The sequence below is a fragment of the Butyrivibrio sp. FCS006 genome, from assembly GCF_000424525.1.
Lineage (GTDB): Bacteria > Bacillota > Clostridia > Lachnospirales > Lachnospiraceae > Butyrivibrio.
In genome coordinates this window covers 1-57,671 of sequence record NZ_AUKB01000008.1, presented here as the reverse complement: position 1 = coordinate 57,671, position 57,671 = coordinate 1, and the positions used below count along the sequence as shown (strand labels likewise).

Genomic DNA, 57,671 nt, shown 5'->3' with positions numbered 1-57,671 from the left:
CATCAATCTCGTATCCAAAGGAATCAGAAAGGAATTCCTTCCAGTCAAATACTGCCTCAACAGACTTGATGGCAACTTCTATCATGTCATCATCAGGCTCCTTGGTTGTAAGTCTCTGAAGCCAGAGTCCCGGAGCAGAGATCATTTTAACCAGGAAGAAGTTTGTTCTTCCGGCAAGTCTTATGATCTCATAGGATATTCCGGAAATAACCGGGATCAGAAGTATCCTTATTACCACGCGCCAAACATAGGAATCAACCCTGATAAAGAAGAACAGGATGATACTGATAAGCATAACAAACAGTATGAAGCTGCTTCCGCATCTCTTGTGAAGTCTTGAACTCTTTCTGACATTGCTCACTGTAAGAGGTCTTCCCTTTTCAATACAGTTGATGCACTTATGCTCTGCTCCGTGGTACATGAAAAGTCTCTTGATATCTCTTATCCTTGAAATTATAAGGATATAAAGTACAAAGATAAAGATCCTGAGAACGCCCTCAACGATTGCTACTAAAGAATCATTTCTCGCATACTTAGAGATAATCTCTGAAATCGCATAAGGAAGGATCATAAACAGCGCGATAGCAAACGCAAATGATAAAAGCGTTGTAAATACCATAAGGAACGTATCCTCATGTCCGCTTGATACCTTATCGATCTCCTCGTCGAGCTTGGTAGGCTTCTCATTGGTCTCTTCATAGAATGAAGATGAGTAATTAAGGGATTTAAGTCCAAGGATAAGGGAATCAATAAATACAAAGATTCCTCTTACGAAAGGAATGCTAAGGAGCTTGCTGCCGTATCCAACGCCGTGGTACTCATCATGCTCAACCACTATCTCACCGTTTGGCTTTCTGACAGCAACAGCGTACATATCCTTATTTTTCATCATTACACCTTCAAGAACAGCCTGTCCGCCTATTCCCGAATAGTGTCTAATCTTTCTCTTACGTCTCTTCATCTTAGTTTACCGCCTGTTAAAGAAAAAGAGGCCAAGGCGTAAATGCCTGGGCCTCACTTGTTTCTTGATCTCAAATTGTATATTACTTGTTGTCCATGCCGTATTTCTTGTTGAACTTATCAATACGTCCACGAGCAGCAGTAGCCTTCTGAGTTCCTGTGTAGAAAGGATGGCACTTTGAGCAAATTTCTACGTGGATTTCGCTCTTTGTTGATCCTACTGTAAATGTGTTACCGCAGTTGCAAGTAACTGTTGCCTGATGGAATTCTGGCTGGATGTCCTGTCTCATTTCTTATCACCTCACTATATCTGAATACTTCATCTGTTTCCGACAGACGTTGTCAGCGCTTAAAGCACCTGACATCAATGTGTTCACGTTTACTGTTTTACAACAGCTATATAAATATAGCACACTAATGAGTATATGGCAAGGATTTTTTATTTACTTGCTTTTTTGAAAAAAGACTAAAGATTCTAATAATATATGACGATAAATGATATGGAAGGTTATGCAACTCTGAAAAGGATTTTCAGCCACTTGCATCAAGGAGGATGCGTATGAGTATTAGCATAAACGCCAATCAAATATACACTTCCATCAGAGACAGGGGCCAGACGCAGGCAGATGCCTGGGCAGGTCAGGCTCGTGCTTTTGGTGCGCAAAATAATAAGCCCGCTTCAAATAAATCTTCAGGCTCTTCCACTTCTGTCAGATCACTTGAATATCAGCAGCGTACCCAGCAAAAGAAAGACAATTCAATAATAGGCCAGAGTCAGAGCTACGCTGATTCCTTAAGGGCATCAAGAGCCAAAGCCAAGGAAACCAATCTGGAAAAGAAAAAGCTCCAGTACAGCTATAAAAAGATATCCTCCCAGATCGTAAGAAGCAAAACTTCCGTAAGTGCAAGGAAAGCAGCATCTGCAGCAAGACGCGAAGTTCAGCGCCTAAAAAGGCTGCGAAACAGCGGCGAATATGACGAAGAAGAGCTTCAGATTTCCATCGAGCACGCCAAATCCATGGAGAGAATAGCCAAGAAGAAAGTAGCCCATCTTCAGCAGGAAGAGATGATCGAGCGCGGTCAGAACGGCGCCATGGCAGCTCTTGAGGAAAAGGAAGAAGAACGCGAAGAGGAAAAAGATCTTGAGGAAGAGCCTATAGAGGAAGAAATCCCTGAGGATCAGGCATACACCGAGCAGGATTATGCCGAAGAAATGCAGCTTATGATGTCCGATATGCAGGAAGAGGCGGCTGCAAGAATGGAAGAACTCTCAGAAGAGATGGAGCTCGCCATTGCGGAAGTAATGGAAAACAATAAGGATTCCATGGAGGAAATGACCTCTGAAATGATGAAGATGGTTCAGGATGCCATGGAAGAAATGGATGAAGTTCTGGATCTGGATGAACTGGCAAATACCATGGCAGCTCCCGATCCAAACATGTCGGAAGACGACCTCAAGATGCTGAAATTAAAGCACCGCACCAAGGAAATGAAAGATATCGCCAAGGCTGACGGTGATTATCTTAAGGCAATCATGGATAAATACGAAAAAAAGGGCATCGCCGGCACCGGACTAACCGGAGCTGCAACTTCTGCTCCTGCCTTTGGCGGAGCTGCAGCCATATCAAGCTCTCCTACGCCGATAACCGTATCGGTTCCCTCAGCCTACGGCTCAGGTGGCGGATCAATGAGCTTTGATGCCTTTGCTTAACCCTTCTTTTTAAGATACTTCTTTAGTTTATTACGAATTCTCTGCATTGCGTTGTCAGTGGACTTCTCATCCCTGCCGAGCACTGCAGAGATTTCTTTTACACTCATGCCTGTAATGTAGAGATCCAAAACCTGGCGCTCCAAGTCGCTGAGTTCTCTGTCTATCTCACCCTCAAGATCCTGAAGATTCTCCTGGTCGATCACGTACTGCTCCGGAATGAGATTTGCATCGGATTCCAGTACTTCCTCCAATATGGATTCACTTCCCTGCTCTGCATCCTCTCTGCTGGCATATATCGATATGTAGCTGTTAAGGGGAGCATGTTTTTTCCTGGAAAGGGATTTGATGGCAGAATACATCTGCCTTGAGATACAGAGCTCCGCAAAGGTGGCAAAGCTTGCATCTCTTCCGCAGTCATAGTCCCTGACCGCCTTGAAAAGACCTATCATACCTTCCTGGATAAGATCGTCCTTATCTGCGCCAAGGATGTACATGGAAGCAGCCTTTTTACGGACCAGGTTCTTATATTTGTTCATGATGTAATCGGTTATATCGTCCTGACCTCCGTCATGTATGCGGACGATAAGCTGCTCATCATCAATATCGCTGTACTTTCCCTTGCTCATCTGATGACCTCACGAAAGTCTTTGTCTTACAACCTCAAAAGCAAGTACACCTGCTGCAACAGATGCGTTAAGTGAATCTATATCACCCTTCATGGGGATAGATGCGATCATGTCGCACTTCTCTTTTACAAGTCTTGATACTCCGCTGCCTTCATTGCCGATAACAAGTCCGATGGCACCCTTTAAATTGAGCTTATACATGGTGGTACCGTCCATATCGGCACAGGCAAACCAAAGGCCACGTTTTTTAAGGTCTTCGATGGTCTGAGCTATGTTGGTGACCTTAACAACGGGAGTGTAGTTTAATGCTCCTGCTGAGGCCTTGGCAACTGTAGCTGTAAGACCTACTGCCCTGTTCTTGGGAATGATAACTCCGTGTGCACCGGAGAGATTGGCTGTTCTGATGATAGCTCCAAGATTATGAGGATCCTCAATTCCATCCAGGACAAATACAAATGGATCTTCGTTTCTTGCCTCTGCAAGCTCGAAAATATCCTCCATCTCAGAGTACTTATAAGCTGCAGCTATAGCTATTACGCCCTGATGCTTGCCGGTTTCGGATATCTGGTCAAGCCTCTCCCTGCTGACAAACTTTATTAGTGAGCCCTGTTTCTTGGCTTCTCTTCTGATGGTGGATACCGGTCCGTCCTGGCATCCGTCAAGAATATAGATCTTGTCTATGGTCTTTCCTGATCTATAGGCCTCTATTACGGCATTTCTGCCCTCGATTTTCTCCTCGTTGGGAGTCAGTATTTCTTTTTCCATTTAAATTCCTCAAATATTGATCACAGCTCCAGGTTATTACGCTCAAGCCCAAGCCTTATAAGGTTTAGAGCTCTGTCCATGTCGCCTTTAAGATATAAGAAGCCGACAACCGCCTCAAGTCCTGTAGCCTCAAGGTACTCTATTGTAGATGCGTTCTTGGCTTTTGTGTGGGGCTTGGAATTCCTGCCTCTTCTGTAGATGTCTTTTTCCTCATCGGTAAGATCATCCATAATGGAAGCTGCAATCGCTGCCTGGGCGGGTGCTTTTACAATAGCACTTGCTCTTTTATGGAGATTGTTGACCGCAGTATTGCCCCTGTTTACAAGAACTGACCTTACAACAAGGTCATAGACCGCATCACCGATATACGCCAGAGTTAAGGGCGAATATGTCCTTATGTCCTTGGAGGTGATATCGAATTTCTCGTTTATATAATCATTTAAACCAGCTGCCATTTAACTCCCTCACGGGTATCCTTGATCTCAACGCCTCTTTCCAAAAGCTCATTTCTTATGGCATCAGCAGTTGCAAAGTCCTTGGCCTTCTTGGCTTCTGCTCTCTTCTGTATCTGCTCGTTGATGTACTCAAGAAGCTCAGGATCTACATCCGGGCCTGCGTTTTCCAAAAGGCTCTTTGCATGTCCGATAAGATCAAGAGAAAGTACCTTGTCAAAGCTCTCAACAAGAGCAAGCTTAGTAGCATCGTTTGTATCTGCCTTAAGAGCATCATAGAGGATCGTGATAGCCATTGAAGTATTCAGATCGTCTGAAATAGCCTCCCTGAACTTATCCTCAAACTCCTTCTTAACATTCTCATCAACTGCGCCGTCAGCCTTAAGCTCAGAAACTCTCTTGACGAGCTTGTTGTAAGTTCCAACATTGCTGTCAAGAACATCAAATGAGAACTCAAGAGGCTTACGATAGTGAGACTGGAGGCAGAAGAATCTGTAAACCAGCGGATCATAGCCTTTTTCCTTAAGAACTGAAACTGTAAGAACAGCTCCCTTGGACTTACTCATCTTGCCGGCTCTGTCATTTAAGTGATTGCTGTGGAACCAGTAGTTGCACCACTTGTGTCCCAAATAGCTCTCAGACTGGGCAATCTCATTGGTGTGGTGAGGGAACATGTTATCAACACCACCGCAGTGAATATCAAGCCTCTCACCCAGGTGCTTCATGGAAATGCATGAGCACTCGATGTGCCATCCGGGATATCCAACGCCCCATGGGCTCTCCCACTTAAGGGCCTGATCTTCAAACTTGGATTTGGTAAACCACAGAACAAAGTCAGTCTTGTTCTTCTTGTTTGAATCCTCTTCTACATCGTCTCTTACACCGATCTGAAGTGCTTCCTTCTCGATTGCTGATGAGAAAACGTAGTAATCATCGAGCTTACTGGTATCGAAGTAGATATTTCCGCCTGCCTGATATGCATAACCCTTCTCAAGAAGAACTTCAACCATGTGAATAAACTCGGGAATGCAGTTTGTAGCAGGTTCAATAACATCAGGTTTCTTATTTCCAACCGCATCAAAATCCTTGAAGAATGCATCTGTATAGAACTTGGCAATCTCCATTACGCTCTTGTGCTCTCTCTTGGCACCTGCGAGCATCTTATCCTCTCCTGTATCTGCATCTGATGAAAGATGTCCTACATCGGTGATGTTCATGACACGCTTAACATCATATCCTGCGTATTCCAGAGCCTTGACCAAAACGTCCTGCATGATATAGGTTCTGATATTTCCGATATGTGCATAGTGGTAAACGGTAGGTCCACAGGTGTACATTGACACCTTTCCTTCTTCATTTGGAACGAACTCGTCCACTTTTCTTGTGAGTGAATTGTAAAATCTGAAATCGTTACTCATTGCTGTGCTCCTTGCAAGTATAGATTTTATTTGTTAAAAGACATATCGCCTGAGATGAAATTCCTTCTCCGGTTCCTGTAAAGCCAAGCCCCTCTTCAGTTGTCGCCTTGACGTTAACCTGTGACATCTCAATTCGAAGAGCATGTGCTATATTAATTCTCATCTCATCTATGTGTGGTCTCATCTTGGGTGCCTGAGCTATTATTGTGGCATCGATGTTCTCTACTACATAGTCATTTTTATCAAGGAGCTTGTAAACCTCTTTTAGAAGATCCAAAGAATCAGCTCCCTTGTATTTAGGATCAGTATCCGGGAAGTGTTTCCCGATATCTCCAAGAGCTGCTGCTCCAAGAAGTGCATCCATTATAGCATGAAGAAGAACATCTGCATCAGAGTGTCCCAGAAGTCCCTTCTCATAGGGGATCTTAACTCCGCCTATTATAAGATCTCTTCCTTCTACAAGCTTATGAACATCGTATCCCATTCCAACGCGCATAGCAATATCCCTTTCATTATAAAAAATCAATTATCAGTGCAAAAAGAGCTCTACTATAAAGGCCGCTGCACAGGAAAAAGCCGCAACGGTAAGAAGGCTCTTTTTATTGAAGGCAAGAACAAGTGCCACGACAAATCCGATAACAGATGAAATAACATAATCGGTTGCACTAAGGATTGCCGGGAACGTCATTGCTGCCAGTGTAGCATAGGGAACATAGTACAGAAATGACTTTATGAACCTGCTCTTTATCTCTTTTCTGATAAGGGTAAGAGGAAGCGCTCTTATCAGATAAGTAACCACTGCCATAAGTATGATGTAAAGATATACTCTGCTCATTCCTTATCACCTCCGTCCTCATCCGAAACAGGTGCAAGAAATGCAGCAGCTGCAGCAACAACAACTGTTATTATAATGATCCTGAAGCCTGATGAAATGGCTGTTCCAAGGACAGGCGCATAAGTAAATACCGTGCTGAGCGCCATAGCTGAAAGAACAACAGCCATAACAGCCTTGCTGGTTCTGGTATCAGGAATAATTATCGCAATAAACATACCGTATATGGCAAGTCCGAGACAGCTTATAAGCCTCTCCGGCATGATCTGCCCGGAAAAAGCTCCGAGTGATGTCCCAAGAACCCAGCCAAATACTGATGTAACTATAAGTCCATAGGAATACGCAGGATAGAGTCTTCCCTTCCTAAGGACGCTCACGCCAAATATCTCATCGGTCACACCATAGGAGATTCCCATTCTGTGACCCGTTCCCAGCTCGGGATCGAGCTTCTGTGAAAGAGCACAGCTCATAAGCATATATCTGAGATTGATGATAAACTGCAGAATTGCCAGCTCTATAAAGCTTCCGTTTCTGGCTATGATCTCCAGTGCGGAGAACTGACCGGCACTGGTCACATTAAGAAGTGACGTCATAGCGGCCTGAAATACACTCATTCCTATTTTTGAAGCTTCAATTCCGAAGGCAAAAGACACAGCCATATATCCGAGACAGATTGGCAAAGCATCGCTGCATCCTTCCTTGAAGTCCTTAAAAGTCCCAACTTTCATACTCATTCCCCTGATTCACCCTGACGATAAGCCTTCAGAATGACTCACATTTTTTAATAACATCCGCTACATTTACAGAGCCCATGCTGCCTTGAACCATAGCGCTGCTTCCACCGCCCTTGGCACCGAACTCTTCTCTTAGCATGTTCTGAAGGGCTTTTAGATCCTTTCCTTCACCCTTTGTAGCGATTATGTATTTATAACCCGCATTGTCATCTCCGGAGAATACTCCGCAATAACCGCTGCGAGTTTCGATCAGCGCATTGACAACCTTTCTCATAAGGTTTCCGTCAAGCCCTGCCTCTTTCTTTAAAAAGACATTTTCTTTGTTTTTATCTATGCTGTCAAGTTCATAACCTATGAGCTTTTCTCTGCAATCTGAGAGTTCGCCCTTCAAAGCGTAGTTTTCATCCGATAGCTTTTTTACTGAAGACACAATACGATCATAACCGGTTGTTAAAAGACCTGTGAGCTGCCCTACAACCTGAAGCTGATCATTTATGTATTCAAGAGCTCTTTTCCCGCAAAGAATGCTTACACGAACTCCGCCTTTGTAATTCTGACAGCTGACAACCTTTAAAAGTCCGATTTCTCCTGTTCTTGCAACGTGAGGTGCACAGCAGGCGCAGGTATCGTATCCAACCACAGTGACAATTCTCACATCGCCGGTAAGTTCCTTCTTACTTCTGTACTGAAGGCCATCCAGGATCTCTTTTGCCGGGAATTCGCACTTAACTTCCACGTTCTCCCAGATTGCCCTGTTTACCAAAAACTCAACATCATGGATATCCTCATCGGTAAGGACTCCGTTGTAGTCCATGGTGACCTCTGAGTCACTAAGATGAAAGCCAACGTTGTCATAGCCGTATTTTGAATTAACGATTCCGGAGAAGATATGCTCTCCTGTGTGCTGCTGCATATTGCTGAATCTGTGGTCAAAGTCAATAATTCCCTTTACGCACTCTCCCACAGGCAGCTCTCTGTCTGTGACATGAGTTATTATCCCGTCTGTAATACTGACGTGAGTAACTACGGCATCAGAAATAGACCCGATGTCAGAGCTCTGTCCTCCCTGCTCAGGGAAGAAGGCAGTTCTGTCAAGCACCACTAAAAAGGAATCGCCCTTTCCTTTTTCACAGGATAAGACCTTCCCTTCAAACTCCTTCAAATATGCATCCTGATAATAAAGTTCCTCTGTTTTAACCATAGAACACATTGTAACACATTTGCCCTGCCTTGCCCATAAACATGCAAAAAAAAGAGACTGCATTATGCAGTCTCAAGCGGTAACTGTGAAAGCTCTTCAAAAACTCTTTTCTTTATGTCATCCTTCTCAACTTTAAGTGAGAACGCTAATTCCGTATACAAAAGTTTTTCAGCAATGCTTAAGTATCTCTCGTTAAGTGAAGCAAATTTCTTGCCTTCTGAAAGGCGAATGGCTTTGATCTTGTGAAGGGTCTTAACAAGACTCATCATCTCATCTACCATGTTGCGTTTAATAACTTCGGAAATAACCGGCTCAGCCTTTTTACCTTCAGGAAGCTCAATTTCAGGAGCATATTCAATCTCATCAATGAGCTCTTCTGCACCATCTGCGCTTATCACATCACGGATCTTGCTCTCAGCACCTTCGACAGGAACATACAGCACACTTCCCGCATCTACCGCTGAAACCATCTGGTAATACTCCTTCTCCTTCCCTCTCTCAAGGAAAGACGGAACAAGAATATCACGTACGCTGCATAAACCATGGCTGCCATAAATAACGCACTCTCCAATATTTAACATCGTGTTCCTCCTTGTTTTTTTCAGACCGCTTACTGTAAGCGTTTTCACGCCGTCAGTACGTAAATTATAGCACAATATTACGTTTTTTGTAATATTTAAATCTGAATTAATTATGTTTTTTTTGTGACTTATAACCTGATTCCCAGCTATCCCTTGTCAGACAATTGATACACTCAACACGGGTCTCGCCAAGCATGATGACACGGGACTTTGCATTGGTATGGTGGTATATGAAACCGCATTTTTCCTGAACTCTTTTTGACCTGTTGTTGCCAATAAAATACCCTGCGTAGATCCGATCAAGTCCAAGGTCTGCAAAGCCTCTTTTTATAAGTATTTCAGCAGCCTCAGGAGCTATTCCCATGCCCCAGAAGGGAACTCCGACCCAGTATCCAAGCTCAGCCGCCCCTTCCTCTAAGGGCCTTTCGGGACTTCCTTCTAAAGTCAGTCCAATACTGCCAATGGGTTCGTTGTTCCTCTCTTTAAGGCAGATGGCATAGGTCTCATCCCCTGAGAGAATAGTCCTAATCACAGCCCTTGAATAGGCCTCATCCTTATGGGGAAGCCAACCGGCAACAGGACCTACCCTGTCATCTTTTGCATAATTAAAGAGGCTGGGAGCATCTTCATCTCTCCAGCCTCTAAGTATCAAACGCTTTGTTTCCAGTACCATAACTATCCCTGTTACAGACTCAAATAATTAAAGCCTGTCCTGTTCATAAACTGGTCGAGTTTTTTCTTAAAGAATATGAAGTACGCCTCTTCTTTGTGTTTTGCCTCAGGCTTAAGATAAAAGATAACCTGTCCGCTCTTGATGTCCCATTCTATATCGTTTGTGGGATCAAGGGCGTCGATATCCTTGAAAGAAAGCCCGAATTTCTCCCTGCAGTAGGCATCTCTGTTATCAAGATCCATGGACTCCTCGATTGCCTTACCCTTGGTCCTGATAAGGTCATCAAGCTGTTCAAGCATGATCTGATGAACAATGTTAAATGAATTCAGCTCATATCCGACCAGCTTCATATCCGATATGATCCTGTCAAAATCCACATAGCATTTGGCAAATGGGTCAACCTTGTTTTCACCGTAACAAAAAACTGCATCGTATAGGGCTTCGTTCATAGCCTGTCTCCTTTCTGTGCCTTCAGAAACTCAATGTACTCATTTTCGGGTAAAGGTCTCGAATAGTAGAATCCCTGTAAATATTCTACACCTTTTTCTATTAAAGTTTTAGCCTGATCTATGGTTTCTACACCCTCGGCAAGAACGTGGAGTCCATAGTCCTTCAAGAAATTTATGGAGTATTCAAGCATCCTCATATTCTCAGGCTTATCAAGGTCCATACAATTCCAGATAAACTCTTTGTCCATCTTGACCATGACGTAATCCATTTTCAGAAGCTCCAAAAGATTGGAATAGCCTGAACCAAAGTCGTCCATGGAGAATGTACTTCCCAGTTCTTTAAGCTTTTGAACATTATGCTTGAATGCATCATCATTGTTGATATAGGCGGTTTCAGTGATCTCGAAGTTTATCATCTTTGCAGGTATATGGTATTTTTCCATCTTACCGATAAGCCTTGCATAGGTCTTTCTGTCAACCACTTCATTTCCGGAGAGATTGACCTCAACCTTCCTGATTCCGTAGCTTGACAGGTTTTCCTTTGCGATAAATGAACATACCTTCTCAAATACCAGATCATCAATTTCCTGTATCAGTCCGCATTTCTCCGCAATGGGAATGAAATCCTCGGGAGATATGTAGTTTTCGGTGTCAGCTCTTTTAAGTCTTACAAGCGCTTCTGTCGAGATAAATTTGCCTTCCTTAACACTCAGGATCGGCTGATAGTAGACTTCAAAGGCCTTATCCTTAACTGCTGCTCTGACAACATCTTCGATGGTATTCCTGTAAACCATCTTGTCGATGATCTTATTATCGATTACCAGATTCGGTGAATAGTGAGTATATATGTATTCGCCTGATACGTAGCGCAGGATCTGTAGCGCTTCATCAGCCTTTTTTGTGTGTTTAGGGACTTCAAGCACTGCGTATGTCAGTTTATAGTTGCCACTGTCATCCTTGTAGTTGTTTATCAGTGACATCAATTTCTCTACGCTTTCCGGATTCTCAATAATGTAAGAGAGAGTATTCCAGCTTGATAAGTACGAGCTCTCTTTTGTGGCTTCCTCAGCCATCTTGGCTATTTCTCCCTGGAGAGAGTAGAGTTTCTTTCTGTCTTCTCCGTTAAGGATCATGGTCTTTCCTGTAAATATGACCGATACTATAAAAAAGCTCTTGCTAAGTCCAAATCTCTCTGTAATGACCAGATCAAAAGCATCTTCATTCTTTACACCGGGAATATCCTTTTCGTAGTACTCTCTCGGGTTTTCGCTTGATAGAAACAGTATCAGAGCCATCAGCATTATAGCTATGGATGATACCTGATATCCATGGAACTTAAACTGGAAGAATGCAAGAATCGCCCATGCCAAAAGGCCTGCGGTAATAGCCAATGCATCGTCTTTCCTGAGCCTGTCCCTGAATGTGATCGACAGGAGCAAGGTTCCGAATATATAAAGAAATCCTATGAAATAACAAAAGAGTACAACAAATCCAACGTTGTAATATTGCCCGGATTCGGTGACGGTATAATTAACTCTGCCAAATAAAAGCGAAATAAGTCCTATGACTCCCGGAGCTGCGATCAGTCCGATAACGATGGGTGATGCCTTTTTACCATGCAGTATTTTGGCGTAGACATAAAGTGCCATGACAAAAGCGCATATTATAAGGGTCCCGACATAGATAATCTGGGAAATGCCTCTCAGCGAAGAAAAGGTGTTATCAAGATAATCAAAGACAGCGCTCTGAATGATATCCCCAAGAACATTTAAGTACGCCGCCACCAGAAAGATGAAAAAAACGCGCGTAGAAAATACCCGAGGCATGTTCCGCCTCAGGTATACAATGATCAATATGGATAATACCAAAATTGCAACAATGGGTGTACGTATTTCCATAAATTGATTATAATACAGTTCCGTTTGCAAGTGCAAGTTGCACGTAGTAGCCGGTTATTGGCAAAAAGCTCTGAGCAAAATTCTTGGTTGGTCCGCTTCCAACAATGACCGCGTCCTCTATGATCTTCTTACCTCCGACTGAGGCCGGCGAAACAACAATAGCTCTTTCAAAGGTCTTTTTACCATAATCAAGATATCTCTTATCCTGCGTAAGCTCATACCCTATGGCCATAGCCTCCAAGAGAAGCGTGTTTGTGCCGTTTCGTGAAAGACTTGGCAGCTCCTTGTAGTAGAAAAGCCCCTGGGGCGTCATAAAGTTTTCCGTTAGGTCATCTATGGCATCAAGCATCATCTTCTTTAATTCTTCAGAAGGGAACACTCTGTAATAACGCATAAGAGAGCCAAGAGCAACGGATATCATAAATCCAACTCTTATGGTGGTGTTGTCTGTATAAGGCGCGAGCCACTTGCCATATCTGTCGTTCCAGGCAGCAAACTGGGATACTATCCACTCGCATTTATCTACCCACTTCTTATCACCCGTCTCGATGAAAAGAGCTGTCAGAGTTCTCAAGGCCCATCCGGTCTCTCTGGCACTTGCTTCGCCCGGAACCTGATACATAGGCGTATCCAGAAGTCTTAATACATTCTCGCCGATGCCAAGCGCAGTGTTTAGCGCCCTCTCATCGCCGGTAAAGTGATAGAAGTCAAGAAGTCCCTCAACCCATTCATGGCTGCAGACCATCTCTCCCTTGCAGCCCCTGCCTTCTTCCGAGCCTCCGGTGTGCTTTCTTGTGTGTTCCCATTGTCCGCCCATTCTAAGAGGATCCTGGCTGTAATGGCAGACATCAACATCCATCCAGTGAGCTGCTGCTACATTGGCATAGTCCAGGAATCTTCGAATGCCAGTCCTTGCATACATCATATACATTGAATGGGGATAGTCATACTCATTGTTTGTCCAGACAAGATTTCCATCGCCTCTTCCCTGCGCAGTGTAGTTTGGATCAGGCGCATCGCCGAAATTAAGCATCCCATAGGACCTTGCATGGGAATCCGCCTTCTCAATAAGGGCTATCTCAACATCATCGTTTTGTTTATCCCTTGGTAAAAAGACCTTTGGAAATACCTCTGCTTTCTCGAACTCATCAGGTGAAATATAAGGTCTGTCAGGCATCTGATATATAAGACTCCTGTTATCAAGCTCGTATATCGGCTCCTTAGCATCATGGAAGTGCAAAAGAAATCTCGTCTCCCTTGCCATTCCCGAAGTAAATATCACAGGCTCCGCCTTGGAAACTTTGTTATTCTCGTTCTGATCCGGAATGATATATACCACAACGCCGTTTTTATCAGCCTTAACAGCCTTAGGGAAATTCTGGAACGCCTGAAAAACTGTTGCACAGACTCCCACATCCTTTGACTTATCCGTATAGTCGGAAAAAAACGTTCCGTAGAGAACTTCTGCGAAATGCTCATTAGCCTCTTTTTCCAGCATTTCAGCAATAATTGTATTCTCCACCTGCGCTGCGGAGGTAGAAATCTTAAACTCGGTTCTGTAATTGGATTTTCCGACAATGGTCCTTACAGCTTCACTCTGCATAGAGCCTTCTGCTCCGAAGTCATATTTGGGAAGTTCCTTAATTCCGATTGTTGTAACGATATCACCCGATACAGAAGTTTTCTTTGTATCGCCACAGCCGGTGGAATCAACGATATAATTGCCAATGCCAGGACTTGAAAGATCAATATCCGCTCCTGTAAATGACTTTATTGCAAATACAATATCATCCGGTTTTATATTTCCATCGGTGCAGTTTATAAACCTGAAGCCTGCATCAATCCAGGGTTTTCCGGCAGTTATGGACAGCCTCATCTCGAAATGTATTCCCTCTCCGGAAAAGGTCTTTTCATCTGCCGTCAGGCACCTTCCACTAGCTTCTATAACTGAGAAGAGCTTGCCTTTCTTGGCAACTGTCCATTTATCAAATACAGTTTTTAACCTCTCACCTGATATGGTTACGAAAGGGCCTACAAACTGCTCTTTGTCAAAAGACCTATCGGAGTATTCAAATTCTTCAAAGAGTTTTTCGGAATTGTTCTTGACGCAAAACTTTATTACTCCGTTTGAAACGCTTATATCTTCGGGATTTTCAATAATATCAACCGTTTCCGAATACTCCGCCTTGGCGTTAGCGTTTGTTACCAGCTCAAATTCTTTTTTATCATTCCCCGGAAGATCAGCAAGAAAATAGAGATATACAAAACGAACAGACCCATCATCCCATTTTGAGGTCACTTCAGCCTGAACAGGAAGGGGTCTGTCTCCATCTAAGATTGTAAGTGCATCTGCATCAGACGCTTTTAATAAGCCTTTTGCAAAAGGCACACAAAGACCGCATAGTTCCTTTTTTCTGTCATCCTTGTAAAGCTTGTCAAAATATATTTTCATTATTTATTCCCCGTAGTTTTATTGTTGTTTGCTATAGGAATATTGTACAATAACGCGCTTTTTTGAAACTATGGATTCTTATCATGTGTAAACTGTAAATTATGATTTCATGTTAAATTTGAAGAAGATAAGAAGTGCATCCGGGAATCTCAAGTCCTCCGCCAAAGTCAATCATTTCTCCGGTTATAAGGTCTGTTGCTCTTCCTGCTCTTGCATCAAAATGCGCAACAAATGGCTGATCATCGGCATTTATGGCAACAATGACTCTATCATCTTCAGCTTCTCTTTCAAATACGCACTGTCTGTTGGTGAGCACCAGTGACTTAAAGCCGCCGTAGTTAAGGGCTTTTGACCCTTTCTGTCCCTTGCAAAGTGCTGCTATGTGATCTGTAAGTTCTGTCCACTGCGGGCTTTCAAAGCACGGACGAAGCGCCGGATCACCCTGGGATTTATCCGCCTTCTCTCCCCACTCACTGCCGTAGTAGATGGTTGGGATTCCGGGCATTCCAAACATAAGGGTATATATGAGCTTCAGGTGCGCAGGATTGTTTAAAGTGCTTGCAATCCTTGATACATCGTGATTATCAACGAATGATAACATGTGCTTTCCTTTGTATAGAGTCCAGTTCTCCGGGCCAAACTGACGGAGCAGCGAATGGATTATCTCAAACATGTTCATGCTGTTGAAGGACGAGAACATGCCTTTGTAGCATTCATAGTTTGTGGCACTGTGGCACAGATCATCACCCATGATGCGATTGTAATCTCCGCCTATCATCTCTCCCATCAGGAAGAAATCCTCTTTCCAGTTGCCGGTCTCATATCGAAGGCGCCTTAAGAAATCGCTCTCAACGCAGTAAGCCACGTCCAGTCTTAGTCCGTCTATGTCGAACTCATCTATCCAGTATTTTACGCTCTCCAATAAATAGTCTGTGACCGCCGGATTACGCAGGTTGAGCTTTACAAGATCAAAGTTGCCTTCCCATCCTTCATACCAAAGGCCGTCATTGTAGCCGTTATTTCCGTCAAAACTGATGTGGAACCAGTCCTTATAGGGTGAGTCCCATCTCTTTTCCAACACATCCTGAAAACCAAAGAAGCCACGACCTGCATGGTTAAATACACCATCGAGCACAATCTTTATGCCTTTTTTGTGAAGTGCCGTGCAGACCTTCTTAAAGTCCTCATTGGTTCCGAGCCTTGTGTCAATCTTCCGATAATCCCTTGTGTTGTATCCGTGGGTGTCGGATTCAAAGACAGGGTTAAAAAGAACTGCACCCACTCCAAGCTTTTCAAGATGAGGTATCCAGTCAAGGACCTTTAGTATCCTGTGCTCTAATTTTCCGTCATTCTCAAAAGGTGCTCCGCAAAATCCTAAAGTGTAGATCTGGTAAAAGCTGGTCTCATAAGCCCACATATCTTTTTCTCCTTATCATTACCAAAACTGCGAAGCCCTAGGCTCCGCAGCTGCTTGATCATATATATAATTATATCAGAATAATTGACCTTAACTAAAAAAAGTTTAATTATTAATGTTGACAACTCCCCCACTTAAGAGGTATATTATTCTAGTCGCTTGTGATTGACGAGCGAACATATGGCGAGGTAGCTCAGCTGGCTAGAGCACGCGGTTCATACCCGCGGTGTCGAGGGTTCAAGTCCCCCTCTCGCTACTAAAAAGGAAGCGTTTATCGCTTCCTTTTTTTGTGTCTTCTGGCGTTGCTAATTTGCATCACAGCTTGCTCGTCACCCCCGCAATCTCTTCCGCCGGCGTCACTTGGAAATATTTCCTGGAAAAAGAAAAATATTACTTTGTTCCCATCATTTTGAGATAAACAGTACTCCCAATGTTCCTGGACCACAATGAGATGAAACAACGCTTCCTACGCGGGTTTCAAGGATTTCTTTAAACATGCCGAGGCCGCTAAGATACTCTCTTACAGCTTCAACAACTTCCCTGTCGCATCCTGAATGAGTTATGAACACACGCTCAGGTCTGGCATTCTCTAGATCAGCCTCCATGTCTTTGACATAATCAAGCGCCTCTGTTCTCTTCTTTCTTGATTTCCAAAGTCTCAGGAAATTCCAACTTCTCGGCGCTTTCTATATTTTCTTTTGCATAGTTTTCGTATGCTTTTCTATAGTGCTTCTGGCGAGCCCAGATATCATCTGCTACAGGTCCCCACTCTTTTGAATAATTATCACACTTTGCGCAGAGGTGTTCAACGCTTTCCTCTGATTCTTCATTGGTACCATGGGCTCCGGATCTTGCCACCATCTCACGAAGAAGCTCAGGATTTTCAAGCATTGGGCATGGTCTTAAATGGTTCTTATTGAAAGGCTGTCCCTTGTGATATTCCATGAAAAGAGGGCTCTGAAGCATCTCAAGTATTGAATGAGTATGAATATTAGTGTTGGAGAAGTGGATAAATACGCAGGGCTCTGCATCTCCACTTGAATTGATGTGGAAGTAGTTTCTTCCGCCAGCGATACAGCCACCAACTGCCTCTCCATCATTCTGGAAATCCATAGGGAAGAACCCTATATCGCACTTGTCACTTCTAAGGTATCTGATTTGATCTACCATCTTTCTTCTCTGCTCTACAGTAGGCATAAGCTCTGGTACCGCGTTATTTCCTACTGGCATATAGTGGAAAAAGAATCCGAATCTTGCGCCTTTTTCAGCTATGAACTCGATGAACTTAGGGTCAGTTACTGCCTCGATATTATTTCTTGTATAGCAGATGGAAGTTCCATAGACAATTCCGTATTTCTTAAACAGGTCCATGGCTTTCATTACAGCGTCATAATGACCAATTCCACGTCTCGCATCATTTGTTTCAGGAGTACCCTCGATAGAAAGCTGGAACGTGATATTTCCAAGTCTTACAACTTCCTTACAGAAGTCCTCATCAATTAAAGTGGAGTTGTCAAAAATTGAGAACTCAACATCATTGTGCTTTTCAGCAAGACGCAGTACATCCTTTTTTCTTACAAGAGGCTCCCCGCCTGTCATCATGTATAGGTAAACACCAAGCTCTTTTCCCTGGGTAACGATCTTATCCATGTCTTCAAAAGACAGGTTGTGCTTAGGGCCATAAGTACCGGACCAACAGCCCTGGCAATGCATGTTGCAGGCACTTGTAGGATCAAAGAGAATAAGCCATGGGATATTGCATCCGTACTTTTCCCTGTTTGCCCTGATCATCTTGGTACCTCTGAAAAAGGCCTCATAACCAAGGTTGAGCATTGTCATCTTGGCAACGTGAGGATCTGTCTCATCAACTACTTTATTTATAAACTTGACCCATCTATTGTCAGGGTCCTTGAAAGCTGCTCTTACCTGATCAAGCTTGTCCTTTCTTGCTCCGTCTTTCCCCCAGAATTTCTCTGCCTGATCTACGAGTTTTAAATACGTTTCTGTTCTGTTCTCAGCTTTGTCGAGATTTGCAAGAAATCTATCGATCAATAGGCTAAATGCCTGTCTCTGCGCTTTGTGAGATAAGTTTTCCACTAATTCCATACTTGTTATTCCTCCCCTTTAAGTGTTACAATCGTTTTGATGTTACAAGTGTAACGCCGCAGGAGATGCAATTCAACGGCTCTACTCTCGGACATGACAGTAGAAGTGTCAATTGGCGCGACGTGACATAATCACTTATTTTGTAACAACAGGGGAAAAGAAATATGAAAGCCACTAAAGAGCCTTTGACAGAAATGCAGAAAAAAGAAGTTCTGCGAATGAATAACAAAGAGTCTAACCAGCTGACCAGAGAATGCCTTCAGCTTGCGCTTATGCACCTAATGGGCGAACACCCGTATGAAAAGATCACTGTCAGTGAGATCGTGCGTCGTGCTGGAGTTTCACGTACTGCCTTCTACCGCAACTATACTGACAAGGAAGATATTTTGCATGAACTCGGTAACAGACTGATAAAAAGCATAACAGAAATTTGTGAAAAACCAGAACTGCATGAGAATCCTCATCAGTGGTTTGAAGATGTTTTCCGTACCATCCGCGAGGATAAAGAAACCATTGCCCTGTTTGATCAGGCAGGTATATTGAAACGTGAGCTCTTTTCCGGCAGGTCCATATCAGAACTTCTGTATCCTACAACAGATACAGAAATCAAATACATCAAGCTTGCTACAGAAGCAGCTTTTTTCCAGATACTTATCAGCTGGTTCAGAGAAGGGATGCAGGAAAGCGAACAGCGCATGGCTGATATATGCGTAGAAATGTTTGATAACACATTGAAAAAACTGTCATAAAACAAATGTTGATGATAATTTGATGATTGTCATCAGATGACGAAGCCGCAGGCCTTGTATTTATGCAAGTTTTAGAGATGCGACAATGGTTCAAGTCCCCCTCTCGCTACTAAAAAAGGAAAGCATTTGTTGCTTTCCTTTTTTGTTGCTCAAAATGAGCCCTGGGGACGGAGTCAAGGGCTCATTTTCAAAGTGATCAATCTCCTTCCGACTGATTCACGTTTTCTCCATCGGACTGATCGGATGAATTTCCTTCGGTCCCTTCTGTGCTGCTCTGACCACTTTCATCCTTTTCAGATCCCTCTTTCTCTTTTTCGGCCTCTTCTTCAGCTTTCTTTTTTGCTTCCTCTTCAGCCTTCTTTCTTTCTTCCTCTTCTTCGGCCTTCTTTCGCTCTTCCTCTTCTTCGGCCTTCTTTTTCGCTTCCTCTTCTTCGGCCTTCTTTTTTGCTTCCTCTTCTTCAGCCTTCTTTTTTGCTTCCTCTTCCTCGGCTTTCTTCTTTTCTTCCTCTTCTGCTTTCTTTTTCGCTTCCTCTTCTTCGGCTCTCTTTCTCTCTTCCTCTTCTGCTTTCTTTTTTTCTTCCTCTTCTTGAAGCAGTTCTTCTTCCGTCTTCTCACTGTTTTGAGTGTCGGTATCTGAGACATTCTGATTTTCCGGATTTCCAATCATCATGTCCATAAGATCCTGTAGCTTACTTTCGTCAATTCCTGACTCATTATCCATCGTAACCTTGATCCTGTTTGGATCGGGCTTGATATACTTAACTACATATTCACCCTCATCAGATATTTGAGGTACTGGATGCTCTACTATGTACCTGAATATCGCTTCGCACCCTTTTCCCGAATAATGAAGTCCGTCACCGCCGTTATACTCAGACTTAACCTGTCCGTCAGATCCTTTTAGGATTTCGGTGATGTCGAGATAGAAAATGTGTTTTTCCTTTGCTGTTTCCAGTAGGAAATCATTGTATTTATCTATCCATGCGTTTTGAACACTGTTTTTATAAATTCCGTTATCATCTACAGGACCTATCGCCACAAGTACAAGATTGGAATTAGGCGCCATCTCAGCCACACTGTCTATAAGAGTCAGAAATGTATTCTTATAATGCGTCTCACTTGGATCATTAATCCCGTTAACACCCAGAAGAATATAGATAACCGGAGCCTGATGAGACCCCAGATAGGATTTTAATGTATATTCCTTACCGGCATTGTTAATGAATTTATTGGATGCAAATGCCGGATGCGAAATACCAATCTGCGCCAAAGCAGCATCATCGTTGAAAAAGCCATAGTTAACCATCGCAACCGTTCTGGAATCGCCGAGGAATACACATCTGTTAAGGTATCCTTCCTTTGCGCCGTCTTTTTTTGCAAGTACAGTTGTATCCGGAGTTGATTCGGCTTTAGTCCCTTCGGTTGCTGTCTCGACTACAGGCATATTTTCCCCGGCTGCATCTTGAGTTTCACCTTCAGCAGTTGTTTTCTCCCAGCTGACTTCATGTAAAGCATTGTCCAGGGAACCTGTTTTTAATACAAAAAGCACAATGATTGCAAGGATAGCTGCGAGCATGATCAATAAGCTGATGATCAGCTCCCTTTTACCAAGGCCCTCCATCATCTTCTCAAACAGGTTACTTATTGTCCCTTTCTTTTTACCGCTCATCTCTTCGCCTCTCATATATTGTACATACTTATTATATCAGATATTTATTCTTACATTTTGTGACATACACATGAGCTTATGTATTAGGCGCAACAAAAAAGGAAAGCATTGCTGCTTTCCTTTTCAATTTATCATCTGGTCATTGGAACATCATCTGCGATATGCTCCATATCGTCAGTCCACATTATGGTGCTTGCATCAACAATCTTAATGCTTCCGGTTCCATCTGAATAAATCGTCTCATCTGTATCAACTTCACCGTTTTCATTTAGTGTGTACTCATGCTTAACGCAATCGCTGTAAGTGATGGTATCAGTGCCGTCATATTTGCCGTGCATAACCCATTCACCGTGCTGCGCTGCATTGATTCCCCACCATACCTCGATAAGGTAACCACCATCTTCCTGCTTAAGGATACTAAGGTTTCCATCTCCGGCATAATACTGTCCTTCAAAATCAGATGCCTGGGCTTGATCAGCAGACTGTGGAATCTGTGTCTCTACAATTTCAGCTGTATCGGCCTCAGCAGGTTTCTCAGTCTCCTGAGCCACTTCGGTTTCAGCAACATTCTCAGCTTCCGGTACCTCTGCGCTTGCAACATCAGCTTCTCCACATGCTACAATCTGAAGTGCCATAAAGGACACCATAACAATACTTAAAAACTTCTTTTTCATAACATCTCCTCCTCATATGCGATTTGCACAACATATTGATTATAGTCCCGGAGATGTACCATATGTGTAAAAAAAGCATTAAGCTTTTATAAACTAATTTTCAAAAATCAGTTTCCCGTTCACTCTTTCAATCATGAATCGTTATACTTCACAAAACCTTAAGTCTGACCTTCATTGCAATCTGTCTTGGGGTAGCCATTCCATCAAATTGAACCAGATAGCTTTCTTCATCAAGGTTGATATCGAGAATGGTCCCTGCTCCGAGAATTGCATGCTCAACTCTCTGGCCCTTCTCAAGCAGGTTAAGCTTTTGTGCTCCCTTTAGATGCCTGCTTTCGTTCTCAATATATTTCCTGACCATGGTTATCATCTTATCCGATGGTTCCTCAGTATATTCAAGACAATCCCTGTCGATATCAAGAATAAATCTGGAAGGATACCTTGGTATTCCTTCAAAAGTCTGACCTCCTGCCTCTGAAATGAACAGCCTTTTTTTCGCTCTGGTCATTGCAACAAACGCAAGCCTTCTTTCTTCCTCCATGCCTTCCAGAGTATGGATTTTCCTGGAGGGGAAGATTCCTTCGTTCATTCCACATAGAAAGACATAGGGAAACTCAAGACCCTTGGCTGCATGTACAGTCATGAGCCTTACCTTGTCACTGCCCTCTGTGTCTGAATCGGCATTGGTAAAGAGCGCAATATGTCTCAGATAGTCTTCCAGGCCCACTTCTTCTCCACAGGTAGTCTCATACTCAAATACAGACTGCTTGAGCTCCGCCAGATTATCAAGCCTGTCCTGAGCTCCCTCCGTGCGAAGCATCTGCTCATATCCGGTATCCTCAAGGACTTTGGTCAAAAGCTCCGATACGGGAATCCCCTCGTAATCACCGGCGTATTTTTCTATGACATCAATAAACTCTTTTGCCCTGGTTCCGCGAAGTGTCTCATTTTCAAGATTCTCACTAAGTGCCATGTACAAAGAGCAGCTGTTATCCCTTGCATACTGCTCCAAAAATGCCATACGTCTTTTGCCTAGATTTCGCTTGGGGACGTTGCATATTCTTCTAAAAGAGACATCATCTCTGTACAGGATCATTCGAAGATAGCAAAGCGCATCCTTTATTTCCATGCGTCCGTAGAACTGCACTCCCGAATAGATGGTATAGGGAATCTTCTCTTCTATAAGGCCTGTCTCTATTGTTCTGGTTACATAGTGGGCTCTGTAAAGAACTGCCATGTCCTTGTATGGCACGCCCATTCCCTTAAGAACAAGCATCTGTCCTGTTATCCAGTCTGCTTCATCTGCTGTGCCTGGAGCAAGATGGCATAGAACACTCTCACCGGGCTCGCCTACGGAAACCAGATCTTTTTTCAGCCTCTGCGTATTCTTATCGATAAGGCTGTTACATGCAGCTATGATCTGCGGAGTTGATCTGTAATTGTCATTCATGTAGATTGTCTTTACATCAGGATAGTTCTTATCAAAGTTCAGAAGGTATCCCACACTGGCGCCTCTCCAGGTATAAATGGTCTGATCCGGATCTCCTACAATGAAAAGATTCTTATGGTAAGCCGTAAGAACATCCATGAGTTCATACTGAAGTCCATCTATATCCTGAAACTCGTCAATCATTACATATTCCAGGCGTTTCTGCCACTTGAGCTTTATATCTTCATGCTCGCTAAACATGTACAGCGTAAATTTGATCAGATCATTATAATCAAGGCCGAAGCATTTCTTCTCCTGATACAAATAGCCATAGAACAAGATATCATCTACAGAAGATGCCATGTCATACTTCTCCTTGAGCGCATCGACTGACATGTTCAGCATATCCAGATAATACTCCGGTTCGTCCTTGCACTTACGTATTTCAAACATATCTCTTGCTGCACTAAAAGTCTTATCCCTAAGTGAAAGCCCTCTTTCTTCATAAATGATCTTCAGGATATCATCTATATCAGAATTATCCAGAACCAGAAAGCTCTTAGGGTACTGGAGTGCATGCGAATCCTCCTGCAGCACAGAGACGCAAAAGCCATGGAACGTATTGATATAGCCGGTATCATTATCTCCGGTTAAAAGATGTATTCTCTGCCTCATCTCATTCGCAGATTTGTTGGTGAATGTAACGCAAAGAATATGCCCCGGCATAATTCCCAGCGCATTGACAAGATATGCAAATCGATATGAAAGCGCCCTTGTCTTACCGCTTCCGGCTCCGGCCACAACCCTGATATAGCCTTCAGTACTGGTTACAGCCTCTTTCTGCGCTTCATTTAGCTCTTCTAAAAGTCCTAACATAAACTCTCCAATTCAACGCAAACATACATTCGATACTTACGAATACATTATAGCAAACATAGGTTTGTTTTTCTTCTTTTTTTAGCCAAAACTATAAAGTTCGAAAGCCCTAAGCCGATATTAATAATAACTAAAGAAAGGAGGATGATACATGAGAAACAATCTTCCTAAAAGATAAAGCACCTTCACTGAGGCAGGATCCCGGTGGAGGTGCTTTTTTATACCGAAATATTCAGAAGCAGGTACAGCCCAATACAGATAACAGCTGCGCCAAGGTGCATAAGCAAATATGAAACAGCCCACTTGCCATTTCTGTTAAAGCCATAAAAATCATCCCAGCGCTTTCCTTCCGGAGCGCGGAATATCTTATAGTAGTACAGCGGAGCATACAGTGCAACCGGGAGCATCCCAATAAATGCAACCGTAAAGTCTATACCTCGCCTTTCAAAAAAGAACAACGAAACAATCGCCATAAGCGGAGTCAGCAGATGCATGAAAAGATCTGATCCCTTAAACATATGCTGATACCCATACGTCGGTCCGAGGAACAACAGAACAGTCAGCATCGTTACAGTCACTCCGGCAGTCCCAATGATCTTCAAATAATATGTCCACTCCGCGTTAGGAAACAGCAGCATTAAAAGAGCTGCCAGCGCGCACAGTGCATTACTCTGTACCGTAAAATACTTAAAGGCATTTCTGGCCCGCTGCGGACACCATTTGCCGTCTTTTCTAAAGTATAAGATTATCAGCACAGTGGTCACGGCAAATATTATGAAGTTCAGGGCAAAAGAAATAACAGAATTAGTATTTTCCATATCTGAAATAAAAAAACGGCCTTTTGGCCGGTAACTTTTGGGAGGATGAGCTGCCGGCTTCCGCCGACAGCTCGTTATGAAAAAGAAGTTTTACTTACTAGTTTTCTGTTTCGATATAAATATGTTACTTAATAAATTTATCCTCTCCTTAAACAAAATGTGAATGAATTGTAACTGAACCCTAATAAATTTATAAAACCTGTATTTCAAAGTGTTTCACCTCCCCCGGCATTTAACAGTCCCCGGGAGACATCTTTTTAAAAATCCATTATTGCGCTATAATATAATCACAATATAGTACGCGAGGGATAGCAGTTGAAACTTTTAGAAACCGGCTATAATGAATATTTCAGTCAAACAATACATGAATGGGCTGTCGAGTTTGGAAGCAATTCCCGGTCTGTCCTTTTTCATGTCTATGTTCCCTTCAACAAGCCACAAGAGCTTGAGAATCTTAAATTCGTTCGCAAGGTTTTAAAAGAAGAGTTCCCTGATGCACAGGTTGTAGGATGCAGCGCAACAGGCATGATCCTTAACGGCAAGGTACAAAATGATGCCATTACTGTCTCCGCCATGATCTTTGAAGATGACACCACCACTGTCATTGTTCGCACGTCTTATGATAAGCAAGGAAGCATGGACCCTCAAAAGCTTTTGGAATTTGTAATAAGTTTTCCTGATCTTAAAGGAATAGAAGTCCTTACTGCTGCTCCATATCAACCCTTATTGGATACCAGTTCTGTCATTGATACCATTCCCGAAAATATTGAAATATTTGGAGCAGTAGCTGTTGGAGATGATACGAATCCATCTTTTGTGTTTGCAGACGATCAGGAACTTGGATATGGAAGAACAGCTCTTGTTTTCTACGCTGGCAAAAACCTTCATCTTCTGACAAACAGAATGTTTGGCTGGAGTCCGATAGGATATCCTCTTGAAGTCACAAAGTCAGAAGGGACTGTTGTCCATGAACTGGATAACAAACCGGCTTACGATGTCTATCATCATTATCTTCACATCAAAAAAGACAATAACTTCTTTTATGATGCCTTGGACTTTCCATGGGAAGTTAAAGCTGACGAGAACACATATTACATAAGGCATGCCAAATCTGTGAATTCTGATGGTTCAATTGTCATGTCTTCTAACATTCCTCAAGGAAGTAAGATACGACTAACATACGGTGATCCCAGAAGGATCATGAAGCATACAAAACAGACCATTTCAGAGATATTTGATTTTGAGCCCGAGGTAGTAAACATATTCAATTGTTTTGGGCGCATGCTCTTTTGGAGTGGCAGGGAAAATATCGAAATTCAGGAGATATCAGATTATCAGCAGACAACCGGGTTCAGTGCCCTCGGGGAAATCATGCGGCATAAGGGAAATTCCGTCTTAAACAATCTCTCCATTGTAACAATCGCAATGCGTGAAGGAGAACATGGCCATCATGTCTCTTTAAGTCCCACGGATATTGAAGACAAGATAAATATTCCTGTCACTGCAAGACTAGCCATATTTATAAACACAATCACAGAAGAGCTGATGCAAAAGAATGACCAGCTCAATGAAATGCTATATAAGGCATCTCATGATGCGCTGACAGGTATCTTAAATCGCGGAGCCATTGAGCGGGCTATCTACGAAAAATGCGATCAATGCGAAGAATTTAAGCTGTCAGGGCATCTTATCATGTTTGATGTAGATGACTTTAAGCAGATAAACGATACCTTTGGTCACGCCATCGGAGATAAGATCTTAATCAGTATTTCAACTATTGTGGGCGATTATCTCAACACGATTCCCGGCGCTGTATTTGGGCGTTGGGGCGGTGAAGAATTCATGATATTCATATATGGTCAATCCGATGATCTGGCAAAAGACATTGCTGACAACATCTTAAACAAAGTCAAAAATGAAGTTCTCCATGAAAGAGAAGTCACAGTAAGTATCGGCGTTACCAAACACTACCCTCTTGAAAGCGTAATGCAGACACTAACAAGGGCCGATGAACTTTTGTACAGTTCAAAGAGCAACGGTAAAGCCCAGGTCACATGCGATTTCTGACATAAAAAAGCTCTGAAACCAAGCGTTTCAGAGCTTTTAATATTATTTTGAAATCTCTTCCATCTCCGCAATAGCCTCGCCAAATACAGTAAGTGCGGAATCGATAGGCTCTCTTGTTGTAAGATCAACGCCTGCGATCTTAAGAAGGCTTACAGGATCCTGTGTGCATCCGCTTGAGAGGAACTCCTTATACTTCTTGACTGCGCTATCGCCCTCTTTTAGTATCTTGTCAGCAATAGCAACAGCTGCTGCAAAGCTTGTAGCATACTGATATACATAGAAGTTGTAGTAGAAGTGCGGAATCCTGCTCCACTCCCAGCCAATGAGAGGGTCAGAGATCATGTCTTTTCCGAAATACTCTTTGTTGAGGTTATAGTAAACATCATAGAGAGTCTCAGCTGTAAGCGGAGTTCCCTCTTCAGCCATCTCGCAGGTCTTTCTCTCGAACTCCTCGAACATGGTCTGACGGAACATGGTGCTCTTAAAACTCTCAAGGAAGTGGTTGATGATAAATGCTTTTTCCTCTTTGCTCTTGGCATTATCCTTCATGTAGTGATACAGAAGAACTTCGTTGGTGGTTGATGCAACCTCTGCAACAAAGATCTTGTAATCAGAATCAACAATAGTCTGAGTCCTGTTGGTGTACCAGGTATGCATTGAATGTCCCATCTCATGAACAAGAGTGAACACATCATTAAGAGTGTCATTGTAATTAAGAAGCATGTAAGGGTGTACATCATAAACGCCGCCTGAGTACGCACCTCCTCGCTTTCCTTCACTCTCTACAACGTCGATCCATCTGTTCTCGTAAGCTTCCTTCACAACAGCAAGATAGTCTTCACCAAGAGGTGCAAGAGCTTTAAGAGAAATCTCCTTAGCCTCTTCGTAGGATACCTTCATCTCAAACTCAGGGATCATGTCCACATATACGTCATACATGTGAAGCTCATCAACTCCAAGGAGCTTTTTACGAAGTGATACGTATCTATGCATCTTGTCCATGTTGTCGTGAATTGAGGAAAAGAGATTGTCGCAAACTGCAGGGGAGACATTGTTTCCGTCAACTGCTGCCTCGAATGCAGAGTTATATTTTCTGGCCTTAGCGTTAAAAATACGTCCCTTAACCTCTCCGTCGTACATGGAAGCCCAGGTGTTCTTAAACTCCTCATATCTTCCATAGAAAGCCTCAAAGCTTGCCTTTCTGAGCTCTCTGTCCTTGGACATCTGTGTGGGAACAAATCTTCCGTTTGAGAGCTGAACCTCTTCCCCCTTGGAATCCTTAACCGAAGGGAATTTAAGATCAGCATTGTTCAGCATTCCAAAGCTCTTCTGGGATGCTCCCAGAACCTCTGAAACACTTGCAAGAAGCTGCTCTTTCTCAGCATCAAGCATGTGATCCTTAAGTCTTCTGATCTCCCCAATCATCCTCTTGTAGCGGTCAAGCTCCGGCACAGCACTGTAGAACTCATTCAGCTTCTCATCTGAGAGTGTAAGTATCTCAGGGTCGATAAAAGCTGTCTTTTCTGATGTACCCACAATTGCAGACATTCCGCGCTGCTTAAGAGCCTGATACTTGGAATTGCCGGTATCCTGGTCCTCTCTCATGTGAGCATAGCCATAAACTCTGTCCAGTAAAAGACTGAGCTCTTCATAGAGCTTAAGCACTTCAAGAAGCTTCTCTCCGCTCTCAGAAAGCTTGCCCTCATAAGCAGCCATCTTATCAGCAACTTCAACTGCGCGCTTGCATTCCTCTTCCCATTTAGCTTCATCGTCATAGATATCCTCAAGACGCCATGTAAGGTCCAGGGATACCTCATCTCTTTTTGGTAATTTGTTTTGCATATAAAAACTTCTCCTTTATATCCTGCTTACTCCATCATCTGTATAGAGCTCGTATGAAGCAGCATCTGAATCATAACATATATACTTCAATTCTGCATTATTCAGATTACACTCCATGCCCTTGGATGGCTCAGCAAGTGGAAGAACGTGGCCCTTTCTTATGAACACCAATATCTCGTTAAGATCTGCCTTAACATAGTGATCTCCGGCTCCCAGAGCCTCCTCGTCATAGTCATCAAAGGCTCTGAATCTGATAAGTTTCATGTTCTCCGGAAGATATACGTATCTTCCTGTCGCATTCTGTGTATATACAGGTGCGATCATGATGCTCTCACCAACAAGAAGCTGATCCTCAACCTGAGCACTTCTTTCATCATCGTACTCAAAGCAAAGAGGCTTAAAGAGCATCTTATTGCCAAGAGCAGCCTTCATAAACTCAGAGTACAGATAAGGAATAAGTGCATATCTGAGATTAATGATATTTCTGAAGGTATCTACATTTTCAAATCTATACAGCTCCTGATGCCTCATTCCCAGCGCGCAGTGATTTCTAAACAGCGGTGTGAATATACCAAAGGCAGTCCATCTCAGCACCAGATCTTCCGTAGTGTCACTTCCGAATCCGCCTATATCCGCGCCGGTATATAGGAATCCGCACATGTTGACTGCAGGCATCTGCTGGATGTTAAGAAGCAGATGTGACCACCAGGAGTGATTGTCACCGTGCCAGATTCCGCCATAGCGATGGGCTCCGATATATGATGACCTTGAGAACATAAGGATCCTCTTATCGGGAGATATCCTCTCAAAAGCCTCTCCGGCAGCCCTTGTCATGTTGTAGCCAAAGATATTGTGAACCTTGTCGTGCCTTATCTTCTGCCCCTTATATTCATGATAAAAGCGCCTGTAGTCCTCGGGATAATTGGAAATCGTACCAACCAGGTCCCTGAATTCAAAGAAAGCCTTAACATCAAGGTTCTTACCCTTGTACTCATCTATCTGCTCAAAAATCTCATCCAAATGATCCTGAGTATAGAATATAGCCGGCTCATTCATATCGTTCCAAAAGCCGTCGATTCCCTGGTCAATTAAAACCTTGTACTTGTTTCCAAACCATGCTCTTGCATCATCGTTTAAAAAATCGGGGAAGTGCACCAGCCCCGGCCATACAGCAGCCAGAAGGTTTTCGCCGTTTTCTTTTTTAACAAAGTATCCCTTCTCTACGCCTTCGTCATATACGTCATACCCCTCTTCGACCTTGACGCCGGCATCAATGATAGGCACAAGATGAATGCCCCTTTCCTTCATCTCCTCTACGAACTTAGGGAACTCGGGAAAAGAGCTCTCGTCCACCGTAAAGTCCTTGTACCTCTCCATGTAATCGATGTCCATATAGATCATATCGAGAGGAATTCCGGCTTCCTGATATTTATCAGCAACTTCTCTGATTTCGTCCGCAGTCATATAACTCCATCTGCTCTGACCAAAGCCAAAGGCCCACTTCGGAGGTATATAGCTGCGTCCTATAATACCTCTGAACTGCGATACAATGTCAAGGACACTCTCGCCCTCAACGATATAGATATCCGCATCGAAGTCCTCAAATATTACGCGCAGCTTATCAAGCTTGGTATAACCTATATCAAAGCTGACCTTCCCGGGTGTATCAACGTAAACACCAAACTGATCTTCCTTGGAAAAGACAACGAAGAAGTTATGAGAAGCATAGAGAGAGTTCTTGTTCTCTGTGTGATTGGGGTCGTCGGAGTTATTGCTGGTATAAAGCCAGCCCCTCTTATTCATACCCCTTACAGTCTCTCCAAGGCCGTACACTCTGTCATTTTTCTTTAGTAAAAGAGTCAGTTCCTTCTTCTCATCATTTCTGTCAAAATAAGGAATAGTCCCCTCTGATAGCACAATTTCTTTTACCACCGAATCTGTGGGAATCGGATTTCCTATCCTATACTTTCTAATCATGTATAAACCCTCCTGCCTAAAAATCTTATCACAAAAAGGGAACTGATAGACAGTTCCCTTTCAAATTACATATTTCCTTGTTCAGCCTTCACAGATGTCATATAATTCCTCAAATTTGTCCAGATTGTAATCAGCCCTTCCGCTGGCTGTTGCCGTTCCTATCGCAGCAACGTCCATTCCGGCTGCATGAGCTGCTGTAACTCCTGCATCAGCATCCTCTACCACAAGGCAATCAGATGGGCTTTCCGATAAAAGCTCTGCTGCCTTTAAGAATACCTCAGGGTCGGGTTTGGACCTTATTATCATTGTTCCGTCAGATACCGCATCAAAGGCATCTGTAAGCTCAGTCCTCTCAAGGATATATGCGGTATTTTTGCTGGATGAGCCAATAGCAAGCTTGTAGCCTGCATCACGAAGCTTCTTAAGTGTTTCTCTCACTTCTTTTGCCACATCGTCCCTTGTCATTTCGCCAAGGCTCTGCCTGTAAATATCGTTCTTTTCCTCCAGATACTCTTTTTTCTGTTCCGGAGAAATAGGCTCTCCCCGGTACTTCTCGAGGATGATGTTAAGACTCTCCTCACGGCTTACTCCGCGCAGCCTATCGTTGTCCTTTTCGGTAAACTCTATTCCCAGCTTATCCGCAAGCTTTTTCCAGGCCAGATAGTGATATTTATCAGTAAAGACCAGCACTCCGTCAAGATCAAATATTACTGCTTTATATTGCATTTTTCGCCTCCGGTAAGCTTATATGTTTCTTTCCCATGGACAAATTCCACTTCCTTACCACTAAGAAGCTCAACTAAAACCTCTTTATCATCAACTGTGACCTTAATAAGGTTTCCTCTGTACTTAAACTTAAAGGAATAACCCTTAAGTCCCTTTGGAAGGAACGGGTTGATGGAGAGTCCGTCTTCACCTATCCTTACTCCTCCAAAGCCATAGATAAATGCCATGTAGGAGCCGCCCATATTTGCTGTATGTACGCCGTCAGAGCTGTTTCCGTGAAGGTTTAAAAGGTCAAGCTTGGCAGAATCTCCAAGGTAAGAAACAGCCTCGTCGTGCAGTCCAAGGCGCGAAGCCTGCATTGAGAACACACATGTTGAGAGGGATGAATCGTGAGTCGTTATCTTCTCGTAGTACCTAAAGCTCTTTTCCTGAGTGATGGCATCTGCGCTATCAGGGAAAAGAAAATGTGCCAGAACCGTATCTGCCTGCTTGCAGACCTGGTATCTGTAAAGGTGCAGCGGATGGTAATGAAGAAGGAGAGGGAACTCTTCCTTAGGAGTATTTGCAATATCCCATACAGGTTTCTGAAGGAAAGAATCATCCTGAGGGTTTATTCCAAGCTCCTCATCGTAAGGAAGATAGATGTTCTCTGCAGCCCTTGTAATCTCCCTGATCTCTATATCAGTAAGGCAGAGCCTCTGCTTAAGAGATATTATCTCGGGAGTGTTTGCAAACATCTCAAGGAACTTGACCATCCATTTCATGCCGTGGGCAGCTGCACAGTTGGTGTAGAAGTTGTTGTCCACCATGCAGGTATACTCGTCAGGTCCGGTCACTTCATTTATCACAAAGCGCCCTTTTCTGTCGTAGTTTCCTGTATCAAGCCAAAGACGAGCTATCTCTATCATGATCTCAGCGCCTTCCTTCAGGATGAATTTCTCATCTCCTGTTGCAAGGAAGTACTGAACAATGGCGTAGGATACGGCGCCGTTGATATGATAAGCTGCTGTTCCACTGGGGAAATATCCCGAGCACTCTTCACCTGTTATGGTGCGCCATGGATATAAAGCGCCCTTTTTATGTCCGAGAAGCGCAGCATTTTCTCTGGCTTTCTGAAGTGTCCTGTATCTAAAATGAAGTATATTTTTTGCAAGTGTTTCATCAGTCAGTGTAAAGAAAGGAAGCGCATACATCTCTGTATCCCAGAAATAATGGCCTTCATAACCTTCTCCTGTAAGACCCTTGGCAGCCATGCTGTAGCCGGGCATTCTCGGAGCTGAGCAGAACAGCTGATACATGTTAAAGCTCATGGCAAGATCAAGGTCGTTATCACCTATGATCTCCATTCCTGACTGATCCCAGAATTCCTTAAGGATTTCTGTCTGTCTATTGTATAAGTGCGAAAGACCGCTCCCATCAGTCTTAACTTCATCCAGAGCATCCTGAAGGACCGCTAAAGCGTCTTTTCCCGGATCTTCACTCTTCAGTGAATCGGAAAAAGTCGAGAACTTTACGAGGCGTATTTCCTGTCCCTCTGAAATATGCGCCTTAACATAGGTGCATACCCGCCTATCATCGGTATTGTCATACACATCGATAAAATCGTCCTCTCCTATCAGGATGTTGGAAGTGGCAGATGCAATACTGATGTCACTGACACCGGTACTGCTCACACAAAGTGTGGAGTTGTCAATGGCCTGCGCACAATTGACCGTAAGATATGAGGGACTTTCTGCAGCAAGTCTCGGATCTGTCGGATCCGAGTAGTTCTTAACATCCCCAATGTGCCAGGAATCAAAAACTATCTCGCCGTCAAAGTCCATGGATTTAACGCTGTACTCAATGGTAAAGAGCTGAGGAATAGCAAGATGTGTCATCCTCTTTGTAACAATCTTTACCGTGTTTCCAAGCGGGCTCTTCCAAAGAACCTCCCTGGAAGTATATCCTTCGTCCATGTTAAGGATTCTCTTGTTAGAGATGAGCTCCCCCGTTCCCATATCGAAGCGCTCTCCGCAGATATACAGATCGATTGACTGTGTGTCTGCAACGTTGAGCATGGTTTGCTTCTTCTCAATAAGATTGCAGAGGCTCTCAGCCTGCTTCATGGGAATGATCTCATAAACTCCTGCAAGATACATTCCTCGCATGGTCGAAAAGTCAGCGGGCACACCTTCTTCAAGTGTGCCCCTAACTCCAATGTACCCATTGGCATTTGAAAACAATGTTTCGTTTAATCTAAGTGTTTTGTTGTCGTAGTTCTCGTCTCGTATAATGACACGATTACTGTTGTGCATAATATGCCTCTACTGCTTTCTGAAGTGTATCTACAAACTGATCTGTATCCTTGATTGATCCCTTAGCAAAATCCTGGAAGATTACGGAAGAAACGTTCTGTGCAAGACCTGCCTTCCATCCCTGCCAGTGCCATGCAGATGTCTTGCCTGCTGCTGTGTAATCAGCGATTGTCTTAGCATAAGGATCTGCAGGTGCATACTGTGATGATACGAAAGGTGATACGCATCCGCACTTCTCAGCAAGGATCTGCTGTCCGCCGTCGTTCTGTGAGCACCACTGAATGAATGCCTTAGCTGCATCTACGTTGCCGTCCTTGTAAAGTCCCCACCAGTTAGGTGAATTGGTCTGAATTGTATCCTGGCCCTCAATGAATGCATAAGGAATCATGCCTACTTCGAAGTTTCCTGCTGCTGCGTACTGATCAGCATAAGTTGTTGTCATTGATGCGCCGATCCATGATCCCTGTGATACGAAAGCGTACTTGCCGCTTGCAAATCCAAGAACCTGATCATCGTATGATCCTGAAATTCCCTGAGGATCTGTGTACTCGTTAAAGAGCTCTACCATCTCTGCGAAAGCCTTGATACGCTCAGGATCAAGCTTGCCGCCGTCGTTGATAAGGTCAAGATAAGTTGTATCATTTCTTGCAAGACCGGAATCAAGGTATGTTCCGAAGAGGTGCTGTCCTGCTGTCCACCAGAGGTTAGCTGACTCTGTGTAGTAACCGATAACTGCTGTAAGTCCGAGCTCATCCTTCATTGAATCGATCTTCTCGAAAGCTGCTCTCATGCTCTCAGGACCTGTGATTGAAGCTGGATCGATGCCTGCCTTGTCAAGAATTGACTTATTGTATGAAAGGCCGATAGCCTCTGTTGTTGTAGGGAAGCCGTAAACGTGTCCGTCAGGTCCAACGTACTCAGCCTCTGTATCGCTTGTCCAAGCCTCGTCTGAAAGATCAGCAAGAAGATCCTTCCATGTCTCATAGTGTGTGTCACCCTCGAATACGAAGATGTCAGGCATATCGCCGGCCTGGTAGTAGTTCTTAAGAATAGCCTGTGTATCCTGTCCGCCACCGATTGTATCGATGGAAACTGTAACACCTGTCTGCTCCTTGTAAGTATCTGCAAGGATTGCAAGACCTTCCTGGATCTCTGCCTTGTTGTTAACCAGCTTGATTGTTGTTCCTTCTGCGCTGTCTGTTCCAGCAGGAGCCTCAGTCTCTGCTGTAGCTGCAGGAGCTTCAGTTGCTGTCTGATCGGTTGTAGCTGCAGGTGCTTCTGTTGTACCTGTTGTTCCACAACCTGTCAGTGCAAATGTGAGTGTGGTTGTTGCTGCCAGTAGCAGTGTCAGTGCTTTCTTTTTCATGTTATCCTCCTTTTTATATGAACCATATTGAGTTCGCTCTTGATACCTATATGCTAAGCTATTTACCGAAAAATGCGCAATATCGCTTGTTTTTTTTGGTTGTTTGACACAAAAAAAGACCTTCCACATGTCATTTTCACACATGAAAGGCCTCCTAATTTACTAAACAATAATTAATTTTACTAAAACAACTGCGGATTTTACTAAAATTTAGTAAAATATCAGTTTTACTTATGACTTTTGGCTGCTGTTCTTCTCCATTTTACCCTGGCACCGATCCTGTAAGTATCAAAATCTCCGGTTCCGTCCAGAATATTTAAAAGAGCCTGTCCGGCCAAAAATCCTCTCTCGTAATCCGGCACACTCACCGTAGTAAGCCCTAAATATCTTGAGATAATGATGTCATCAAATCCGCACACCGATATATCCTCAGGCACTCTTATTCCGTTCTCCTGAAAGTGCCTTATAGCACCGATGGCCATCATGTCGTTGGCACACACCAAAACCTCAGGCATTCTGTCCCTTAGCATGATAAGCCTTGCTGCCTGAGTTCCGCTCTTTTCTCTCCAGTCCCCCTCATAGAAGTCGTTTCTGTGAAAAGAGATATCGTTTTCCCTGAGCACGTCCCTAAGAGCCGTATACCTCTCCTTATTGTCGGCAGTATCCTGCCCCGAGAGATATGCAAAAGACTTAAAGCCTGCTTCCACAAGCTTTTGCATGAGCTGCCTCTCACCCTCGTAGTTACTTACGATCATAGGTTTTATCATCGGGTGCTTGAGCTCACGGTCCAAAGTTATAACAGGCATTCCCTTGTCAGCCACTGCAATAACCTGCGAATCAAGTATCTGCGAGCTTAAGATAATGCAGCCACAAACCTCATCAGGATCCGAGTAGTGAGCCAGATCATCGCCGTTGCAGATAAGAATGTGATATCCCTGTCTGCTGACGTAATCGCTTATCCCGTGCAGTATATCCAGGTAAAAGAGTGTGTCAAAGTCGCTAAAGCTTACGATGATGGTGCGTCTCTTACCGTCGATACCACTCTGCTCTTTGTGGTTGTAGCCCAGCTCCTGAGCGATAGCCAGAACCTTTTCACGGGTCTTTGCCCCGACGTTCTTCTTTTTATTTAGAACGTTTGATACCGTGGTTATGGAAACACCGGCTCTTTCTGCTATCTCCTTAATACCTGCCATAGTTTTATCCCCTGAATGCCTTCTCTCACACTACCTTGTGTATCCACTTGCCTCTAAGAAATCTTACTGTAAATATTATACCTCTAATACCCCAGTCACTGAACATACCAATCCAAACTCCCATAGGTCCCATGTGCACCACTCTTATGAGGTAGGTTGCAAGAGTAACCCTGCAAAGCCACATGGTCAGGGTTGATATGAGCATTGAAAACTTCACATCACCTGCTGCCCTAAGGCTATACGCTGTGATAAATGACGGTGACCACAGGATCGGTTTAACTATAGTTATCCATCCCAGCATGTAGAGACAAAGAGCCGCGCTCTCTTTTTCCATTCCTGCAAGGGTTGTTACAGGTCTTGCTATCGCATAGGTAAAAAGGCAGCTGACCGTGATCGCAACATATCCCCAGCCTATCATCTTCTTGGTGTAGTAGATAGCCTCGTCCTTTCTTCCGGCGCCAAGGCACTGACCTATCACGGTCATAAGACCGATTCCAACACCACAACCTGCGACACCATTTACATTCTCGAAAATGTTCGCCATGGCCTGAGCTGCAATGGCTGTTGTACCAAGGAGTGAGACCGATGACTGAATTGCCAGCTTACCAAACTGAAACATGGAGTTCTCGATTCCGTTGGGAATACCCATGGAAAGGATCCTCTTGATCTTGTCAAAATCAGGCTTTATCTTGTGATAGCTGATTACTCTGATCTCCTGATTCTTTCTTCCAAGAAGCACCAGCAGTACTGCTGCGGAAAAGAGTCTTGAGATGAGCGTAGCCAGTGCTGCGCCAAAAACTCCCATGTGAAATACAAATATAAACAGTGCATTTCCCGCCACATTTAGGATATTTGAAATTATGGCCACGTTCATTGGAAGTCTGGTATTTGACTGTGCTCTGAAAACTGCTGCTCCGGCAGCAGACATGGCTATTCCCGGATATGAAAGGATGCTCAGAAGAAAATACGTACTTGCTGCCTTCATAACATCGGCGTCTATGGTGCCGAATATCAAAGAAAGAAGGCTTCCTCTGAAGATAAGGCAGATAAGCATGATAAAGGCGGACAGAAAAGCCGACACAAGAAGAACCTGTGCAGCTGCGTCGTTAGCTCTTTTAATATCCCTCTGACCTATATAAGTGGAACAGATGATAACTCCGCCGGTGGCCATGGCTGCAAATGCCTGGACTACCAGGTTGTTGATAGAGTCAACCAGGGAAACTCCCGAAAGCGCTGCTGCTCCGACGTTACTTACCATCATGGAGTCGGCCATACCCATTAGGGAGTTCAGGAATTGTTCAGCTATAATTGGAATCAGCAACAGGAGAAGTTTCCTGTTGCTGAAAATGTGTTTATCGTTCATATTACATTCTTTCGGGAGCATCGAATCCCAGTAAATCAATTCCTGTCTCGAGCACTTTCAGTGTTATTGAAAGAAGTGCAATATAGCTCTCCTTCTTGTTCTGATCAGGCTCGGAAAGGATCTTGGTTCCGTGATAAAAACTGTTGAAGCTGTTACTAAGTTCATAAATGTATGCGCAGATCCTGTTAGGAGCAAGGTCTCTTGCTGCACTCTCTACAGCATCCGCAAATCTTGTAAGTCCAAGCATGAGATCCTTCATTGCAGGATTCTCAGGGTTGTCAAGCTTTGCATCCTTGACGCTTCCGCCCTCGGCCTCGTATTTCTTGAGGATGGACTTGATGCGGACGATGGTGTAAAGGATGTATGGGCCTGTATCTCCCTCGAAGGAAGTGAACTTATCAATATCAAAGATGTAGTCCTTGGATGGCTGGTTTGAAAGATCGCCATACTTAAGGGCTGAAAGAGCTACCTTCTTAGCAGTGCTTCTTGCTTCTGTTTCATCAATGTCAGGGTTGCTCTCCTTGATCCTGTTATACATCTTCTCGTTGATCTCCTGAACCAGACTCTCGAGGTGCATAACGCCGCCCTCTCTTGTCTTAAATGGCTTACCGTCAGGACCGTTCATGGTTCCGTTACCAACGAATCTAAGGTCAGTCTCAGGCAGCGCCAGCTTAGTCTTTTTAGCTGCACGGAATACCTGCTCAAAGTGAAGTGACTGTCTTTTGTCTGTAAAGTAGTAAATAGCATCAGGGCGATACTCTTTCATACGCTCCTGAATTGTTGCAAGGTCTGTTGTAGCATAAAGAGCTGCTCCGTCTGACTTAAGGATCATGCAAGGAGGCATCTCTTTTGTATCGGACTCTTCAGCGACATCAACTACCAGCGCGCCCTGGCTCTCGTGAGCATAGTCGTGCTGCTTCATGTAGTCAACCATACCGGGGATAAGGTCATGTACGTCTGACTCTCCCTTCCAGAGATCAAAGTGGACATTGAGGCTGTCATAGTTCTTCTTAAGATCAGGAATGGATACGTTCATGATATGGTGCCAGATAGCTCTGTAAGCCTTATCTCCATCCTGCATGCGCTTTGTTGCCTCAAGGGCCTCAGCCTTATACTCAGCTGCTGCCTTCTTCTCTTCCTCTGATGCATCATCGGAAACCTTGGTCTTGCCACTTGCAACAGGGTAGATATCAGCCAGTTCCTGAATGGTAAAAGGAGGCTCTTTTGGGAAAGGACCTGTATGCTCAGGATCAAAGTATGGAAGCTCAGGGTGACGAGCCTTAAGCTCTGTGATGATAAGACCCATCTGAAGGCCCCAGTCTCCCATATGGATATCGCCGATAACGTTGTTTCCGGCGTACTTAAGTATTCTCTTTACTGCCTCACCGATGATGGCGGGACGAAGGTGTCCTACGTGAAGAGGCTTAGCTACGTTTGCTCCGCCGTAGTCAAGGATGATGGTAGGCGCATGTCCGGGCATTGTTACACCCATGTGCTTCTCATGAAGCATTCTTACAACATACTCTCTTACAAAATCACCGCTGACAGTGATATTTAAAAATCCGGGTTTAACAGAGTCAACCTTTTCAAACATTGCATTGCCCTGAAGTCTTGCAGCAACATCATCAGCAATGATAAAAGGTGCCTTTCCGTATTTCTTGGCACCAGCCATGGCGCCGTTGCACTGATACTCGCACAGGTCGGGTCTGTTGGATATGGTTACCTTTCCAAGCTCCCTCTCATAGCCTGCTGCCTCAAATGCATCTCCTACTTCCTTTGAAATCAGTTCAAGTACTTTCTCCAAAATTCTTCCTTCTTTCTTTATAAGTTATTCAAGTCCAAAATAGTCTGAAAGTGCATACATCCAGATTGCCAGGCTCTGCTCGGTAAACATACCGTATTCTCCGGCTGATGTATACTCTGTCTTACCATCGTTCAGCCTGACCTCATGAGTATCATAGTCGATCATCCATACCTGGGTCTGACCGTTTACTTCCATCTCATAGTAGTATGTGTTGGAATCATCTGTTGAAAAGCCGCCTTCATTCATAACAGCACCTGAGTCTCTGAACTCAGCTGCAACGATAAGGCAGTACTTCATCACGGTCTCAAATGTAGCATCATCGGGAATCAGAAGCGGATCTATCGCATGAATCGAGATAAGCTTGTAAAGCAGATCCCTGTTCATCGGGCGGTTCCCGCCAAACACATCGCTGTCGATATAATCACAAAAGCTGCCCAGTGTCTTACCGTTCCAGATCACCGTATCATCGGTAACTGTACCATTTGGGACTATACAAGCCACGTCTTCACCAACATATACATCAGCATAGCCATAAGGTACAGCGCTTTTATCAAGATCACCGAAAATGTATTCTATAGTCTCTTTTGTAGTATCATCAAATTCAAGTCCGTCATCACCTGTAATGTCATCCAGGTAGTCTTCATACAGATCTTCTATATCTTCCAGATTACCATCTGAGAGATCTTCATATAAATCCAGGGTATCATAATCATCAGGACTATCGATATAAGGAACATCTGCCAGGTCATTATCGATCATAAAATTTCTGACCGCATGATAAGCTCTGTAAGCCATTATGCCTCCGACAACGGAAAGAGCCATTACAACCGCCAGAATTATGAGGACGATCAGCCAGGTCTTTTTCTTGGGCTGAACCTGAGGCTGCATCTGCATCTGACCCTGTGGATCAAAACCCTTAACGTTAACATCTGCTGCATTAACCGGAGTTCCACACTTGTTGCAGAACTTCTGCCCGGGTTCTACCGGTGTCCCGCACTTTGTACAAAACATCTTTTCATTTCCTCTCTAATGGTTTTTCATTATATACTAGATACGGCGTTTTTTTCAAGTTCCCTCTGGGCCTTTGAAAAGCTGCATCCGCAAAAGTCCTGTCTGTAAAGTCCATACTCTTTGGACAGTTCGATTGACCTCTTGTAGCCTTCCTTTTTCTTAAAGTCAGAGGGTAGAAACCTTGCTCCCGTTTCTCTTGCTGCAATTTCCCCGACTTCATTTAATACGTCTGCATTCTTAAGCGGACTGATGGTCAGGGTTGTTGTAAAGAAATCAAAGCCCTTATCCTTAGCCACCCGTGCTGTCTCAAAGAGCCTTAGCTCGAAGCACTTTCTGCACCGCTCTCCTCCCTCTTTGCAGTCTTCATATCCTCTTACTGCATCAAAGAAGTCTGACGGCTTATATTCGCCCTCAATGATCTCTATCTTCCTACCTTCTTTTTGGTTGTACTCACCGATGAGTCTTTTTTCTTCCTGCACCCTTTTGTGGTACTCGGCATCCTCTGTGATATTGGGATTGTAAAAAAAGACTGTGACATCGAAGTAGTTTCTCAAAAACTCAAGGCAATAGGAAGAGCACGGCGCACAGCAGGCGTGAAGCAGCAGCTTTGGGTATTCGCCCTTCTTCTGAAAATCCTCTATATAAGCATCAAGCTCTTTTGAATAATTTCTCTTGTTCATAAACCCAGTTCATTTATAATCTCGCTGACTATTTTCTCAGGAGTTTTACCATCTGTTTCTATTATCAGATCCGCAGCTTCATCATACACGGCGCTGCGCTTATCTAAAAGCTCTTTTATCCTGGCAAGAGGATCAGCGCTCTGAAGAAGTGGCCTAGTGGTATCACCTTTAACTCTCTCATAGATAGTCTCGGGACTTGCCTTTAAATAAACAACCTTTCCCGACTCCTTTAAAAGCTTTCTGTTCTCCTCTCGAACCGGCATACCTCCTCCAAGGGAGATTACCATATCTCTTAAGTGGTCTTCTGCGATCATAGTAAGAAGTTCGGTCTCCATATCTCTGAAGGCCTCTTCTCCATCCTCATCAAAGATGCTGCTGATACTGCGTCCTTCCGTCTGCTCTATGCAGGCATCTGTATCCATAAGCTCAAGAGAAAGCCTGTCTGATAAAAGCTCTGAAACAGTACTCTTACCGCTTCCCATAAAGCCCTCTAAGATGATGTTCCTTGCGCCTACAACCTCCAGAGACAATGACTTATAAACTTCATCTGCCATCTCCTTGGTAATCTTAACCCCAAGGTCTGCGTTCCACAGCTCATAGGCATCAATTCCCTGATAGAGGAGCATCTTAAGTCCTGAGAAGGTCTTAGCTCCCGCCTGCCTTGCGAGCTTTAAGAACTTGGTATCGAGTGGTTTGTAAACTACATCCAGAGCAGCGTGAACATGCTTATAGAACTCAGCATCCTCAATAACCGCACTGTTTACATCAGGGAAAAGACCTACCGACGTGCACTGGATAGCAAAGAAGCTCTCTTCTCTAAGAAGCACTTCCTTGTAGTCTGCAATGTCCATAGCAACAACTCTGTCGTCAGAAAGCTCCTCGGCAATAGCCTCTGCCTTCTCCAAAGTGCGGTTCAGAATATAGACTTTTTTTGCACCCTTATTTACGCACAAATGAGCAGTTGGCCTTGCTACGCCACCTGCTCCTAAAATAACAACTGTTTCTCCGCTAAGCTCTATGCCCTCTTCCTGCATGGCACGGTAAAGCCCGGTCATATCGGTGTTATATCCGCGAAAGCCCTTAAGTGCCTCATCCCTTACAAGAGTATTTACGGCACCGATGCTCTCAGCAAGAGGATCCACGTACTTAAGATACTGGAGCACATCGCTCTTATAGGGAACCGTCACGTTAAGTCCCCTAAGTCCCAGTTCATAAGCTCCTCGTACTGCATATTTAAGCCCAGTCTCCTCTACCTCGAAAGGTACATAGACAAGATTTACATCCAGCATATCGGAAAGGGTATTGTGGATAAGCGGAGACAATGTGTGCCTTACAGGATTTCCGATTATTCCACATACATAGGTGTTGCCATCAGTATAGTTAAGCATTTTTCTTTAACCTTATCCTTGTAATTACATCCATAACTACGGCAAATACTACCAGGCAAATAGCCAGCATCTGTGATACAGGAAGTCCTGTTGTATGCATGATGAGCTGATCGGTTCTAAGTCCCTCAATCCATGCTCTTCCGAGGCCATAACCTCCAAGGTACAAAAGAACTATCTCTCCGTCGAACTTCTTGTGCTTGCAATACAGGAAAAGAATAATCAGAAGGCCAATATTCCACATGCTCTCGTAAAGGAATGTGGGGCTCACCTGAATGTAATTGGTGGCATCAGACATGTGCGCCTTCATCAGTTCTGTGATCTCTCCGCTTCTTACCATCTCCACAGGAAGTCTCATGGCAAAGAGTCCGTCGGTATATTCTCCAAAGGCCTCTCTGTTGGTAAAGTTCCCCCATCTTCCCATGATCTGTCCGAAAACAAGGCCAAACATCACTGTGTCTGACATGAGCAGAAAGCTCTTTTTCTTGATCCTGGTGTAAATGAAGATTGTGGCAAAGCCCGCCAGGACTCCGCCGTAAATTGCAAGGCCACCGTTTCTTATATTAAATACACTGATCGGATTGTCCTTGTAATAATCCCAGGCAAAGAATACGTAATATATTCTTGCGCCGATTATTGAAAATATAATTACATATATAGCCATATCCCAGTAATCATCAGGATTCTGGTCTGTCCATTTAGCAACTCTCGCAATTATCAAAAGAGCTATCAGAAAGCCAAGGCCTATGATGACACCGTAAAGTGCTATGGTAAATCCAAATATTGTAAAGTTCTTGGGAACATCTTTTAAATATAATCCGAGGTTCGGAAAAGCGATGTCCATTCTCCCCATTATGTCAGGCATAATATCCTCCCAAATCTATCAGACGTTGAATCTAAAGAGAATTACATCTCCGTCCTGAACAACGTACTCTTTTCCTTCCATACGTACAAGGCCCTTCTCCTTGGCTGCTGCAATTGAACCTTCTCTTAAAAGGTCCTCATAGTTGATGACCTCAGCCTTGATAAAGCCTCTCTCAAAGTCAGTGTGGATCTTACCTGCTGCCTGAGGTGCCTTGGTTCCGATCTTGATGGTCCATGCTCTTGTCTCATCCTCACCTGAAGTAAGGAAGCTCATAAGTCCAAGGGTTTTGTAGCTTGCTGCGATGAGCTTATCAAGACCTGACTCAGATAGCCCCAGGCTCTCAAGGAATTCTGCCTTCTCATCCTCGTCAAGCTCAGAGATCTCAGCTTCGATCTGAGCGCTGATAACAAATACTTCGCTGCCTGACCTCGCTGCCAGTTCTCTTACAGCTGCAACATACTGGTTGGATGCTCCGTCATCAGCAAGGTCGTCATCCTTAACGTTTGCTGCATAAATTACAGGCTTCCATGTAAGAAGGTCAAGACTGTTAACAAAAGCCTTATCTTCTTCATCGTCAAGCTCAAGCTCACTTGCCATCTTGTTATCTTCAAGGGTAGCCTTGATCTTCTCTAATATCTCAAGCTCTTTTGCTGCTGCCTTATCCATACGAGCAAGCTTGGCAACCTTTGCAATTCTTCTCTCAAGAACCTCAAGGTCGGCAAAGATAAGCTCGAGGTTGATAGTCTCGATATCTCTTGCAGGATCAACAGATCCGTCTACGTGTACAACGTTAGGATCCTCAAAGCATCTTACAACGTGAACAATAGCATCTGTCTCACGGATGTTGGCAAGGAACTGGTTTCCAAGACCCTCACCCTTTGATGCGCCTTTAACAAGTCCTGCGATATCAACGAACTCGATGGTAGCAGGTGTAACCTTCTTGGAGTGGTAAAGATCTCCGAGGAGCTTCAGTCTCTTATCAGGTACTGCTACAACGCCCACATTGGGATCTATTGTCGCAAAGGGGTAGTTTGCTGCAAGTGCCCCTGCGTTTGTAAGTGAATTAAAAAGTGTGCTCTTTCCTACGTTAGGAAGTCCAACGATTCCGAGTTTCATGGTATATATCTCCTTTAAAACAATTATTTTCGTAAAAATAGCCCTAACACGGCGAATATATATTACCATGTCAGGACCATTTTGTAAAAAATAGGTTGGGGAGTCAAGGGGAGTCACGGGGACGGTATTACATTATTTCAGCCTCTGCGCCTGATCATATATCCCCTTCAGCAGAATATCAAACTCATCAAATTTCTCCACCGCTGTCCTTGCTCCCTCTTCGCCCATACTGGACAAAGATGCCACCTGCTCACTTGTGGCGGCGAGGCTCGCAATATTATTATTGATCTCCGTTGCACTTCTTCCTATAGCTTCTATGGAAGTACCGATATCATTAAATCTTCCTATAAGGTTTCCAACGTTCTCCCCGATCTCTTCAAAAGTATCTGCGGTCTCTCTGATAAGAATGTCCTGAGCCTTGACAGACTCAGCTGCCGCATTGGTAGAGTCTACCGCATTCTGAACATCAGCGGAAAGCTCCTGCATGATGCTGGTGATCTGATTTGAAGCACTGCTGGTCTGCTCCGACAGCTGCCTTATCTCATCGGCAACCACAACGAAACCTTTCCCGGCTTCTCCCGCACGCGCTGCCTCAATTGAAGCATTGAGCGCAAGAAGATTGGTCTGCTTTGATATCGATATGATGGAACCGACAATCTTCTCAACCTTTTCGACCTTCTCAGTGACAGCTTCTGTGGATGCCACCGTCTTATCACTCATCTCAACAACATTTGCGGTCTTGTCCTTGAGCTGGTCGATGACCTTAGTCCCATCAATAACGGCTTTCTGCGTGCTCTCGGACATCTCAACCATCTGATTTCTCTTGGCATCAGCCACTTCCGTCTGCTCATGGATATCTGCTATCTGATGTGACTGCTCTGTCACGGCAGCTGCGGTATGTCCTGTGCTGCCCGCGATTTCCCTCATGCCATCGTGGTTTCTTCCTATGATGCTCTTTAACTCATCGACTTCCCCATGGGCCTCATCAAACAGCCCCGTAATTTCCTTGGCGATCTCCACCATCTGGATACGGGTCTTTTCCTGGGTCTCCTGCCCTTGCTTGATGGCCTCGTCGTCCTCTCTTACCAGGGTCCGCCTCATCTTAAGCGACTCTATTCCGGCAATTCCCGCAAGAATGATTATGAAACTGGCCACAAAATGGTCTCTGGGTATCGAACCTGTAGCAATAAGATTTCTGACCAGGACAATAAGTCCGCCTATGGTCATAGTCATCTGTCCCACCACATAGAGCCTTAAGTCCAGATAAAGAATACACGACAGCATTACCGGTATCGCGAATGCATAAAAAATCATTTCATTTTGTATTATCATGATAATGATATAGTAAAGAGTCGGACCTCCAAGAATGACCACTGCGCCAAACCTGGTCTCTCTGAATTTGATAAATCCAACCGTCATCTGCAGCACACCTGCCAGGACAGCGACAATCTCGATGACAAGCCCCAGGCTCATTCCGTGTGTTGCAGCATCCAGCACTACCATTAAAAGCGCAGTAAAGGCAATAATAAGGTTGATCTGAAATACTTTTTTGTTTGATCTTGCATACTGGTCAGGGGTCATATAATTTTCTCCTTTAGCCATGAAAACAGAATTTAACTGTACAATAACTGACAAGAATAATTATACAATATTTCGTTGTGAATAATTATTAAATTACGCTAAAATCAATCTTGCATCCGGTTATGAAGTCAGATAGTCGGAATGTGTATTAACTCCAACTCTGTTCTGTGGTGCGTATGAGGCATGGGCTACCAGTGGGTAGTATTTGACAGAATCCGTATCGGCCGATTCACCGGAAGCTGAGTAATCTGAATAAACACACAGCTCACCATTAGTCGACGCCCCCGAATAGGCATCGGCAGAATCTGACCCCGAATAAGTTGCAGCAACAATTTTACAGGACTCTCCCATATCTCTCGATGAGCTGAAATACTCCGGTACCGTTCCGGCTTTAATATTTTTTGCGTACAAAAGCTCATTATGTCCGTAATCTCCATTCTGGTTTCAACTGTGACCTCAGAGCCATATTTTGACTCCATCTGCTCTTTTACATCATTTGCAAGATTTTCCTTAAACTCTTCGTAATTCATCATGTATCTCCTATGAATTGAATAATGGTCGTGCCCGATTTTGGGCGTAGAAAAAAAGCAGTCATTCTCTTTAAGAACAACTGCCCTTTATGTAAAATCCATATTCAAATATCCTGCGTGATGATGTCCGGTTAACAGTATCTACACCAGCGCTACACCAGGCCTACACCAACTGCCATTTTCTAATGTGAATTTATGTAGCGAAACGTGTAATTTTAGTTTCCAAACAATCGCGAAATAATGGTTCGCGTGACCTTATGTAATTATACGTGATTAAGGAGAAGTCTTTCATTTCCCAGCTTCATGGTAATATATCTCCTTTAATAACAATTATTTACATAAAAATAGCCCTAACACGGCGAATATATATTACCATGTTAGAGCGAATTTGTAAAAAGATGAAGCACCATCCCATTTTCATGTAAATTGCCCGCGTCTTAAATCCACGTTATAATTATGATATAACGCAACCGGAAAGCAGAGAGGTAAACCTATGGCTTCTAAAAATCAGGTACTTGAAAAACTCTTCTTCAAACTTCTTCCCGTTCAGATCTTAATATTTGGAATGAATTCCATAAATTCCATCGTCGACGGAACCATTGCCGGTCGCTATATAGATGGAAAGACTGTTGGTGTAATCGGTCTGTTTTTTGCCGTAGTCGGAATTGTTTCAGCTATCAGTTCCGTTATACTCGGCGGAGGAACGGTCTTAAGCGGTCGATATATCGGAGCCGGAAACCTTGAAAAGACCAGAGGCGTCTTTTCCCTGTGCCTGACACTTGCCTTTGTCATAGGCTCTTTGATATCGATCATATGCTTTGTTTTCCCGGGTGAAGTTGCTGTTTTCTGTGGCGCCGATGAATCCTTAAAGGCGAGCGTAATGCAATACTCAAGGGGCTATTCATTCGGTATCATTCCCATGTTTCTCTCACAGCAGCTGGCTTCCTACCTTCAGCTCGAAACCCAGAGCAAGAGAAACTATATCGGTGTCGGTGCCATGATCTTTTTCAACATCACACTTGATATACTCTTTGTGACAGTTCTAAGGCTCGATGTACTTGGTCTTGCCTATGCAACCAGCGCCTGCAACTGGATCTATTTCCTTGTACTGCTTCCTTACTTCATCTCAGGTAAAGCTCAGATGAAATTCAGCATCAGTAATATCCTTTGGGAAAAGACCTTTGACCTGATAAAGATAGGTAGTCCCGGAGCTCTTCTTCAGTTCTGCCTTGCCATGAGAGATCTGACTCTCAACCGAGTAATCCTCAGATATGGCGGAGAGGTTGGACTTTCCTCAAGAGCTTCCATGGGTATGGTCGGAGGATTCTTTGTAGCCCTTGGCGTAGGCGGCGGAACAGTCATAAGGATGCTTGCCAGTGTCTATGTAGGCGAAGAGGACAAGGATTCAATAAAGAGTCTTATAAAGCTTGCCCTTACCAAGATGATGGCTATGATGTGTGCACTGATGGTATTCATGGTGCTGATCGCAGGTCCAATGGCCACCATATTCTTCCCGGACAAAGCCTCTGAAGTCTACATACTTACAAAGCAGCAGTTCATGATTTATGCTCTTGCTCTTCCGCTGATCCTTGTGGTGCAGATCCAGACCAATTACCTGCAGGCAACGGGAAACAATATCGCAGTGCACATATCTTCAGTTGTCGATGGATATTTCAGCGTAGTTATCCCATCACTGATTCTTGCACCTGTCATGGGCGCTCTCGGTGTATGGTGGGCAACTCCCATCGGTATCGTGATAACCGCACTGGTTTACCCCATCTACGCCTGCTTTTATTGGAAACATATTCCGAGGAATGTTGATGAATGGCTACTGTTCAAAGACAGCTTTGGAGTAAAAGATGAAGATAGACTTTGTATTAACGTAAACAGTATGGATGATGTAATCGGATCCTCAGAGCAGATCCAGGAATTTGTTACAGCTAAGGGATATGCAAAAAGAACTGCCTACTTCTCTTCACTTGCAATGGAAGAGATGTCGGGCAATATCGTAAATCACGGATTTAATGCAGATAATAAAGACCACAATATGGATGTAAGGGTTGTCTCAAAGAAAGACGGAATCATGCTCAGAATAAAGGATGACTGCAAGCCTTTTGATCCCGTTGGAATGAACAAGCTTCTCAATCCGGAAGATCCTTCCAAAAACATCGGTATCCGGATGGTATCAAAGATTGCAGATGAATTCTCATATCAGAATATGCTGGGGCTTAATGTCCTGACAATTAAGATTAAATAAGAATAGTAAAAAACAAGCCCTAACACGGTGTTTACCATGTTAGGGCTGTATTAATGCTCTTTAGCTTTTTCATCAGTCTCGATGTCGGTATCGTTTGTCTTGCTCTCTACATCTCCTAAAAGAAGTGGTGCGCAAACTTCTCCTCCAACAGTTATAACCCATGTCTTAGTATTCATTTTTCTTACCTCCTCACACATAAAAAACGTACATTAAAAATAGTACACCATTTGGTGTACTATTTTTATTAAAAAACTATTAAATAATCTTATACGTTTATAAACTTCCTTGTACTGTCACTTAACTTACTTGTTACCTGGTTGTTGTTGTCCATAGCCTCGCCGATCTCCTGGATCTCTCCAACAATCTCTGTGGAGTTGGAAGCTGAAAGGCTGATGGCCTGTGTGGACTCCTCAACGGAATCGGTAATTGTAAGGATGGAGTCTGCCATGCTATGCATTGTGTTATCAAGAGAGTCTGCCTTCTCGGTGAAGCCTTCAAGGATCTCGTTCATGATACCTGCTGTGCTCTCGTATTTCTCTCCTGTTTCAACGAATGCTTCATAATCTGCGATAACCGTGTTGTTGATGAAGTCTACAACCTCGATGGCGTTGTTTGAAAGCTCTTTAACTGCCTGTGTAACGTTCTCACTGATGGTCTGAATATTTCCGGCTGTCTGTCTGCTGTTATCAGCCAGTGCGCTGATCTCCTGAGCAACTACCGCAAAGCCCTTACCTGCTTCACCTGCTCTTGCAGCCTCAATGCTGGCATTAAGTGCAAGAAGGTTTGTCTGGGATGCAATATCAAGGATAACCTTGGTAAGTTCGCCGATCTGATTAACCTGTTCACTTTCTTTTACTGACTCATCAAGGGTCTTACTGAGTGCCTCAACTCTGGCACCTGTATTCTCTTTCTTCTGCATTGCCTCATTCTTGATTGTATCTGCTTCCTTCTGGATCTCGCCTGCACGCTCTTTTCCTGAAGCAACCTCGTCGTTGATGCTCTCAACCGCATCTCTTACGTCATTAAGCTGTTCCTTGATTTGAGAAGCTGTAGTTGACACATTGTCCATACTTGCTGAGAGCTCCTCAAGAGCAGCGGATGTATTGGTGATATTATCGTTAGCCAGTGCGATCTGTGAGGTCATCTTATCTGCGGAATCTGTAAGAATAAGTGTTCCGTTCTTAACATCCTTCATTACACCCTGTAGAGTTTCAATGAACTCATTTACACCGTCTCTGATAAATACAAGCTCATTTCCTGTCTTAACATTTATTCTTGCTGTAAGGTCGCCTTTTCCATCGTTTATATCGTTTATGATTCCCTGAACAGAATCGGAAATCTTAATGATAACTTTTGTGATCAGAACAAATGATACATATAAGTTCAAGAGGAGACATACGATAAATACAGCCATTCCGATCACATTCATGACTGTGATCTTACTTCTTGCCTGTGCCATATATCCGACAACGCTTTCCCGAAGGGAATCCACGGATGCATCCAGAGTAGCCATACCTGACTTAACACCTTCCATGTTAGTTACGTATTCTCCTGTGAGAATTCCTGATGCAGTAAGTCCATCACCTGTGGTCATCAGGATGTTATAAACTTCATCAACATTTGCCATAAGCGCTGCAGCAGAAGTTTCAAGCTGCTTTGTTGCATTGGCATCACCATACATGGCAAATTCATCACCAATTTCCTTTACCAGAGTATTTACTTCTGTCTCATAAGCTTTAAGATTGGTTCCGACATTCTGTTTTTCAGCATCTCCGTAATACTGCCAAAGTCCTATTGCGCTCTGAATAGTTCCGTCAATCTTGGCAAGATCTTCCTTAACTGTTCCTTCTTTATGAACCAGCTCGGTTACACCTGCAATGATGCTCTGAGCGCTGTCAGACATTGATGATATACCATCATTTACAACGTAGCTGACCACATTAAATATTACCAGCATCAGAATGTTAAAGAATAAAATCTGAACCGGAATTGATTTAAAGAACTTTACCTTGTTTTTCTTGTTAGCAGACCCTGACATAATAATTCTCCTTTCTGGATAAGCGTATATCTAGCCGTATATACATTATACAACTAATTTATTGTCTTTTTTGCGTTTAATATTTTTTTAATAAAAAAGCAGGTAGCCCGGTTGTTTGACAGCCTAACTACATAAAAACCCCCACGAACCTTTCGATGCGCGGGGGCGGGTTGTTTTCTATAATGGTTTAACCGATAATCTTAGCCTTGGTGCACTGCTGGGTTATGAATTCCCATACAAATTCGAAATCTTCGTCAGCAGCGTAGATCTGGTTCTTTTCCATCAGCTCGTTGACCTTGATACAGTGAAAGTTCTTTTTCTTTATTACTTTCCTGACAAATTCGAAGTTGGTGCTGGAGGTGTTCTTGCTTGCTGCCAGGATTCCGGATCCGGCTGTGGTAAAGTTTCCTGTGGCAAGACCTGCCATTGCTGTGAGCCAAGCCAGGCCCTGGGCCTTTTCAAACTGCTTTGGCATCTGGATGTGGTAGACACCGTGATGATCCATCTCAAACAGGACTATGTACTGCCAGCCATAGATAAAGCCGATGATCACGTAGGAAATCAGAGAAAGTGTAAACAATATTCCGGGAACAATAAGGAATCCCGGGGTGAGAAGATACTCAGTAAACCATGTACTTATATCTCCCTCAAAGACCTCCAGTAAAAATGAAAGCACGATCTGAACCAGGATAAGAATTCCGAAGATCTTCCAAATGGTCATTAGTATCACGGGGTTCTTAAGCATATTCAGTTCATAGATCCATCTGTACTTTCCGTCAGGACAATAATAGATATTCTCAGTAACCTTCTGGCCTTCAATCTGTTCCATACGCTGCATTCCTTCCTAAATGTCTTTTAGCTTTTGTGTGAAATAGAATGTCTATACTAATATAATATCGTATATTTTGTATCATTCCCGCCGTGACAAGAATGTGTCATTGACAAATTGAACTGTCACATATACTCTGTTATAATTCTCAATAGACAGTTTATTTATAAACGTTTGGGGGATTATTATGCTGACAGAAAGACTGAACGAACTGCTTGAAAGAATAGATGCCACCGGTGCAGAGATCGCCAAGAAAGTGGGCTTTGACAGGACCAATATAAGCCGTATCAAGAGCGGAAAAAGGATCCCACATCCTGACAGTGTCACGGCAGAAAAGCTGATAAACGGAATATATCTTTTCGCAGACAACAAGAACAACCTGGGGAAGCTCTGTGAAGTTGTGGGGACAGATTCCAAAGCTTCCGCAAAAGAGATAAAGGCTGCCCTTAAGAGCTGGCTCTACGAGGGATATGATCCTGAAATGTCAGGCGGTCAAAATGGCACCTCCGGGAAAAAGAATTCTCAGGAGGCAGGTGCTTCACGGCATTTTGCCCAGAGACTCAACTCCTCCATGATCTTGGCGGAGCTTTCAAACGTGCTCCTTAGTAAGCTGATTCACGCAGATGCCTCTCTCATAAGCAGATACAGGAGCGGCGTTAGGACTCCTGTTCCAAACTCTGCTCTTTCCCTCCAGCTTAGCTCTGTTCTTTTCGACCGCATCCTCAAAAATGAGAAGGAAGCTGAGCTCTGTGATCTCATGCGCATCCCTGTTGGCGACCTTGAGGAGGAACTGTTTACTTACTGGCTCTACGGAAAGGACGAGCAGGAAAACAACGTTCACGCAGCGGAAAACATCCTTGGAATCTTCGACTCCATGCCCTCCGGAAGCGCTTTAAAGCTCCCGGATGTAAAAGACGTTCTTGTAGCGGACACTCCAGGCGAAACAATCTACTACGGCGTCGAGGGTCTTAGAAGCGCTGTTCTTCGCTTCCTCTCCACAGCTGTAGAAAACCATGTTCCAACCATGTGCCTTTACTCAGATATGGATCAGGGCTGGATGACTCAGGACGTCACATTCCTGCTTAAATGGGCTTCTTTGATGTTTGCATCCGTAAAAAACGAGACCCAGATAAGCATCATCCACAACCTGGACCGAAGCCTTGATGAGATGAGTGACGCCATAAGAAGCTGGCTTCCCCTTTATATGTCCGGAAGGATCCAGTCCTTCTACTGCAGAAAGCAAAGGAATCCAAGGTTTACTCACACCATGTTCCTGATCCCGGGAGTTGCCTGCATCAGAGCATTCCAGGTTTCACCTACAGATTCCGACGCAATCTATCACTACTACACCGACGATAAGAGCCTTGATATTATTCAAAAAGAGTATGAGGCGCTCCTTAAGAGCTCTTCTCCTCTTATCCATCCGCTGCCCAAGGAGTCATACCCTGTTGTTTCGGATGTTATTATCATCCAAAACGGGCTTTCTCTGGCTACTATGCCCGAGGAGCTGGCAAAGAGCTTTGGCGATACTGAGCTCTATGAAAACTGGCAGGTCAATAACTCCCTGCTGATAAAAAAGCTCGAGACGAATTCTTTGTATGAATGCATCCCTCTGGCAGATGAGGAGGCACTTTCAGCAGGACATGTTGCCATCACCCCGGCTTTTTCCACCACGCCACATTTCTACACTGCCGAGCAGTACTCCATGCACCTTAGAAATATCATTGCTCTTTCCATGGAGTACGAAAGCTATAGGTTTTATCCGATTCCGGAGACACCCTTTAGCAACATAGATCTGCTCATCTCCGACAACACAACAAAAATAACCCCCGCCTCAAGACAGGGGTTATCCTTTGCGCTCAATCATCCTTCAATGTGTGTTGCTTTTCAGGCCTATGCAAAGACCCTGATGGAGCAGAGTAAGACTGACAGGAATACTCTGCGGAAGATGTTGGAGGCAAGGTGCAGGTAAGCAGCTAAAAGCTCTTTTCCCATTAGACCTTATGCACATCTACTGAGCCCTCAAGCTTACGAAGCGTATCATCCAGGATTTCAAGATTATCATCCAGTCTGTCTCTGTAATCCGGAAATGTTGAAGGATCCGGACCTGGATCGTTGAATATAGCATTCATCCAGTAGAAGCAGAAGTTATAGAGCATCTCGAAAAGAGCTTTCAGGTTCTTTACAATGTCTATCTTTATGGAATAACCAAACCATACTACCGTTATAGAAGTGAGATCCACTTTGACGGAAGACACACCATTGGTCAGCTGAGCAACCTTGTATACGTTTTCAGGCTTAAGGCCCAAAAGAGCCAAAAGCTTAGTTATCGCCTCTACCGTAATATCTTCAAGGCTGCCACCCAAGGCATCTGCATCCTCAGGGTCTTCTTCAAGTACACCATAAAGAAAATAGTTGCAGATTGCAGCCAGGGATATGTTAGCGACTTTCGTAATGGCATCCGCTGTCGTTTCGTCGGTGTAGTACAAGAACATCTCCATTGCCTTTTTTGCATTATCCTGAGCAAATTCTTTTGAAGTTTTGGCAAGGGCATACTCCGTATATCCTATGCCGCCTTCTATCTGGGACCTGATTCCCTTCTCAAATGCCTTGTCTCCGGCGGCTTTCATGGCCTTCTGAGTTATACCACCAAAGAATCCATCAAGCTTTTTGGCAACCCACTCACCAAACTCCTTCAGCTTTAATCCCTTCAGAGTTTCCTCAACCTGCTCTGAAAGCCAGGACTTGAAATATGTAAGAGAAAGATCACCTACTGCTGCAAGAACAGAACGGTATACATCGCCTTTTACCTTGTCGCTGCCATAGTAATAATGATTCGCAAAGGAATACATCAGGTATGCAGCCACCACGTAGCCCATCACTTCGGGATCCGGCTTTTTCTCTCCTGTCAAGACCTCTCCAATAGCATCTCTGACAGCTCCTGTAGCAACCTTAAAGAACGGATCAACGTCAATATCCGATCCGGGTTCAGCACCAAGTCCAATGTACTGGCCAATATACTCACAAAGCATATTCTTAAACGGATTGATAATGGCTGCTGCTATCTTGCCGTTGGCTCCGAATTTGACCTCCAGGATAACCTGAACAGCATAATCACCTGCTTTAACCAAGGCACTTGATACAACAACGTATTTGTCGCAGAGATCACCAAACTCAACATTGACCCTAGACTCTTCACTATAGAAGCGGACGCCCAAAAGAAGGACGTAGTTTCTTACAAACCTTATATCAGATGCAGAGTAATACTCTATATTGCTGAGCATGATCTTAAGGCTTTCACTACTACCCACTCCATATTCCTGTATAGCTTTCTTAAGGAGTTTAAGCTCCTCTTCCCTTCTTGTAGCCTCGCTTGGCGGCTTAGGAATCTCACCCCAGAACTGAATAGGCAGTTCGCCCTCAAAGCGCGTGCCACCTTTGCCGTTGTAAGTGAGTTTCATCTTAGCATCATAGGGCTTACCAAACATCGGAAGAGTACACTTAGGATAGAAATCGTAGCCTCCTGATGTGGTGTAGTCGATCCAATATTCAAAATTCTCTTTGAAGGTATTGCCGTACCTGCCTTCATCATCAGGCTTCTCGCACCTGATACTTGGGTTCCTGAATATCTTGGTTTCCGCAGTAAAGGAATCCACATAGCATACAAGAACATCAAAGCTTGATGGCATGATGGAGATTTCACCGGGTTTAGGATCATCCTCTGCCACTGTAATAACCTGGAAGATGTCATCCTTAAAGTACTTAGTATTCGGCACAACTGATAACCCGTCAGGATACAGCTCCACATAGAATTCACTGTTTGTTATTGTTCCATCCTTAAACTCAGCTTCAACACTGATTGTCTTTGTGACCACATCAGCAATAATGCCATTTGCTTTTTCTATCTCCGGACTGCAGTTTTCCACAACCGCATAATAACCACACTTGTAAGCAGCTTCCTTTTCATAAGAAACATTAAAGTCAGGCCCGCAATCAAATCTTATATCTATAGGTTCATCTACAGCATCTTTTATATAGAACCTGACTTTCTCGGTCCCGCCCTTGCCTGCAATAAGCACAGCTACTCCGGGCTGATTGCTTTCACGCCAGCTCACACCATCATCCGCAATTCTCGGATAAATGATGTACGGCTTCTCTCCAACAATATTGAAGACCACATTTCTTGTATATATGCCGCCTTCTCCTGCAAACATGAAGGATACTGTGCCTTTGATCTTATTTCCTTCAACAGGAACATCTACCTTGGCAGCCTTATAGCCATTAGTTGTCATACCTGCATCCGACACAATTAGAGCATCATCGGGAGAAGACACGCTTATCTGCTGAGTAAGCTTCTCGTTAGTAAATACTCTCTTATCCCAGGTTGTTTCCTCAATTCGGGCATAAACGTACTTGGAGTCATCTCCTCGTTTAAGAGTGTCTCCAAAATCCTTATAAACAAACATTTTATATGTGGATCTTCTGTCTTCTTTCTTTTCTTTCTTCTTTTTCTCTTTCTTCTTTTTCTTATCCTCGTCCTTGCCTTTGTCAGAAGAGCCCAATGCTCCTGCTGCAATTGCTGCGCCTGCTGCTCCGGTGCCTATCACCTTTGGAAGATCCTCATCGTCAAAATCTTCAAAAACACTCTCAAAGGGGTTCTCAAAATCTCCTGTAAGCTCCGAAATGTCAGGCCAGGTATCATCGTCAGATTCATCCTTATACTGGAAATTATCACCTTCTACGATGTCAGTTCCAATATCCGTCCCCTCATCCTCACCGGCCGTGTTCAAGGCAGATGAAGTGTCTGTTGCCACATCGCTGTTTACGTTATCCAGATTTATGATCTTGTACCTGTAGGTTATCTCTGCGTTTACCTGTTCCCCTGTGTATTTGTTATCAAACTTTACCTTCGCCAGGGAATCAGCATAAACCACATCTTCATCACCCTGTATTGTGTACAAAAGCCCTGCGATACAGGCATCTCCATTCTCATCAGGCCAGTTATAATCCTCAGCCCCGTCAAGCCACTTCCCTTCTTTTCTTGCAGCATGGATGTTATTGTAAAATGCAAATACCTCATTGGGTTCTATTGTCCATTCACTGTCATATTCAGGATCATTCTTGGCAACAAACCTCTTATTGGTATTTTGAGACTCAAGTCCCACCCCCCACGCTGTTGCAGAAGCAGAACTATAGCCCCGGACTTCCACAACATCACCCGTGTGTGCATTTATCTGATAAGTAATGTTTACTACATTTCCATTTGTGCTTTCCTCTGTTCTTGTAATTTCCCACTCATGGTCAGTGGATAGGAAAACTCCCATGTATACCTGTCTTCCAAAAGCACCGTGCACTCCATCAAGGGTCACTTTATCATTCCCATATCCGGAATAGTACATATCCACACTCATCCACCGCTGCTTTTTACCATATTTGTCATTACTGGTCTCTCCTCCGGCCTCATTGTGCCAATATGCATCAAAAGGCTGCTCAGCCCACAATTCGCTATCCCATCCTCCCATTTCCAGGTAAGTGGTTTCGCCACTACTGTTGGTATATGGCACATCTTCGTAAACTCTGGGATCATCCTCAGCATTTATCTGCTTTGCCATGGAAGGAATGGCAGCGTAAATAAACAGGACAAATCCTGCTGCCACTCCAGCCAATATCCTTTTAGTGATCAAAAGCTCTTTTCTCATAGCAATATCCTCAGACAATATATTGTCATTACTTTAGACCTTACGCACCTTCACTGAGTCTTCAACCTTATGAAGCGTATCTTCCAGGATTCCAAGATTTTCATCCAGTCTGTCTCTGTAATCCGGCAATGTGGAAGGATCAGGTCCGGGATTTTCGAATATCGCATTCAACCAGCCAAATGTAAAGTGATAGAACAAATCCCAAATTGCTGTCAGGTTCTTCACATAGTCTACCTCTATAGCATAGCCAAGCCATACCACCGTCATGGTAGGGTAATCAATTTTGAAGGAAGAAAAGCCTGTAGCAAGTCCATAGAATTTATATACGTTTTCAGGCGTCAGGCCAATCTTACCCAAAAGCTTAGTTACTAATTCAACAGTAACATCTTCTAAAGTACCGCCCAAAGCATTTGCATCCTCAGGGTCATCAAGCACGCCGTAAAGGAAATAATTGCAGACTGCTGCCAGAGAAATGTTGGCGAGTTTCTCAATGGCATCCGGGGCAGTTTTGTCAGCATAGTACACAAACATCTCCATTATATTTTTGGCATTATCCTG

At 43.8% G+C, this 57,671-nt stretch carries 47 protein-coding genes and 1 tRNA gene (1 of these 48 running past the window's edge); 6 read left to right on the top strand and 42 right to left on the bottom strand.

The window, feature by feature from the left end:
* Both G633_RS0100265 and rpmE read right to left on the bottom strand, forming a co-directional pair.
* Positions 1–961: the 5' portion of a DUF1385 domain-containing protein gene (locus G633_RS0100265; RefSeq protein WP_026518743.1), read on the bottom strand. It extends 47 nt beyond the left edge of the window; the window shows 961 of its 1,008 coding nt (coding positions 1–961); the start codon lies at positions 959–961; the stop codon falls past the left edge of the window.
* A gap of 82 nt (positions 962–1,043) precedes the next feature.
* Complete coding sequence (rpmE, locus tag G633_RS0100260) at positions 1,044–1,250, bottom strand: 50S ribosomal protein L31 (protein WP_022765874.1); 207 nt, start codon at positions 1,248–1,250, stop codon at positions 1,044–1,046.
* Positions 1,251–1,519: 269 nt separating this feature from the next.
* On the opposite strand from rpmE, the gene G633_RS0100255 reads away from it, so the two are divergent.
* Positions 1,520–2,671, top strand: a complete 1,152-nt coding sequence (locus G633_RS0100255) for a hypothetical protein (RefSeq protein WP_026518742.1) — start codon at positions 1,520–1,522, stop codon at positions 2,669–2,671.
* On the opposite strand, the gene sigH is transcribed toward G633_RS0100255, so the two are convergent.
* The 14 genes from sigH to G633_RS0100185 all read right to left on the bottom strand — a co-directional run bounded on the left by sigH (position 2,668) and on the right by G633_RS0100185 (position 16,169).
* A complete protein-coding gene (gene sigH / locus G633_RS0100250; RefSeq protein ID WP_026518741.1) occupies positions 2,668–3,297 on the bottom strand; it encodes an RNA polymerase sporulation sigma factor SigH in 630 nt (209 codons plus the stop codon). The two genes, G633_RS0100255 and sigH, sit on opposite strands and share 4 nt — an antisense overlap.
* 9 nt (positions 3,298–3,306) lie before the next feature.
* On the bottom strand, positions 3,307–4,062 hold the full coding sequence (gene rlmB, locus G633_RS0100245) for a 23S rRNA (guanosine(2251)-2'-O)-methyltransferase RlmB (protein WP_022767391.1): 756 nt from the start codon (positions 4,060–4,062) through the stop codon (positions 3,307–3,309).
* Positions 4,063–4,082: 20 nt separating this feature from the next.
* Positions 4,083–4,517, bottom strand: coding sequence for a Mini-ribonuclease 3 (locus G633_RS0100240; protein ID WP_026518740.1), 435 nt, complete (start codon positions 4,515–4,517; stop codon positions 4,083–4,085).
* The gene (cysS, locus tag G633_RS0100235) at positions 4,502–5,932 is read right to left on the bottom strand and encodes a cysteine--tRNA ligase (protein WP_022767393.1); all 1,431 of its coding nucleotides are present in this window, start codon (positions 5,930–5,932) and stop codon (positions 4,502–4,504) included. Before cysS ends, G633_RS0100240 begins: the two co-directional genes overlap by 16 nt.
* Positions 5,925–6,428, bottom strand: a complete 504-nt coding sequence (gene ispF / locus G633_RS16865) for a 2-C-methyl-D-erythritol 2,4-cyclodiphosphate synthase (protein ID WP_022767394.1) — start codon at positions 6,426–6,428, stop codon at positions 5,925–5,927. Before ispF ends, cysS begins: the two co-directional genes overlap by 8 nt.
* Positions 6,429–6,461: 33 nt before the next feature.
* Positions 6,462–6,767 carry an AzlD domain-containing protein gene (locus tag G633_RS0100225; RefSeq protein WP_022767395.1) on the bottom strand — a complete coding sequence of 102 codons (306 nt, stop codon included), beginning with the start codon at positions 6,765–6,767 and terminating at the stop codon, positions 6,462–6,464.
* Positions 6,764–7,492 (bottom strand): AzlC family ABC transporter permease, encoded by a 729-nt coding sequence (locus G633_RS0100220; protein ID WP_026518739.1) that lies wholly within the window; start codon positions 7,490–7,492, stop codon positions 6,764–6,766. Before G633_RS0100220 ends, G633_RS0100225 begins: the two co-directional genes overlap by 4 nt.
* A gap of 34 nt (positions 7,493–7,526) precedes the next feature.
* Complete coding sequence (locus tag G633_RS0100215; RefSeq protein ID WP_035770426.1) at positions 7,527–8,699, bottom strand: alanyl-tRNA editing protein; 1,173 nt, start codon at positions 8,697–8,699, stop codon at positions 7,527–7,529.
* A gap of 62 nt (positions 8,700–8,761) precedes the next feature.
* Positions 8,762–9,280 carry a CarD family transcriptional regulator gene (locus tag G633_RS0100210; RefSeq protein WP_022767398.1) on the bottom strand — a complete coding sequence of 173 codons (519 nt, stop codon included), beginning with the start codon at positions 9,278–9,280 and terminating at the stop codon, positions 8,762–8,764.
* A gap of 106 nt (positions 9,281–9,386) precedes the next feature.
* Positions 9,387–9,953, bottom strand: coding sequence for a GNAT family N-acetyltransferase (locus tag G633_RS0100205; RefSeq protein ID WP_026518737.1), 567 nt, complete (start codon positions 9,951–9,953; stop codon positions 9,387–9,389).
* Between the two features lie 11 nt (positions 9,954–9,964).
* Positions 9,965–10,402: a hypothetical protein gene (locus G633_RS0100200; RefSeq protein WP_022767400.1), complete on the bottom strand. Its 438-nt coding sequence runs from the start codon at positions 10,400–10,402 to the stop codon at positions 9,965–9,967.
* The gene (locus G633_RS0100195) at positions 10,399–12,186 is read right to left on the bottom strand and encodes an EAL domain-containing protein (protein WP_196804204.1); all 1,788 of its coding nucleotides are present in this window, start codon (positions 12,184–12,186) and stop codon (positions 10,399–10,401) included. Before G633_RS0100195 ends, G633_RS0100200 begins: the two co-directional genes overlap by 4 nt.
* A 121-nt stretch (positions 12,187–12,307) precedes the next feature.
* Positions 12,308–14,752, bottom strand: coding sequence for a hypothetical protein (locus G633_RS0100190; RefSeq protein WP_026518735.1), 2,445 nt, complete (start codon positions 14,750–14,752; stop codon positions 12,308–12,310).
* A 112-nt stretch (positions 14,753–14,864) separates the two neighbouring features.
* The gene (locus G633_RS0100185) at positions 14,865–16,169 is read right to left on the bottom strand and encodes an alpha-amylase family glycosyl hydrolase (RefSeq protein WP_026518734.1); all 1,305 of its coding nucleotides are present in this window, start codon (positions 16,167–16,169) and stop codon (positions 14,865–14,867) included.
* A gap of 182 nt (positions 16,170–16,351) precedes the next feature.
* Between G633_RS0100185 and G633_RS0100180 the strand changes: the two genes are divergently transcribed.
* Positions 16,352–16,425, top strand: a tRNA-Met gene (locus G633_RS0100180).
* A gap of 148 nt (positions 16,426–16,573) precedes the next feature.
* Here G633_RS0100180 and G633_RS0100175 read toward each other — a convergent pair.
* Complete coding sequence (locus tag G633_RS0100175; RefSeq protein ID WP_022767404.1) at positions 16,574–16,774, bottom strand: DegV family protein; 201 nt, start codon at positions 16,772–16,774, stop codon at positions 16,574–16,576.
* A 13-nt stretch (positions 16,775–16,787) separates the two neighbouring features.
* The gene (locus G633_RS16860; RefSeq protein ID WP_022767405.1) at positions 16,788–18,275 is read right to left on the bottom strand and encodes a radical SAM protein; all 1,488 of its coding nucleotides are present in this window, start codon (positions 18,273–18,275) and stop codon (positions 16,788–16,790) included.
* Between the two features lie 164 nt (positions 18,276–18,439).
* Between G633_RS16860 and G633_RS0100165 the strand changes: the two genes are divergently transcribed.
* A complete protein-coding gene (locus G633_RS0100165; protein ID WP_022767406.1) occupies positions 18,440–19,024 on the top strand; it encodes a TetR/AcrR family transcriptional regulator in 585 nt (194 codons plus the stop codon).
* A gap of 196 nt (positions 19,025–19,220) precedes the next feature.
* Here the strand turns inward: G633_RS0100165 and G633_RS18940 are convergent, their stop codons facing one another.
* The 4 genes from G633_RS18940 to G633_RS18935 form a co-directional block, all read right to left on the bottom strand.
* Positions 19,221–20,693: a GDSL-type esterase/lipase family protein gene (locus G633_RS18940; RefSeq protein WP_026518733.1), complete on the bottom strand. Its 1,473-nt coding sequence runs from the start codon at positions 20,691–20,693 to the stop codon at positions 19,221–19,223.
* Positions 20,694–20,824: 131 nt separating this feature from the next.
* Positions 20,825–21,367, bottom strand: coding sequence for a hypothetical protein (locus G633_RS0100155; RefSeq protein WP_022767408.1), 543 nt, complete (start codon positions 21,365–21,367; stop codon positions 20,825–20,827).
* 148 nt (positions 21,368–21,515) lie between these two features.
* Positions 21,516–23,672, bottom strand: a complete 2,157-nt coding sequence (locus G633_RS0100150; RefSeq protein WP_026518732.1) for an ATP-dependent helicase — start codon at positions 23,670–23,672, stop codon at positions 21,516–21,518.
* A gap of 218 nt (positions 23,673–23,890) precedes the next feature.
* The gene (locus tag G633_RS18935; RefSeq protein ID WP_026518731.1) at positions 23,891–24,490 is read right to left on the bottom strand and encodes a hypothetical protein; all 600 of its coding nucleotides are present in this window, start codon (positions 24,488–24,490) and stop codon (positions 23,891–23,893) included.
* Positions 24,491–24,805: 315 nt separating this feature from the next.
* Here G633_RS18935 and G633_RS0100140 point away from each other — a divergent pair, with 315 nt between their 5' ends.
* Positions 24,806–26,557 (top strand): sensor domain-containing diguanylate cyclase, encoded by a 1,752-nt coding sequence (locus tag G633_RS0100140; RefSeq protein ID WP_026518730.1) that lies wholly within the window; start codon positions 24,806–24,808, stop codon positions 26,555–26,557.
* A gap of 42 nt (positions 26,558–26,599) precedes the next feature.
* On the opposite strand, the gene pepF is transcribed toward G633_RS0100140, so the two are convergent.
* From pepF to G633_RS0100065, 15 genes are all read right to left on the bottom strand, one after another.
* Complete coding sequence (pepF, locus tag G633_RS0100135) at positions 26,600–28,399, bottom strand: oligoendopeptidase F (protein ID WP_026518729.1); 1,800 nt, start codon at positions 28,397–28,399, stop codon at positions 26,600–26,602.
* Positions 28,400–28,414: 15 nt separating this feature from the next.
* Positions 28,415–30,376 carry a glycoside hydrolase family 31 protein gene (locus tag G633_RS0100130; RefSeq protein ID WP_026518728.1) on the bottom strand — a complete coding sequence of 654 codons (1,962 nt, stop codon included), beginning with the start codon at positions 30,374–30,376 and terminating at the stop codon, positions 28,415–28,417.
* Between the two features lie 81 nt (positions 30,377–30,457).
* Positions 30,458–31,102, bottom strand: a complete 645-nt coding sequence (gene pgmB / locus G633_RS0100125; RefSeq protein WP_026519036.1) for a beta-phosphoglucomutase — start codon at positions 31,100–31,102, stop codon at positions 30,458–30,460.
* A complete protein-coding gene (locus G633_RS16845) occupies positions 31,084–33,396 on the bottom strand; it encodes a glycoside hydrolase family 65 protein (protein ID WP_035770334.1) in 2,313 nt (770 codons plus the stop codon). The genes pgmB and G633_RS16845 overlap by 19 nt, the downstream gene beginning before the upstream one ends.
* Complete coding sequence (locus tag G633_RS0100115; RefSeq protein WP_026518727.1) at positions 33,383–34,762, bottom strand: ABC transporter substrate-binding protein; 1,380 nt, start codon at positions 34,760–34,762, stop codon at positions 33,383–33,385. The genes G633_RS16845 and G633_RS0100115 overlap by 14 nt, the downstream gene beginning before the upstream one ends.
* A 227-nt stretch (positions 34,763–34,989) precedes the next feature.
* Positions 34,990–35,955, bottom strand: coding sequence for a LacI family DNA-binding transcriptional regulator (locus G633_RS0100110; RefSeq protein ID WP_026518726.1), 966 nt, complete (start codon positions 35,953–35,955; stop codon positions 34,990–34,992).
* Positions 35,956–35,980: 25 nt separating this feature from the next.
* On the bottom strand, positions 35,981–37,318 hold the full coding sequence (locus tag G633_RS0100105) for an MATE family efflux transporter (RefSeq protein WP_026518725.1): 1,338 nt from the start codon (positions 37,316–37,318) through the stop codon (positions 35,981–35,983).
* A 1-nt stretch (position 37,319) separates the two neighbouring features.
* A complete protein-coding gene (gene argS, locus G633_RS0100100; RefSeq protein ID WP_026518724.1) occupies positions 37,320–39,122 on the bottom strand; it encodes an arginine--tRNA ligase in 1,803 nt (600 codons plus the stop codon).
* A gap of 24 nt (positions 39,123–39,146) precedes the next feature.
* Entirely contained in the window at positions 39,147–40,133 is a 987-nt protein-coding gene (locus G633_RS0100095; RefSeq protein WP_026518723.1) for a zinc ribbon domain-containing protein, read from the bottom strand.
* Positions 40,134–40,162: 29 nt separating this feature from the next.
* A complete protein-coding gene (locus tag G633_RS0100090) occupies positions 40,163–40,813 on the bottom strand; it encodes an epoxyqueuosine reductase QueH (RefSeq protein WP_026518722.1) in 651 nt (216 codons plus the stop codon).
* Positions 40,810–42,201 (bottom strand): shikimate dehydrogenase, encoded by a 1,392-nt coding sequence (gene aroE / locus G633_RS19630; protein WP_026518721.1) that lies wholly within the window; start codon positions 42,199–42,201, stop codon positions 40,810–40,812. Before aroE ends, G633_RS0100090 begins: the two co-directional genes overlap by 4 nt.
* A complete protein-coding gene (lgt, locus tag G633_RS0100080) occupies positions 42,194–43,063 on the bottom strand; it encodes a prolipoprotein diacylglyceryl transferase (protein ID WP_242838803.1) in 870 nt (289 codons plus the stop codon). Before lgt ends, aroE begins: the two co-directional genes overlap by 8 nt.
* Positions 43,064–43,081: 18 nt before the next feature.
* Complete coding sequence (ychF, locus tag G633_RS0100075; RefSeq protein ID WP_026518719.1) at positions 43,082–44,179, bottom strand: redox-regulated ATPase YchF; 1,098 nt, start codon at positions 44,177–44,179, stop codon at positions 43,082–43,084.
* A 132-nt stretch (positions 44,180–44,311) separates the two neighbouring features.
* Positions 44,312–45,781 carry a methyl-accepting chemotaxis protein gene (locus G633_RS0100070; protein WP_081647045.1) on the bottom strand — a complete coding sequence of 490 codons (1,470 nt, stop codon included), beginning with the start codon at positions 45,779–45,781 and terminating at the stop codon, positions 44,312–44,314.
* Between the two features lie 99 nt (positions 45,782–45,880).
* Positions 45,881–46,171, bottom strand: a complete 291-nt coding sequence (locus tag G633_RS0100065; RefSeq protein WP_155828827.1) for a hypothetical protein — start codon at positions 46,169–46,171, stop codon at positions 45,881–45,883.
* A gap of 612 nt (positions 46,172–46,783) precedes the next feature.
* Here G633_RS0100065 and G633_RS0100060 point away from each other — a divergent pair.
* Complete coding sequence (locus G633_RS0100060) at positions 46,784–48,547, top strand: MATE family efflux transporter (RefSeq protein WP_026518718.1); 1,764 nt, start codon at positions 46,784–46,786, stop codon at positions 48,545–48,547.
* Between the two features lie 50 nt (positions 48,548–48,597).
* On the opposite strand, the gene G633_RS20335 is transcribed toward G633_RS0100060, so the two are convergent.
* From G633_RS20335 to G633_RS0100045, 3 genes are all read right to left on the bottom strand, one after another.
* Complete coding sequence (locus tag G633_RS20335; RefSeq protein WP_022767428.1) at positions 48,598–48,723, bottom strand: hypothetical protein; 126 nt, start codon at positions 48,721–48,723, stop codon at positions 48,598–48,600.
* An 89-nt stretch (positions 48,724–48,812) separates the two neighbouring features.
* Positions 48,813–50,585, bottom strand: a complete 1,773-nt coding sequence (locus G633_RS0100050) for a methyl-accepting chemotaxis protein (RefSeq protein WP_026518717.1) — start codon at positions 50,583–50,585, stop codon at positions 48,813–48,815.
* 187 nt (positions 50,586–50,772) lie between these two features.
* Positions 50,773–51,414: a hypothetical protein gene (locus G633_RS0100045; RefSeq protein ID WP_026518716.1), complete on the bottom strand. Its 642-nt coding sequence runs from the start codon at positions 51,412–51,414 to the stop codon at positions 50,773–50,775.
* Between the two features lie 187 nt (positions 51,415–51,601).
* On the opposite strand from G633_RS0100045, the gene G633_RS0100040 reads away from it, so the two are divergent.
* Positions 51,602–53,386 (top strand): helix-turn-helix domain-containing protein, encoded by a 1,785-nt coding sequence (locus G633_RS0100040; RefSeq protein ID WP_026518715.1) that lies wholly within the window; start codon positions 51,602–51,604, stop codon positions 53,384–53,386.
* A 22-nt stretch (positions 53,387–53,408) separates the two neighbouring features.
* On the opposite strand, the gene G633_RS0100035 is transcribed toward G633_RS0100040, so the two are convergent.
* The gene (locus tag G633_RS0100035) at positions 53,409–57,113 is read right to left on the bottom strand and encodes a hypothetical protein (RefSeq protein ID WP_026518714.1); all 3,705 of its coding nucleotides are present in this window, start codon (positions 57,111–57,113) and stop codon (positions 53,409–53,411) included.
* A gap of 33 nt (positions 57,114–57,146) precedes the next feature.
* Positions 57,147–57,671: hypothetical protein (locus G633_RS16840; protein WP_035770325.1), on the bottom strand; the 525-nt coding region annotated here is incomplete at its 5' end.

Excerpts from the sequence above, each read along its gene's own strand:
- G633_RS0100185 (WP_026518734.1), bottom strand. The coding sequence starts at position 16,169 with ATGTGGGCTTATGAGACCAGCTTTTACCAGATCTACACTTTAGGATTT.
- rpmE (WP_022765874.1), bottom strand. The coding sequence starts at position 1,250 with ATGAGACAGGACATCCAGCCAGAATTCCATCAGGCAACAGTTACTTGC.
- G633_RS0100215 (WP_035770426.1), bottom strand. The coding sequence starts at position 8,699 with ATGGTTAAAACAGAGGAACTTTATTATCAGGATGCATATTTGAAGGAG.
- G633_RS0100130 (WP_026518728.1), bottom strand. The coding sequence starts at position 30,376 with ATGATTAGAAAGTATAGGATAGGAAATCCGATTCCCACAGATTCGGTG.
- G633_RS0100220 (WP_026518739.1), bottom strand. The coding sequence starts at position 7,492 with ATGAAAGTTGGGACTTTTAAGGACTTCAAGGAAGGATGCAGCGATGCT.
- rlmB (WP_022767391.1), bottom strand. The coding sequence starts at position 4,062 with ATGGAAAAAGAAATACTGACTCCCAACGAGGAGAAAATCGAGGGCAGA.
- pepF (WP_026518729.1), bottom strand. The coding sequence starts at position 28,399 with ATGCAAAACAAATTACCAAAAAGAGATGAGGTATCCCTGGACCTTACA.
- G633_RS0100045 (WP_026518716.1), bottom strand. The coding sequence starts at position 51,414 with ATGGAACAGATTGAAGGCCAGAAGGTTACTGAGAATATCTATTATTGT.
- G633_RS0100060 (WP_026518718.1), top strand. The coding sequence starts at position 46,784 with ATGGCTTCTAAAAATCAGGTACTTGAAAAACTCTTCTTCAAACTTCTT.
- G633_RS0100105 (WP_026518725.1), bottom strand. The coding sequence starts at position 37,318 with ATGAACGATAAACACATTTTCAGCAACAGGAAACTTCTCCTGTTGCTG.
- G633_RS0100050 (WP_026518717.1), bottom strand. The coding sequence starts at position 50,585 with ATGTCAGGGTCTGCTAACAAGAAAAACAAGGTAAAGTTCTTTAAATCA.
- G633_RS0100175 (WP_022767404.1), bottom strand. The coding sequence starts at position 16,774 with ATGGAGGCTGATCTAGAGAATGCCAGACCTGAGCGTGTGTTCATAACT.
- cysS (WP_022767393.1), bottom strand. The coding sequence starts at position 5,932 with ATGAGTAACGATTTCAGATTTTACAATTCACTCACAAGAAAAGTGGAC.
- ispF (WP_022767394.1), bottom strand. The coding sequence starts at position 6,428 with ATGCGCGTTGGAATGGGATACGATGTTCATAAGCTTGTAGAAGGAAGA.
- G633_RS0100165 (WP_022767406.1), top strand. The coding sequence starts at position 18,440 with ATGAAAGCCACTAAAGAGCCTTTGACAGAAATGCAGAAAAAAGAAGTT.
- G633_RS0100200 (WP_022767400.1), bottom strand. The coding sequence starts at position 10,402 with ATGAACGAAGCCCTATACGATGCAGTTTTTTGTTACGGTGAAAACAAG.
- G633_RS18940 (WP_026518733.1), bottom strand. The coding sequence starts at position 20,693 with ATGAGCGGTAAAAAGAAAGGGACAATAAGTAACCTGTTTGAGAAGATG.
- lgt (WP_242838803.1), bottom strand. The coding sequence starts at position 43,063 with ATGCCTGACATAATGGGGAGAATGGACATCGCTTTTCCGAACCTCGGA.
- G633_RS0100150 (WP_026518732.1), bottom strand. The coding sequence starts at position 23,672 with ATGTTAGGACTTTTAGAAGAGCTAAATGAAGCGCAGAAAGAGGCTGTA.
- G633_RS0100040 (WP_026518715.1), top strand. The coding sequence starts at position 51,602 with ATGCTGACAGAAAGACTGAACGAACTGCTTGAAAGAATAGATGCCACC.
- G633_RS0100255 (WP_026518742.1), top strand. The coding sequence starts at position 1,520 with ATGAGTATTAGCATAAACGCCAATCAAATATACACTTCCATCAGAGAC.
- G633_RS0100095 (WP_026518723.1), bottom strand. The coding sequence starts at position 40,133 with ATGTTTTGTACAAAGTGCGGGACACCGGTAGAACCCGGGCAGAAGTTC.
- G633_RS0100110 (WP_026518726.1), bottom strand. The coding sequence starts at position 35,955 with ATGGCAGGTATTAAGGAGATAGCAGAAAGAGCCGGTGTTTCCATAACC.
- pgmB (WP_026519036.1), bottom strand. The coding sequence starts at position 31,102 with ATGCAATATAAAGCAGTAATATTTGATCTTGACGGAGTGCTGGTCTTT.
- G633_RS16860 (WP_022767405.1), bottom strand. The coding sequence starts at position 18,275 with ATGGAATTAGTGGAAAACTTATCTCACAAAGCGCAGAGACAGGCATTT.
- G633_RS0100240 (WP_026518740.1), bottom strand. The coding sequence starts at position 4,517 with ATGGCAGCTGGTTTAAATGATTATATAAACGAGAAATTCGATATCACC.
- G633_RS18935 (WP_026518731.1), bottom strand. The coding sequence starts at position 24,490 with ATGGAAAATACTAATTCTGTTATTTCTTTTGCCCTGAACTTCATAATA.
- ychF (WP_026518719.1), bottom strand. The coding sequence starts at position 44,179 with ATGAAACTCGGAATCGTTGGACTTCCTAACGTAGGAAAGAGCACACTT.
- G633_RS0100190 (WP_026518735.1), bottom strand. The coding sequence starts at position 14,752 with ATGAAAATATATTTTGACAAGCTTTACAAGGATGACAGAAAAAAGGAA.
- G633_RS0100090 (WP_026518722.1), bottom strand. The coding sequence starts at position 40,813 with ATGAACAAGAGAAATTATTCAAAAGAGCTTGATGCTTATATAGAGGAT.
- G633_RS0100115 (WP_026518727.1), bottom strand. The coding sequence starts at position 34,762 with ATGAAAAAGAAAGCACTGACACTGCTACTGGCAGCAACAACCACACTC.
- aroE (WP_026518721.1), bottom strand. The coding sequence starts at position 42,201 with ATGCTTAACTATACTGATGGCAACACCTATGTATGTGGAATAATCGGA.
- G633_RS0100210 (WP_022767398.1), bottom strand. The coding sequence starts at position 9,280 with ATGTTAAATATTGGAGAGTGCGTTATTTATGGCAGCCATGGTTTATGC.
- G633_RS0100205 (WP_026518737.1), bottom strand. The coding sequence starts at position 9,953 with ATGGTACTGGAAACAAAGCGTTTGATACTTAGAGGCTGGAGAGATGAA.
- G633_RS0100070 (WP_081647045.1), bottom strand. The coding sequence starts at position 45,781 with ATGGCTAAAGGAGAAAATTATATGACCCCTGACCAGTATGCAAGATCA.
- G633_RS0100155 (WP_022767408.1), bottom strand. The coding sequence starts at position 21,367 with ATGAAAAAGAAGTTTTTAAGTATTGTTATGGTGTCCTTTATGGCACTT.
- G633_RS0100035 (WP_026518714.1), bottom strand. The coding sequence starts at position 57,113 with ATGAGAAAAGAGCTTTTGATCACTAAAAGGATATTGGCTGGAGTGGCA.
- G633_RS0100225 (WP_022767395.1), bottom strand. The coding sequence starts at position 6,767 with ATGAGCAGAGTATATCTTTACATCATACTTATGGCAGTGGTTACTTAT.
- sigH (WP_026518741.1), bottom strand. The coding sequence starts at position 3,297 with ATGAGCAAGGGAAAGTACAGCGATATTGATGATGAGCAGCTTATCGTC.
- G633_RS20335 (WP_022767428.1), bottom strand. The coding sequence starts at position 48,723 with ATGAATACTAAGACATGGGTTATAACTGTTGGAGGAGAAGTTTGCGCA.
- G633_RS16845 (WP_035770334.1), bottom strand. The coding sequence starts at position 33,396 with ATGCACAACAGTAATCGTGTCATTATACGAGACGAGAACTACGACAAC.